The organism is Oerskovia merdavium, from assembly GCF_014836755.1.
Classification (GTDB): Bacteria; Actinomycetota; Actinomycetes; order Actinomycetales; family Cellulomonadaceae; genus Oerskovia; species Oerskovia merdavium.
Map to the genome: position 1 here is coordinate 34,688 of NZ_JACSQF010000012.1, position 57,265 is coordinate 91,952.

49 protein-coding genes and 1 pseudogene (1 of these 50 only partly in view) are annotated in these 57,265 nt (G+C 72.0%); 27 read left to right on the plus strand and 23 right to left on the minus strand.

Translation table 11 applies throughout. The features are described from left to right. Positions 1 to 66: 66 nt before the first annotated feature. The 6 genes from H9641_RS12415 (at position 67) to H9641_RS12440 (ending at position 5,891) form a co-directional block, all read left to right on the plus strand. Positions 67 to 489 (plus strand): ester cyclase, encoded by a 423-nt coding sequence (locus H9641_RS12415; protein WP_191804210.1) that lies wholly within the window; start codon positions 67 to 69, stop codon positions 487 to 489. A 65-nt stretch (positions 490 to 554) separates the two neighbouring features. Then, entirely contained in the window at positions 555 to 1,535 is a 981-nt protein-coding gene (locus H9641_RS12420) for a DNA-3-methyladenine glycosylase family protein (RefSeq protein WP_225220412.1), read from the plus strand. Positions 1,536 to 1,806: 271 nt separating this feature from the next. Beyond that, on the plus strand, positions 1,807 to 2,865 hold the full coding sequence (locus H9641_RS12425; protein ID WP_191804211.1) for an iron-siderophore ABC transporter substrate-binding protein: 1,059 nt from the start codon (positions 1,807 to 1,809) through the stop codon (positions 2,863 to 2,865). Between the two features lie 13 nt (positions 2,866 to 2,878). After that, positions 2,879 to 3,937: a FecCD family ABC transporter permease gene (locus H9641_RS12430; RefSeq protein WP_191804213.1), complete on the plus strand. Its 1,059-nt coding sequence runs from the start codon at positions 2,879 to 2,881 to the stop codon at positions 3,935 to 3,937. Next, positions 3,934 to 5,013, plus strand: coding sequence for a FecCD family ABC transporter permease (locus H9641_RS12435; protein ID WP_191804214.1), 1,080 nt, complete (start codon positions 3,934 to 3,936; stop codon positions 5,011 to 5,013). Before H9641_RS12430 ends, H9641_RS12435 begins: the two co-directional genes overlap by 4 nt. A gap of 2 nt (positions 5,014 to 5,015) precedes the next feature. Next, complete coding sequence (locus H9641_RS12440; protein WP_191804216.1) at positions 5,016 to 5,891, plus strand: ABC transporter ATP-binding protein; 876 nt, start codon at positions 5,016 to 5,018, stop codon at positions 5,889 to 5,891. A gap of 134 nt (positions 5,892 to 6,025) precedes the next feature. Here H9641_RS12440 and H9641_RS12445 read toward each other — a convergent pair whose 3' ends face one another. From H9641_RS12445 to H9641_RS12470, 6 genes are all read right to left on the minus strand, one after another. Beyond that, positions 6,026 to 6,187: a hypothetical protein gene (locus H9641_RS12445; RefSeq protein WP_191804218.1), complete on the minus strand. Its 162-nt coding sequence runs from the start codon at positions 6,185 to 6,187 to the stop codon at positions 6,026 to 6,028. 216 nt (positions 6,188 to 6,403) lie between these two features. Then, the gene (locus H9641_RS12450) at positions 6,404 to 7,075 is read right to left on the minus strand and encodes a DsbA family oxidoreductase (RefSeq protein WP_191804220.1); all 672 of its coding nucleotides are present in this window, start codon (positions 7,073 to 7,075) and stop codon (positions 6,404 to 6,406) included. A gap of 123 nt (positions 7,076 to 7,198) precedes the next feature. Continuing rightward, positions 7,199 to 7,807: a DinB family protein gene (locus H9641_RS12455; protein ID WP_225220413.1), complete on the minus strand. Its 609-nt coding sequence runs from the start codon at positions 7,805 to 7,807 to the stop codon at positions 7,199 to 7,201. A gap of 168 nt (positions 7,808 to 7,975) precedes the next feature. Then, a complete protein-coding gene (locus H9641_RS12460; protein ID WP_191804221.1) occupies positions 7,976 to 8,236 on the minus strand; it encodes a metal-sensitive transcriptional regulator in 261 nt (86 codons plus the stop codon). A gap of 11 nt (positions 8,237 to 8,247) precedes the next feature. Next, on the minus strand, positions 8,248 to 8,715 hold the full coding sequence (locus H9641_RS12465; protein ID WP_191804223.1) for a hypothetical protein: 468 nt from the start codon (positions 8,713 to 8,715) through the stop codon (positions 8,248 to 8,250). Then, positions 8,712 to 8,897: a hypothetical protein gene (locus H9641_RS12470; protein WP_191804225.1), complete on the minus strand. Its 186-nt coding sequence runs from the start codon at positions 8,895 to 8,897 to the stop codon at positions 8,712 to 8,714. Before H9641_RS12470 ends, H9641_RS12465 begins: the two co-directional genes overlap by 4 nt. A 74-nt stretch (positions 8,898 to 8,971) precedes the next feature. Between H9641_RS12470 and H9641_RS12475 the strand changes: the two genes are divergently transcribed. Beyond that, positions 8,972 to 10,879 carry an FAD-dependent oxidoreductase gene (locus tag H9641_RS12475; RefSeq protein WP_191804227.1) on the plus strand — a complete coding sequence of 636 codons (1,908 nt, stop codon included), beginning with the start codon at positions 8,972 to 8,974 and terminating at the stop codon, positions 10,877 to 10,879. Between the two features lie 279 nt (positions 10,880 to 11,158). On the opposite strand, the gene H9641_RS12480 is transcribed toward H9641_RS12475, so the two are convergent. Further along, positions 11,159 to 11,353: a hypothetical protein gene (locus H9641_RS12480; protein WP_056652938.1), complete on the minus strand. Its 195-nt coding sequence runs from the start codon at positions 11,351 to 11,353 to the stop codon at positions 11,159 to 11,161. 167 nt (positions 11,354 to 11,520) lie between these two features. Between H9641_RS12480 and H9641_RS12485 the strand changes: the two genes are divergently transcribed. Both H9641_RS12485 and H9641_RS12490 read left to right on the plus strand, forming a co-directional pair. After that, positions 11,521 to 12,150: a histidine phosphatase family protein gene (locus H9641_RS12485; RefSeq protein WP_191804229.1), complete on the plus strand. Its 630-nt coding sequence runs from the start codon at positions 11,521 to 11,523 to the stop codon at positions 12,148 to 12,150. A gap of 18 nt (positions 12,151 to 12,168) precedes the next feature. Further along, complete coding sequence (locus H9641_RS12490) at positions 12,169 to 12,699, plus strand: PH domain-containing protein (RefSeq protein ID WP_191804231.1); 531 nt, start codon at positions 12,169 to 12,171, stop codon at positions 12,697 to 12,699. A gap of 21 nt (positions 12,700 to 12,720) precedes the next feature. Here H9641_RS12490 and H9641_RS12495 read toward each other — a convergent pair whose 3' ends face one another. Beyond that, positions 12,721 to 13,416 carry an MOSC domain-containing protein gene (locus H9641_RS12495; RefSeq protein WP_191804233.1) on the minus strand — a complete coding sequence of 232 codons (696 nt, stop codon included), beginning with the start codon at positions 13,414 to 13,416 and terminating at the stop codon, positions 12,721 to 12,723. A gap of 96 nt (positions 13,417 to 13,512) precedes the next feature. Between H9641_RS12495 and H9641_RS12500 the strand changes: the two genes are divergently transcribed. Beyond that, entirely contained in the window at positions 13,513 to 15,057 is a 1,545-nt protein-coding gene (locus H9641_RS12500; RefSeq protein ID WP_191804235.1) for an APC family permease, read from the plus strand. 74 nt (positions 15,058 to 15,131) lie between these two features. Here H9641_RS12500 and H9641_RS12505 read toward each other — a convergent pair whose 3' ends face one another. Continuing rightward, a complete protein-coding gene (locus H9641_RS12505) occupies positions 15,132 to 16,865 on the minus strand; it encodes a M20/M25/M40 family metallo-hydrolase (protein WP_318244557.1) in 1,734 nt (577 codons plus the stop codon). Between the two features lie 262 nt (positions 16,866 to 17,127). Here H9641_RS12505 and H9641_RS12510 point away from each other — a divergent pair, with 262 nt between their 5' ends. Then, a complete protein-coding gene (locus H9641_RS12510) occupies positions 17,128 to 17,865 on the plus strand; it encodes an MIP/aquaporin family protein (RefSeq protein WP_191804239.1) in 738 nt (245 codons plus the stop codon). 288 nt (positions 17,866 to 18,153) lie between these two features. Here the strand turns inward: H9641_RS12510 and H9641_RS12515 are convergent, their stop codons facing one another. From H9641_RS12515 to H9641_RS12525, 3 genes are all read right to left on the minus strand, one after another. Further along, positions 18,154 to 18,822, minus strand: coding sequence for a TetR/AcrR family transcriptional regulator (locus H9641_RS12515; RefSeq protein ID WP_191804241.1), 669 nt, complete (start codon positions 18,820 to 18,822; stop codon positions 18,154 to 18,156). 22 nt (positions 18,823 to 18,844) lie between these two features. After that, positions 18,845 to 21,175: a YhgE/Pip domain-containing protein gene (locus H9641_RS12520; RefSeq protein ID WP_191804243.1), complete on the minus strand. Its 2,331-nt coding sequence runs from the start codon at positions 21,173 to 21,175 to the stop codon at positions 18,845 to 18,847. 92 nt (positions 21,176 to 21,267) lie between these two features. Next, complete coding sequence (locus H9641_RS12525; protein WP_225220414.1) at positions 21,268 to 22,221, minus strand: ATP-binding cassette domain-containing protein; 954 nt, start codon at positions 22,219 to 22,221, stop codon at positions 21,268 to 21,270. A 300-nt stretch (positions 22,222 to 22,521) separates the two neighbouring features. Between H9641_RS12525 and H9641_RS12530 the strand changes: the two genes are divergently transcribed. Next, positions 22,522 to 23,874 carry an NAD(P)/FAD-dependent oxidoreductase gene (locus H9641_RS12530; RefSeq protein ID WP_191804245.1) on the plus strand — a complete coding sequence of 451 codons (1,353 nt, stop codon included), beginning with the start codon at positions 22,522 to 22,524 and terminating at the stop codon, positions 23,872 to 23,874. 23 nt (positions 23,875 to 23,897) lie between these two features. Then, positions 23,898 to 24,962 carry a lysylphosphatidylglycerol synthase transmembrane domain-containing protein gene (locus tag H9641_RS12535; protein ID WP_191804247.1) on the plus strand — a complete coding sequence of 355 codons (1,065 nt, stop codon included), beginning with the start codon at positions 23,898 to 23,900 and terminating at the stop codon, positions 24,960 to 24,962. Positions 24,963 to 25,034: 72 nt separating this feature from the next. On the opposite strand, the gene H9641_RS12540 is transcribed toward H9641_RS12535, so the two are convergent. Together H9641_RS12540 and H9641_RS12545 are read right to left on the minus strand one after the other, a co-directional pair. Continuing rightward, positions 25,035 to 26,258 (minus strand): Fic family protein, encoded by a 1,224-nt coding sequence (locus H9641_RS12540; RefSeq protein ID WP_191804249.1) that lies wholly within the window; start codon positions 26,256 to 26,258, stop codon positions 25,035 to 25,037. 127 nt (positions 26,259 to 26,385) lie between these two features. Beyond that, positions 26,386 to 28,509, minus strand: coding sequence for an MMPL family transporter (locus H9641_RS12545; protein ID WP_191804251.1), 2,124 nt, complete (start codon positions 28,507 to 28,509; stop codon positions 26,386 to 26,388). A 234-nt stretch (positions 28,510 to 28,743) separates the two neighbouring features. Between H9641_RS12545 and H9641_RS12550 the strand changes: the two genes are divergently transcribed. Next, the gene (locus tag H9641_RS12550) at positions 28,744 to 31,263 is read left to right on the plus strand and encodes a hypothetical protein (RefSeq protein WP_191804253.1); all 2,520 of its coding nucleotides are present in this window, start codon (positions 28,744 to 28,746) and stop codon (positions 31,261 to 31,263) included. An 86-nt stretch (positions 31,264 to 31,349) separates the two neighbouring features. Here H9641_RS12550 and H9641_RS12555 read toward each other — a convergent pair whose 3' ends face one another. Continuing rightward, positions 31,350 to 32,816 carry an amino acid permease gene (locus H9641_RS12555; protein ID WP_191804255.1) on the minus strand — a complete coding sequence of 489 codons (1,467 nt, stop codon included), beginning with the start codon at positions 32,814 to 32,816 and terminating at the stop codon, positions 31,350 to 31,352. A 177-nt stretch (positions 32,817 to 32,993) separates the two neighbouring features. On the opposite strand from H9641_RS12555, the gene H9641_RS12560 reads away from it, so the two are divergent. From H9641_RS12560 to H9641_RS12585, 6 genes and pseudogenes are all read left to right on the plus strand, one after another. Continuing rightward, positions 32,994 to 33,416, plus strand: coding sequence for an organic hydroperoxide resistance protein (locus tag H9641_RS12560; RefSeq protein ID WP_191804257.1), 423 nt, complete (start codon positions 32,994 to 32,996; stop codon positions 33,414 to 33,416). An 81-nt stretch (positions 33,417 to 33,497) separates the two neighbouring features. Beyond that, complete coding sequence (locus H9641_RS12565; RefSeq protein ID WP_191804258.1) at positions 33,498 to 34,136, plus strand: SDR family oxidoreductase; 639 nt, start codon at positions 33,498 to 33,500, stop codon at positions 34,134 to 34,136. Positions 34,137 to 34,262: 126 nt separating this feature from the next. Continuing rightward, on the plus strand, positions 34,263 to 36,311 hold the full coding sequence (locus tag H9641_RS12570) for a hypothetical protein (RefSeq protein WP_191804260.1): 2,049 nt from the start codon (positions 34,263 to 34,265) through the stop codon (positions 36,309 to 36,311). A 509-nt stretch (positions 36,312 to 36,820) separates the two neighbouring features. Then, on the plus strand, positions 36,821 to 37,396 hold the full coding sequence (locus tag H9641_RS12575; protein WP_191804414.1) for a class I SAM-dependent methyltransferase: 576 nt from the start codon (positions 36,821 to 36,823) through the stop codon (positions 37,394 to 37,396). Between the two features lie 13 nt (positions 37,397 to 37,409). Beyond that, a pseudogene (locus H9641_RS12580) lies at positions 37,410 to 37,487 on the plus strand (excalibur calcium-binding domain-containing protein); the annotation flags it as partial. Between the two features lie 117 nt (positions 37,488 to 37,604). After that, a complete protein-coding gene (locus H9641_RS12585; protein WP_191804262.1) occupies positions 37,605 to 38,024 on the plus strand; it encodes an Hsp20/alpha crystallin family protein in 420 nt (139 codons plus the stop codon). A gap of 295 nt (positions 38,025 to 38,319) precedes the next feature. On the opposite strand, the gene H9641_RS12590 is transcribed toward H9641_RS12585, so the two are convergent. Then, a complete protein-coding gene (locus H9641_RS12590) occupies positions 38,320 to 39,165 on the minus strand; it encodes an SDR family NAD(P)-dependent oxidoreductase (RefSeq protein ID WP_191804264.1) in 846 nt (281 codons plus the stop codon). A gap of 197 nt (positions 39,166 to 39,362) precedes the next feature. Continuing rightward, a complete protein-coding gene (locus H9641_RS12595) occupies positions 39,363 to 40,373 on the minus strand; it encodes a hypothetical protein (RefSeq protein ID WP_191804266.1) in 1,011 nt (336 codons plus the stop codon). A gap of 190 nt (positions 40,374 to 40,563) precedes the next feature. On the opposite strand from H9641_RS12595, the gene H9641_RS12600 reads away from it, so the two are divergent. From H9641_RS12600 to H9641_RS12615, 4 genes are all read left to right on the plus strand, one after another. Then, complete coding sequence (locus tag H9641_RS12600; protein WP_191804268.1) at positions 40,564 to 41,568, plus strand: hypothetical protein; 1,005 nt, start codon at positions 40,564 to 40,566, stop codon at positions 41,566 to 41,568. Between the two features lie 89 nt (positions 41,569 to 41,657). After that, entirely contained in the window at positions 41,658 to 42,797 is a 1,140-nt protein-coding gene (locus H9641_RS12605) for a Fic family protein (RefSeq protein ID WP_191804270.1), read from the plus strand. 198 nt (positions 42,798 to 42,995) lie between these two features. Beyond that, entirely contained in the window at positions 42,996 to 44,804 is a 1,809-nt protein-coding gene (locus H9641_RS12610) for an amidase family protein (protein WP_191804272.1), read from the plus strand. 48 nt (positions 44,805 to 44,852) lie between these two features. Then, positions 44,853 to 45,689: a cohesin domain-containing protein gene (locus H9641_RS12615; RefSeq protein ID WP_191804274.1), complete on the plus strand. Its 837-nt coding sequence runs from the start codon at positions 44,853 to 44,855 to the stop codon at positions 45,687 to 45,689. Positions 45,690 to 45,816: 127 nt separating this feature from the next. On the opposite strand, the gene H9641_RS12620 is transcribed toward H9641_RS12615, so the two are convergent. Continuing rightward, complete coding sequence (locus tag H9641_RS12620) at positions 45,817 to 46,116, minus strand: hypothetical protein (protein ID WP_191804276.1); 300 nt, start codon at positions 46,114 to 46,116, stop codon at positions 45,817 to 45,819. A 139-nt stretch (positions 46,117 to 46,255) separates the two neighbouring features. Then, entirely contained in the window at positions 46,256 to 46,663 is a 408-nt protein-coding gene (locus H9641_RS12625) for a PASTA domain-containing protein (protein ID WP_191804278.1), read from the minus strand. A 183-nt stretch (positions 46,664 to 46,846) separates the two neighbouring features. Here H9641_RS12625 and H9641_RS12630 point away from each other — a divergent pair, with 183 nt between their 5' ends. Beyond that, the gene (locus H9641_RS12630; protein WP_191804280.1) at positions 46,847 to 48,196 is read left to right on the plus strand and encodes an exonuclease domain-containing protein; all 1,350 of its coding nucleotides are present in this window, start codon (positions 46,847 to 46,849) and stop codon (positions 48,194 to 48,196) included. On the opposite strand, the gene H9641_RS12635 is transcribed toward H9641_RS12630, so the two are convergent. The 4 genes from H9641_RS12635 to H9641_RS20750 all read right to left on the minus strand — a co-directional run bounded on the left by H9641_RS12635 (position 48,180) and on the right by H9641_RS20750 (position 50,984). After that, positions 48,180 to 48,851, minus strand: coding sequence for a hypothetical protein (locus H9641_RS12635; RefSeq protein WP_191804282.1), 672 nt, complete (start codon positions 48,849 to 48,851; stop codon positions 48,180 to 48,182). The two genes, H9641_RS12630 and H9641_RS12635, sit on opposite strands and share 17 nt — an antisense overlap. A gap of 116 nt (positions 48,852 to 48,967) precedes the next feature. Beyond that, on the minus strand, positions 48,968 to 49,384 hold the full coding sequence (locus H9641_RS12640) for a type II toxin-antitoxin system VapC family toxin (RefSeq protein ID WP_191804284.1): 417 nt from the start codon (positions 49,382 to 49,384) through the stop codon (positions 48,968 to 48,970). Further along, on the minus strand, positions 49,381 to 49,611 hold the full coding sequence (locus tag H9641_RS12645) for a FitA-like ribbon-helix-helix domain-containing protein (protein ID WP_056653009.1): 231 nt from the start codon (positions 49,609 to 49,611) through the stop codon (positions 49,381 to 49,383). Before H9641_RS12645 ends, H9641_RS12640 begins: the two co-directional genes overlap by 4 nt. Positions 49,612 to 49,691: 80 nt before the next feature. Further along, on the minus strand, positions 49,692 to 50,984 hold the full coding sequence (locus H9641_RS20750) for a carbohydrate-binding protein (protein WP_191804287.1): 1,293 nt from the start codon (positions 50,982 to 50,984) through the stop codon (positions 49,692 to 49,694). A gap of 1,010 nt (positions 50,985 to 51,994) precedes the next feature. Here H9641_RS20750 and H9641_RS20755 point away from each other — a divergent pair. Both H9641_RS20755 and H9641_RS12660 read left to right on the plus strand, forming a co-directional pair. Beyond that, positions 51,995 to 56,728 carry a DEAD/DEAH box helicase gene (locus H9641_RS20755; RefSeq protein WP_191804289.1) on the plus strand — a complete coding sequence of 1,578 codons (4,734 nt, stop codon included), beginning with the start codon at positions 51,995 to 51,997 and terminating at the stop codon, positions 56,726 to 56,728. After that, positions 56,725 to 57,265, plus strand: partial view of a nuclease-related domain-containing DEAD/DEAH box helicase gene (locus H9641_RS12660; protein ID WP_191804291.1) — the beginning only. Its footprint extends 977 nt past the window's final position; 541 of the gene's 1,518 nt are visible here — the first part of the coding sequence; the start codon lies at positions 56,725 to 56,727; the stop codon falls past the right edge of the window. Before H9641_RS20755 ends, H9641_RS12660 begins: the two co-directional genes overlap by 4 nt.

The following is a 57,265-nucleotide window of genomic DNA, read 5'->3' on the forward strand; positions in this document are numbered from 1 at the left end:
CCCCCCCCCCCCCCCCCGTCCTGGAACCGCCCGTCGGCACCGACTGCGGCTCGACAGAATGTCCCCATGACTCATCCCACGCCCGAGGCCCTGGTCCGCGAGTTCTTCGCCGTCGTCCGCTCGGGCACGGCCCCGCACCGGGCCGGTGACTTCATGGCTCCCCGCGTGCGCGCCCACCAGGTCCAGGCCGAGGCGCCGACCACGGTCGAGCGCACGCCCGAGCAGTACGCCGAGCACGTCGAGGAGATGCTCGCGGCGTACGGGCCGTTCCGGCTCACGGTCGACGAGGTCCTCGCCGCAGGCGACAAGGTCTACGTGCGGTGGACGCAGGAGGCGAACCACGTGGGCGAGGTCGACGGCCACGCCCCGACAGGTCGGCCCCTGGTCCAGGTCGCGAGCTGCGTGTACCGGGTCGAGGACGGGCTGATCGTCGAGTACTGGATGCAGATCGACAGGGCAGGCCTGACGGCACAGCTCGCCGCGGGCTGAGCCGACCGACCGCACGGGGCCGCACGGGCCGTCGTCGTCCCAGGTGGCGGTGCGACACTGGGGCGATGACCGCATCCCCGCTCTCCGCACCGGCGCTCGCCGGGGCGCGGGCGGTCGACGGCTCTCCCGACCCGCTCCCCCTCGCCCTGCACTCCGAGCGCCCGCTCGACCTGCACTCGACCCTCGCCAAGCTCGTGCGCGGCCCCCACGACCCCACGTTCCGCATGGTGCCGAGCGGCCCGCGGGCCGGTCTCTGGCGCACGAGCCTCTTCCCGACCGGACCCGTGACCTACCGCCTGGTGCAGGCGGGGGTGCGTGACGTCGTCGGGCAGGTGTGGGGGCCCGGTTCCGGTGAGCTCGCGGCGTCGCTCCCGTCGCTCCTCGGGGAGCCCGACGACGCAGCCTCCTTCGAGCCCCCCGCCCGCCTCGCGGACGCGCACCGCCGGCACCCCGGGCTGCGCGTCCCCCGCACCGGGCGGGTGCTCGAGGCCCTGGTGCCCGCGGTCCTCGAGCAGAAGGTGCAGACCGTGACCGCGCACCACGCGTGGCGCCGGCTGGTCACGCGGTTCGGGACGCCCGCGCCGGGACCCGCCCCCGACGGGATGCGCGTGGTCCCCGACGCCCGGACCTGGGCCACGATCCCCACGTGGGAGTGGCACCAGGCCGGTGTCGACCCGCGGCGGGCACGGACCGTGGTCGAGTGCGCGCGCGTCGCGCGACGGCTCGAGGAGTGCGCCGCGATGGAACCCGCTGCCGCGCAGGCGCGGTTGCAGCTCGTGCCCGGGGTCGGGGTGTGGACGGCCGCCGAGGTCGCGCAGCGGGCGCTCGGCGACGCGGACGCGGTGTCGGTCGGGGACTTCCACCTGGCCAAGGCCGTCGGGTGGGCGCTGACCGGCGAACGGACCGACGACGCCGGGATGCTGCGGCTGCTCTCCCCCTACGCACCGCACCGGTACCGCGTCGTGCGGCTGCTCGAGGTGTCGGGGCTGGGGCACGCGCCGCGGCGAGGGCCGAGGCTGTCGATCCAGGACCACCGGGGGAACTGAGCACGAGGTTCCGTGCGGTCGAGCACGAGGTTGCGGTCGCTGTGGCCGTCACAACGACCGCAACCTCGTGCTCGGCACCGCTCCCCGGCCCCGGCACCCGCCCCCGCGCCCAGTCCGGCCGCTCCTCGACACCGCCCGGCCGGGAGATGACACCGTGTTGTGAACGATCCCACGGCCTTCGCCGCGCCCCATCACCCGACGCTCCCAGCCGATGAGGTTAGCCTTACCTCTAGCACCGTCTTTCCCCGCGCAGCATCGACCGAGGAGCATCATGTCTCGCACCATCTCTCGACGGCTCCGGCCCGCGGCACTGGTCGCCGCGACCGTCGCCACCGCCTTCGCGCTCGGCGCCTGCTCGGGCGGGTCGACCGACGCCGCCTCGACGCCCGCCACCGACGCCGCCGCGTCCGAGGGCGCCTTCCCCGTCACGATCGACAGCGCGCTCGGCGAGGCCGTCATCGAGTCCAAGCCCGAGCGCGTCGTGACGTGGGGCTGGTCGACGCAGGACGCCGTCCTGGCGCTGGGCGTCGTGCCCGTCGCCATGCCCGCCTACACGTACGGCGGCAACGAGGACGGCGTGCTCCCCTGGGTCGCCGAGAAGCTCGACGAGATGGGCGCCGAGACGCCGACCCTGCTCTCGGGCGGCGACACGAGCGAGGTGCCGTTCGAGGAGGTCGTCGCGGCCGAGCCCGACGTCATCCTGGCCCCCTACTCGGGCATCACGCAGGAGGAGTTCGACAAGCTCTCCAAGATCGCGCCCGTCGTCGCGTACCCGGACCAGCCGTGGGCGCTGTCCTGGCAGGACCAGCTCGACATCGTCGGGGACGCCCTGGGCCTGTCCGACGAGGCCGACGCGCTGATCGAGGAGACGAACGCCGGCATCGCGGCCCAGGCCGCCGAGTTCCCGGTCATCGAGGGCAAGTCGTTCCTGTACGCGGCGGCCAACACGGCCGACCAGCTCAACGTCTACCGCGCCGAGGACCCGCGCGTGCAGGTCGTCGAGGACCTGGGCATGACGCTCTCCCCGAGCGTCGAGGAGCTCGACGCCGACCCGACCGCCGGCACCTTCTGGTACCCGCTGAGCTACGAGAACGTCTCCAAGATCGACGCCGACGTCCTCATCATGTACTTCGCGACGCAGGCCGACGTCGACACGTTCGTGGCCGACCCGGTCATCGCCGCGATGCCCACCGTGGCCGAGGGCCGCTTCGCCCCGATCGTCGGCGAGTCGTTCGTCATGGCGTCGAGCGCCCCCACCGCGCTCTCGATCCCGTGGATGCTCGACCAGTACGTGCCGCAGCTCGCGGCCGCCGCCGAGAAGGTGTCGTAGTCTCGCACCACCCATGAGCACGACCCACAGCACAGACGCCGGCACGGGCCGGGCGACCTCTCGTCGCCCGGCCCGTCGTCGGCGTCTCGTCATCGGACTCGCCACCTTGCTCGTCGCGCTGGCCGCGGTGTGCGCGCTGAGCCTCGCGGTCGGGGCCAACGCCCTGCCCCTGAGCGTCGTCGTGGACGCCCTCACGAGCTACGACCCGACCAACCCCGACCACCTCGTGGTGATCGAGAAGCGCGTGCCCCGCACGCTCGTGGGCCTGGTCGCGGGGGCTGCGCTCGGCGCCGCGGGCACCCTGATGCAGGGCCTGACACGCAACCCGCTCGCCGACCCGGGCCTGCTCGGCATCAGCGCGGGAGCCTCGCTCTTCGTGGTCGGCGCGATCTCGTTCTTCGGCGTCTCGCAGGTCGGCGGCTACGTGTGGTTCGCGTTCGCCGGCGCGGCGGTCGCGGCGGCCGTGGTCTACGGCGTCGCGAGCGTCGGTCGCGAGGGTGCGACGCCCGTCAAGCTCGCGCTCGCCGGAGCGGCCGTGACGGCGGCGCTGACGTCGGTCGTGACCGCGGTCCTCCTGGTCGACCGCGCGGCGCTCGACCTCATGCGCTTCTGGCAGGTCGGCTCGCTCGCGGCCCGCGGCTCGACGGTCGTGTGGCAGGTGCTGCCGTTCGTCGTCGTGGGCCTCGTGCTGGCCCTCGGGCTCGGGCGATCGCTCAACGGCCTGGCCCTGGGCGACGACGTCGCCCGCGGTCTCGGCCAGGACGTGACCCGCACGCGGGTCGTCGCGGGCATCGCGATCGTCCTGCTGTGCGGGGCCGCGACCGCGGCCGTCGGCCCCGTCGCGTTCGTGGGGCTCGTCGTCCCGCACGTGGCGCGCTACGTCGTCGGCCTGGACTACCGGTGGGTGCTGCCCTACGCAGCCGTCGCGGCGCCCGTGCTGCTCATCGGGTGCGACGTGATCGGCCGCGTCGTGGCCCGGCCGGGCGAGCTCCAGGTCGGTGTGGTCACGGCCGTCGTGGGGGCGCCCCTGTTCATCGCGCTGGTCCGGCGCGGGAAGACGGTGTCGCTGTGAGCGCCCCGGTCACCGTCCCGCACGGCGTGCCCGACGGCGCCGATCGCCCGGGCGTCGACGTCGCCCGGGCCTCGCGTCACCGCGGGCGGGTGCGCGAGGCACGCCTGGTCACGGGCCTGTCGGTCGCGCTCGTGGTGCTCGCGGCGGTCGGGCTGACGCTGGGTGACGCGGCCGTCCCGCTGTCCGGCATCCTCGACACGGTCCTGGGCCGTGCCGACGTCCTCACGCAGTTCGTGGTCGTCGAGCTGCGCCTCCCCCGCCTCCTGACGGCGCTGGTCGTGGGGGCCGCGCTCGGGCTGTCGGGCGCGCTGTTCCAGTCGATCGTGCGCAACCCGCTCGCGAGCCCCGACATCATCGGGATCACGCAGAGCGCGAGCGCTGCGGGCGTCGTGGGCGTCGTGGTCCTGGGGATCAGCGGGCTCGCGCTCACGGGGCTCGTGCTCGCCGGGTCGCTCGTCGCGGCCGTCGCGATCTACCTGCTCGCGTGGCGCGGCGGCGTGGCCGGGTACCGGCTCGTCCTGATCGGGATCGGCGTCGCGGCCCTGTGCATGAGCGTGGTCTCGTGGGTCCTCACGACGAGCGACGTGCGCGACGCGCAGGCCGCGCTCGTGTGGATCACGGGCTCGCTCGCCCGCTCCGACTGGTCGACGCTCAACCCGCTGCTCGTCTGCTTCGCGGTGCTCGTGCCGCTCACGGCCTTCCTGGCCCCGCGGCTGCGCTCGCTCGAGCTGGGCGACGACGCCGCGGCCGCGCTCGGCATCCGCGTCGAGCGCTCCCGGCTCCTGCTGATCCTCGTGGCCGTGGGGCTCGCGGGGTCGGCCGTCGCGGTCGTGGGCCCCGTCGCGTTCGTCGCGCTCGTCGCGGCCCCCATCGCCCGACGCACCCTGGGCGACGGCCGGCTCGCGCTCGTGCCCGCGGCGCTCGTGGGCGCGCTGCTCGTGCTCGGCTCCGACCTCGTCGCACAGTTCGCGATCCCCGACGTGACGCTGCCCGTGGGCGTCGTCACGGGGATCGTCGGCGCCCCCTACCTGCTGTGGCTGCTCGTGCGCACCAACCGTTCCGGACGCGGAGGCTGAGAATGACCGACCACCCCGAGACCCCCGGGGGCGCGCCCGAGGCGAGCGACGCCGTCGGGCACCGTGCCGACGCGCGCACCGCCGGGACGCACACGCTCGCAGCCGACCACGTGTCGCTCGCGTACGACGAGCGACGCGTCGTCGAGGACCTGAGCCTGACGATCGCGGCGGGGAAGATCACGTCGATCGTCGGCTCCAACGGGTGCGGCAAGTCGACGCTGCTGCGCGGCCTCGCACGCCTGCTCAAGCCCGTGGGCGGGGCCGTCCTGCTCGGCGGCGAGGACATCCGCACGCTGCCCACCAAGCAGGTCGCGACCACGCTGGGCCTGCTGCCGCAGAGCCCCGTGGCCCCCGACGGCATCACGGTCGCCGACCTCGTGGGCCGCGGCCGCTACCCCCACCAGGGCTGGTTCCGGCGCTGGACCGCGGGCGACGACGAGGCCGTGGCCGACGCGCTCGCCTCGACCGGCACGCTCGACCTGGCCGAGCGGTCCGTCGACGAGCTCTCGGGCGGGCAGCGGCAGCGCGTGTGGATCGCGATGGCGCTCGCGCAGCGCACCGACCTGCTGCTGCTCGACGAGCCGACGACGTTCCTCGACATCGCGCACCAGATCGACGTGCTGGACCTGCTCGTGGACCTCAACGAGTCGCGCGGCACCACGGTCGTCATGGTGCTGCACGACCTCGACATGGCGTGCCGCTACTCCGACCGCCTGGTCGCGATGCGCGACGGCCGCGTCCACGCCGAGGGCGCGCCGGGCGACGTCGTCGACGCCCGGATGGTGCGCGAGGTGTTCGGCCTGGACTCGCTCGTCGTGCCCGACCCGATCACGGGGACGCCGACCCTCGTGCCGATGGGGCGCCACCACCGGGGCTGAGCCTGCGTCCCGTCGACGGTGCTGCCGAGAACGTCGACGGCCCTGCCCAGAACGGGGTTGCGGTCGATCTGAGCCTCAGGACGACCGGAACCCCGTTCTCGAGCGCACGGAACCTCGTGCTCGGCGGGAGCGGGTCACTCCGGGAGAGCGCACACCCCGTCGACGCACACCGCGGCGTCGTCGTTGCCGATCATCGTGAACGGCGCGGCGGCCTCGGCGGCCGAGACCGTCATGAGGGTCGTGCGACGCGGGTTCGCGATCGAGTGGAAAGGGCTGTCCTGAGTGGTGTCAGTCATGGGATCTCCTGAAGTCACGTGCTGCGATGCTCGTGGCGGGTGGGCGGGCATCGTCTCGAGGGGAGGACGGATGCACTGCCACCGAGGACCAGCGACGCTGCGGGTTTCCCGACAGTCTGGCTGATACTCGGTCGCATTTGCTACCGCTCCTCCTGTGATCTCGGTCGCATTCCACGCGGTAGGTGGCGTGCGTCCCGAGGAGGACGGAGCGGACGGTCAGGCCACAGACTCCGCGGCGTCCGCGACGACCTGGTCGAGGACCTGCGTGAAGACTGCCGGGTCCTGCGCGCCCGAGACCCCGTACTTTCCGTTGAACACGAAGAACGGGACGCCGCTGATGCCGTAGGCGCGAGCCTGCGCGATGTCCTGCTCGACGGCGTCCTCGAAGTCACCGTTCTCGAGGGCCGTGCGGACCTCGTCGGCGTCCAGGCCGACCTCTGCGGCGAGCTCCGCCAGGTCGTCGACACGGCCGACGTGGCGACCCTGCTCGAAGTACGCCTTGAGGAGGCGCTCCTTCATCTCGACCTGCTTGCCGCGGGACTTCGCGAAGTGCAGCAGCTCGTGCGCCTTGAGGGTCTTGGTGTGCTGGAGGGCGTCGAAGTCGTACGCGAGCCCCTCCGCCGCCGCGACGGTCGTCATCTGTCCGAGCATCTGCTCGACCTGGCCAGCGGGCATGCCCTTGTGCTTGGCCAGGAAGTCGACCTCGGTGCCCTCGAAGTCGACCGGGGTGTCCGGTGCGAGCTCGAACGAGTGATACTCGATCTCCACCTCGGGGGCGTCGTCGCGGCCCGAGAACCCGGCCAGCGCCGTCTCGAAGCGGCGCTTGCCGACGTAGCACCAGGGGCACGCCACGTCGGACCAGATGTCGACCTTCACCTTTTCGCTCATGACGGGTTTCAACGACCGGGACGTCCTGGGGATTCCCCGGGACGGTGTGATCCTGCCGACGGACGCCTCTGCGGCGTCGGCGGTGCCCGGCCGGGCGGCCGGGCAGCCGGGCGGCCAGCCGGCTCAGCCCGCGTGCCGCGCCCGGTAGAGGTCCTGCAGCACCATGATCTCGGCGCCGTGGTGGATGAGCTCGCGGTTCATGTGGAGCACGAGGTGGCCGAACGGCGCCTGCGCGTCGATCTCGGTCGCCTGGCCGAGCCCGACCGTGAAGACCTGGTCCTCGGGGAGCGAGTCGACGCCGTCGCGCCACAGGTCCACCCAGCGCGTCAGACCCGTGATCGCGGGATCCACCTCACCCGAGAACGCGACGGCGTCCCGCCGGGCGATCCTGTCGCCGAACGTCCACTCCCACCGCTCGAAGAACGCCTCGGTGAGGTGCGCGACGAGCCAGGCGATGGTCCGCGGCTGGGGCGAGTCGGAGCCCTCGGGCCACTCCATGACCCACTCACCGACCCCGAGCGTGCGGGGCGTGCGCTCGTCGCCGCGCCGCACGACGCGCAGCGCGTCGGGCCCGGGCTCCCACTCGAACTCCTCCTGCTCGAGGGTCACGAGCCGTCCCAGGACCTCGAGCCACGAGAAGCCGAGCTGGCCGCGCACCATGGCGAGCGGGGTCGGGACGGTCAGCACGGACCAGTCGAAGGCGGGGCTGCCGTAGGTCGCGTCGTCGCTCATGCGTGGCTCCTGGGTGCGGGGTCGGGGTTCGCTCGTGCCCGACGGCGCCGCGCGCCCCGGGCGTCCTGCTCTCCTCCGCGATCATCCCCCGGGGCCCGGGTGGTCCGCCTGCGGGAGCGGCGGTCGGCCGGCGGCGCGCGCCCGCCGCCGGCCACCAGGCCACTCGGCCTACGTGAGGGACAGGAAGAGCTTCTCGAGCTTCTGGACGTCGGCCGGGCCGTTCTCGTCGTCCGTGAGGCACTGCTTCATGCCCGACGCGATGATCGCGAACCCTGCGCGGTCGAGCGCCTTGGACACCGCGGAGAGCTGCATCACGAGGTCGGCGCAGTCGCCGCCCTCGTCGACCATCCGCACGACCGCGGCGAGCTGCCCCTGGGCGCGCTTGAGCCGGTTCGAGACCTTCTTCATCTCGCCCTTGTCGAGCTCCATGACTCTTCCTCTCATCGCACGCACGCGTCGCGCGTGCTGCTCGTGCGCTGCACCAGCCCGAACAGGACAACAGCCAGCGCGGGCAGCGCCATCCCGACCTGGTGCGGCGCCTGGCCCACCAGGAACGCCGCCGCGAGGACGGTGCCTCCCGAGACGGCCGCGCACGGCGAGCACCCGAGGGTATCCCGCCATGACTCGCCCCGGGCCGGGACGTAGCTCGCGAGCGTGAGGCCACCGACGACGGCGACCACCGCGAGCAGGGCGACCCACCCGGGCATGGCCGCGGGCGTCCATCCGCCGCCCGCCTGCACGAGCAGCCAGAGCAGGCCGGGCGCGAGGGCGGCGCCGACCACGAGCCGGCGCCTCCCCCACACCTGCCGCCGGACCTGCACCGCGACCGGCCCTGCGGTCGCGTCGGCGCTCACGCCGGGCAGGTGCCGTCCGGGTGCCGTCGCCGCATCGACGAGGGGCTCGGTCACGACCTGTTCGACCCGAACAGCCTCGCGAGGAACGAGCCCTGGGGCGCGCCCTGGGACGGCTCGGCCGCGTGCCCCTCGCACCGGTCCTTGCGCGGGACGCCCCGCATGACGTCGTCGACGTGCTGGCCGCAGCCGGCCCACGTCGTCTTGCCGCACTTCTTGCAGGTCACAGCTCTGCACATGGTGATCCTCCTGATCGGGTTGATGATCAATATACCCCCCGGGGTATAGTCGTCCCGAACCCCAGGAGGAAAGCATGAAGATCGTCATCGTCGGAGGAGTCGCGGCGGGCATGTCCGCGGCCACCCGTCTGCGCCGTCTCTCGGAGGACGCCCAGATCGTCGTCCTCGAGGCCGGCGAGCACGTCTCGTTCGCCAACTGCGGTCTGCCGTACTACGCGGGCGGAGTCATCGAGGAGCGCGACGCGCTCCTCCTCCAGACCCCCGAGTCGCTCGCGGCCCGCTTCCGGATCGACGTCCGCGTCCGCCACCGCGTGACCGGGGTCGACGCCGCCGCCCGCACCGTCACGGTCCGCGACCTGACCACGGGCCTGGACCACGTCGAGAACTACGACCGCCTCGTCCTGAGCCCCGGCGCGCGCCCGATCGTCCCGCCCGCGCCCGGCATGGAGCGCGCTCTCGTGCTGCGCGACGTGTCCGACGTCGACCGGATCGTCGCCGCGATCGAAGGCAGCGCGGCCGATGGCTTCCCCGTCGGCGCCGGCGTCGACGCGCCGACCGGCGCAGCCGACCCATCGGAGACAACCGACCCGACCGGCGCACCTGCGCCCCTGGGCGAGCCCTCGACCGACCACCTCCGCGCGCCCGCCCGCTCGGTCGTCGTGATCGGCGGAGGGTTCGTCGGGGTCGAGGTCGCCGAGAACCTGGTCCACCGCGGCCTGGCCGTGACGCTCGTCGAGCTCTCCGACCAGGTCCTGGCTCCGCTCGACCCCGAGATGGCGGTCCGCGTCCGTCAGGAGCTCGAGGCCCACGGCGTGGACGTCCGTACGTCCACGCAGGTCGGCGCGCTCGGACCTGGCACGGCCGAGCTCACGTCCGCGGACGGCTCGCCGCGCGGCGAGGTTCCTGCTGACCTCGTGGTCGCCGCGATCGGCGTCCGACCCGACGTCGAGCTCGCGGTCCTCGCGGGCGCCCAGGTCGGCCCTCGCGGCGGCATCCTGGTCGACGAGGACCTGCGCACCTCGGTCCCCGACGTGTTCGCCGTGGGCGACGCCGCGACCAAGCGCGACGCCCTGGCGGCCTCGGGCACGGGCTCGGCCGACGAGCCCACGCTCGTCCCGCTCGCGAACCTCGCCAACCGGCACGGCCGCCACGTCGCCGACGTGATCCTCGGTCGCCGCACCGGCATGCGCGCCTCGGTGGGCACGGCCGTCGTCGGGGTGTTCGGCCTCACGGCAGCGGCCGTGGGACGCAACGAGAAGCGCCTGCGCGCCGAGGGCCGCCCCTACCGCGCGATCCACACGCACCCCGCCCAGCACGCCGGCTACTACCCGGGGGCGAGCCAGATGGCCCTCAAGCTGCTGGTCGACCCCGAGACCGACCTGATCCTGGGCGCCCAAGGCGTCGGGCGCGACGGCGTCGACAAGCGCATCGACGTCCTCGCCACGGCCATCGCGGGCGGCCTCACCGCCTCCGACCTGGCCGACCTCGAGCTCGCGTACGCCCCGGCGTACGGCTCGGCCAAGGACCCCGTCAACATGCTCGGCTACGTCGCCGACAACCTGCGCGCGGGCGAGACCCGCAGCGTCCAGTGGCACGAGCTCGACGTCCTCGTCGCCCGGGGGGCGACCCTGGTCGACGTCCGCACACCGGGCGAGCACGCCCGCGGGACCGTCGAGGTCGCGGGCCGCGCAGGCGACGACGAGCCCGGTGACGACCGTGCCGGTACGGACATGCTGCCTGCCCTCAACGTGCCGCTCGACGAGCTGCGCGCACGGGCCGCGGCCGAGATCCCGACCGGGGCAACCGTCGTCGTGCACTGCCAGGTGGGGCAGCGCGGGCACACCGCCGCGCGCCTCCTGAGCCAGCTCGGCTACGACGTGCGCAACCTCGACGGCGGGTACCTCACGTGGCGCGACGGCACGCTCGCACGCCGGGTGAGCGACGCAGCCGAGGCCGAGGAGCTCGCGGGCGCCAGGGCCTGACCCGGCCGGCGGCGGTGCCGGGGCTGCCTACGATGGTCGGGTCCCCGCACCCGCTGCCGGCCGCGCCGCACGGCGCGGCACTCGCGGCCCGTGCGCCAGCAACCCCGGCAGGAGCACCATGCCCGTCCGTCCCCGCACCGTCCTGCTCGTCTCGGTGGGCGTCGCCGTCGTCCTGCTCGCCTCGCTCGTGGTCTTCCTGTCGATCGTGGGCCTCGACGGCGTCGCCTGAGCCGGGCGCCGTCGCGGCTCTCGCCCGACGGCGGCGGTCGGTCGGACCGGTCAGACGACCTCGTGCGCCCCGGACCACGACGCCACGGTGCGCTGGTCGGAGGTCTGGAGCGTGAAGGACGTCAGCGGCAGGTTCCCGCTGCGCTTGCGTGACCGGACGACGTCGAGCGCCGCCTCGTCGCTCTCGGCCTCGAACGGTTCGCCTCGCAGCGCAGCGGTGACCGTCAGGATCGAGTAGGTAGTCATGACCGTCGAGCCTAGAGGTACCGACCGGCATCCGACGACCCCCGACTCCGTCACACCCCGCCCGTCCCCGGCCCCTGCGCGGGGCGACGCGAGCGCCCTGCGGGTGCTGCGCCGTCGGGCCTGAGGGATGCTCGGAGGACCACGTCCCGACTGCCCGGAGGCCCCCCATGCCCGACCCCCAGCTCGTGCTCCTGCGGCACGGCGAGACCGAGTGGAGCCTGACCGGGCAGCACACCGGGACGAGCGACATCCCCCTGACCCCGCACGGCGAGGAGCAGGCGCGCGGCGCCGGGGCGTTCCTCGCGGGGCGCCGGTTCGCGCTCGAGCTGCGCAGCCCCCTGCTGCGCGCCCGACGGACCGCCGAGCTCGCAGGCTTCCCCGACGCGGTGGCCGACCCGAACCTCGCCGAGTGGGACTACGGTCCGGTCGAGGGACGCACGGCCGACGACGTGAGCCGTGAGCTGGGGCGGGACTGGCTCATCTTCCGCGACGGGGTGCACGTCGTCCCCGGCGCGCAGGGTGCGGCAGGCACGGCGGGGACCTGGCCCGGCGAGACGCTCGACGACGTCGCCGAGCGTGCGCGAGCCGTCGTCCGGCGCGTCGAGCCCGTGCTGCACGACGGTGGCGACGTGCTGCTCGTCGCGCACGGGCACCTGCTGCGCGTGCTCGCGGCCGTGTGGCTCGAGCTGGGCCCCGCGACCGCGGCACGGTTCGAGCTCGGGACCGCGAGCGTGAGCCTGCTCGGCCACGGCCACGGCCTGCACACCATGGAGGGCTGGAACCTGCCGACGGCGTGAGATGGCACGATGCTCCCCATGAGCGTCAACAAGAACCTCGCCGAGGGCGAGACCGTCGTCATGGAGCTACGGACCCACCCCAAGGCCCTGTTCCTGCCGATCCTCGTCCTGATCCTGATCGTGGGCGCCGCGACGGCCATCCTCTGGTTCTCGCCCGAGCACCCCGTGGTGCTGTGGGGCACGCTCGGCGTCGCCGCCGTCCTGGCGGTCGTCTGGGTCGTGGTGCCGCACCTGCGCTGGCTGACCACGAACTACACCATCACGACCAAGCGTCTCTCGACCCGGACGGGCATCATCACGCGTACGGGCCGTGACATCCCGCTCTACCGCATCAACGACGTCACGTACGAGAAGGACCTGGTCGACCGCATGTTCGGCTGCGGGACGCTCATCATCTCGGACGCGACGGCCAAACCGGGCATGACCCTGCCCGACGTCCCGCGCGTCGAGGAGGTCCAGGTCCGGCTCCACGAGCTGCTGTTCGCAGCCGACGACGGCTCGGACGACGGCGAGTGGCCCCCGAGCGAGCCGACGCGCCCGACGCGCTGAGCCACCCGGACTCCCGACGGGTCAGCGGACGGCGCGCTCGGTCCGCTCCCGCATCTCGGCCGACAGCCGGATCTCGCCCTCTGCCTCGGACGCCAGGAGCCGCCGCGCGACCTCGACCGTCGTCCCGGCGACGCGCGACCCGAACCAGTCGGCGATCGTCACGCCGTGCGAGGGCCGGAACACGACCTCGACCGCGTCACCGGCCCGCACCTCCCCCGTCGTCACGACGCGCAGGTACGCGCCCGTCCGGTTGGCGTCCGTGAACCGCTTGACCCAGCGGTCCTCGCCCAGGCGCCGCGCGAACGTCGAGCACGGGGTCCGCGGCTGCGTGACCTCGAGCACCGCGGTCCCGACCTGCCAGCGCTCGCCGATCAGCGCCCCGCTCGCCGCGACGCCGCGCGTGCGGAAGTTCTCGCCGAACAGCCCGGGAGCGACCTCGTAGCCGAGCTCGGCCGACCAGTGGTCCGCGTCCTCCTGCGAGTACGCGTACACGGCCTGCTCCTCGCCGCCGTGGTGCGCACGGTCGGCCTGGACGTCGGCGTACAGCCCCAGGGGACGGACCTTGACGGGCCCCTCGACGGGTCGCTTGTCGATCGCGGTCACACCGACCGCGCCCGCGTCGGGCAGCAGCACGTGCACGCGGCACACGGCGAGGAGCTCGCCGGTCGCGCCGAGCGGCGCGCCGGGACGGGTGGGGTCCGGGGTGGCGGTGGTCATCGGAGGATTCTCCCAGGTCCGCCCGCCGCGTGGACAGCTCGCGCCACCGTCGGGCCCCACCGCGCGTGATGCCCACCCGGCCGACAGACTGGAGCGATGGCCAAAGGTGTTCTGCGACTCAAGTCCGTCGAGGAGTCCCTCGCGTCGCTCGACGACCCGGAACGCTCGCTCAAGCGGGACCTCAACGCCTGGGACCTCGCGGTCATGGGCGTCGCGGTCGCGGTCGGGGCGGGCATCTTCTCGGTGGGCGCCACTGCGGCGGCGAACTTCGCCGGGCCCTCCGTCATCATCTCGTTCGTCATCGCCTCGATCGTGTGCGCGCTGGCCGTCATGTGCTACGCCGAGTTCGCCTCGGCGCTGCCCATCGCGGGCTCGGCCTACACGTTCTCCTACGCGACCATGGGCGAGCTCGTCGCGTGGATCATCGGCTGGGACCTCATCCTGGAGATGCTGCTCGCGGCGGCCGTGATCGCGAAGTTCTGGGGCATCTACCTCTCCGACGCGTTCTCGCTGTTCGGCGTGGACCTGCCGCTGAGCATCCCGATCGGCCCGGTCGACCTCGAGTGGGGGCCCGTGTTCATCGTCGGCGTCTTCACGACGCTCCTCGCGATCGGCACCAAGCTCAGCAGCCGCATCAACAGCGTGTTCACGGTCATCAAGGTCGCGATCACGCTGTTCGTGATCGTCGTGGGCTTCTTCTACGTCAAGGCCGAGAACTACACGCCGTTCATCCCGCCGTCGCAGCCCGCACCCGAGAAGACGGCGCTCGAGCAGCCCCTGTTCGGGTTCCTCACGGGCCTCGAGCCCACGACCTACGGCGTCATGGGCCTGCTCGCGGGCGCGGCCCTCGTCTTCTTCGCGTTCATCGGGTTCGACGTCGTCGCGACCACGGCCGAGGAGGCCAAGAACCCGCAGAAGACCATCCCCAAGGGCATCCTCAGCGGACTCGCGGTCGTCACGGTGCTGTACATCCTGGTGACGCTCGTGGTCACGGGCATGGTCCCGTACACGGACCTCGCGGCCTCGGACGACCCGTCGCTGACCACGGCCTTCATCCTGGTGGGCGCGGACTGGGCGGGGCGCGTCATCTCGGTGGGCATCCTCATCGGTCTGACGACCGTGATCATGGTCCTGCTGCTGGGACTCACGCGCGTCATGTTCTCGATGAGCCGCGACGGCCTGCTGCCGCGCGGCGTCTCCAAGACTTCCCACCGCTTCCACACCCCGGTCCGGCTCCAGGTCGGGGCGGGCATCGTGGTCGCGCTCATCGCGGGGCTCGCGCAGGTGGAGCTGCTCGAGGAGATGATCAACATCGGGACGTTGTCGGCGTTCGTGCTCGTGAGCTTCGGCATCCCGATCCTGCGCCGCTCGCGCCCCGACATCGCGCGCGGCTTCCGCGTTCCGTGGTCGCCCGTGCTGCCCATCTTCTCGGGCGTCGCGTGCCTGTGGCTCATGACGAACCTGACGACGCTCACGTGGCTGCGGTTCCTCGTGTGGGTCGTGATCGGGCTCGTGATCTACGCGTCGTTCGGGTACCGGAACTCGCTCCTGTCCAAGCGCAACGTCGCGGCGCGCGAGGCCGAGGAGGCCGCCGCCGCGCGTGGGCCGGGGGCGCCGGGCGATCCTGCTCCGCCTGCCTGACCGTCCGTGCACGACGGCGCCCCCTCCCCCGGCGAGAGTCGCACCGGAGGAGGGGGCGCGGTCTGACAACCAGATCAGCAGGTGAGCGCCGCGTAGTCGACCGTGTAGGTCTCCTGCGAGCCCGCGTCGTCCCACGCCTTGACGGTCACGCTGCCCGCCGGGAGCGAGCCGGACCGGGCGCTGAACGACTGGTGCACGTTCTTGTCCGGGTTGACGTGGTTGAACGTCTTGGTGCCGAACGGCGTCGTGAAGAGCACGTCGAGCGGCCGGTCCTCACCGTTGATCGCGACGACCGAGAGCGTGGCGACCTTGCCCGTGCAGCGCGCGGTCGCCGTGAGCCCCGTGAGCTCGGGGTCGACGGGCGAGACCACGCCGTTGATCGCCGACGTGTCGGCCGCGAGCGACGCCGTGGCGTGCGCGATCGCCTTGGCGTTGATGTCGAGCGCGACCGGGTCGATGTTCTCGATGTCGTCGTTCACCGAGTGGTAGTTGGGGTCCTGCCAGATCCCCGCGGTGCCGCCGAACAGCGCGACCTCCGCGTCGGTCTTGATGTCGTCGGCCCCCGTGAACAGGCCCGAGGCCGGGACGCCGTTCGCGATGAACGCCTGGTAGTCCGACCGGCCCGAGAACTCCGAGTCGACCCAGGCCTGACCGATCGAGTCGAAGTAGTCCGTGAACACGTCCTCGGTCTCGGGCGAGCCCGGCGGGACCTCGACGGGCGCCGGGTAGGTGGACTCGTCGGCGTCGTAGACCCCGATCACGTAGTTCGGCGAACCCACCATGTCGAAGTTCAGGTAGGTCGCGATCTGGTCGAGCGTCGTCGGGTCGTTCGCGACCAGGTCGTCGACGTAGTGCGTCGACCCGACCAGGCCCACCTCCTCGGCCCCCCACCAGGCGAAGCGCACCTGGTTGTCGAGCGGGCCGCCGTGCTCGGCGAGCTGGACCGCGGTCTCGAGGATCGCCGCGGAGCCCGACCCGTTGTCGTTGATGCCCGGCCCCTCGGGCACGCCGTCGAGGTGCGCACCGAGCATGACGACGTTGTCAGCCCGGCCCGTGCTCGTCTCGGCGAGGATGTTGAAGGTCGTGTGCGAGACGATCGACGTCTGGAGCACGTAGGTCGCGTCGGCCGGGCCGCCCGCGAGCGCCGCGAGGATGGCCTGACCCGCGGCCTGCGGGATGCCGACCGCGGGTACCCAGTCGTCGCTGGGTGCACCGAGCGTCGGGTTGATGGCGCCGATCGTGTTGTTGTAGATGATGACGGCCGAGGCACCGGCCTCGGCGGCGAGCTGGACCTTGAGGCCGAACGCGCACGTGCCGCGGCTGATCAGAGCGACGCCGCCCGTGGCCTGGACCCCGGCCCAGTCCTCGGCCGTGCAGCCGTGCTTGAGGGCGTCGACAGGCTGGACGAGCGGGCCGGTGACGCCGCCCGCCGGGGTGTCGGGGGCGAACTCGGCGGGGTAGACGTCGGCGGTGACGGCGACCCCTGCTGCCGTGAGCGAGAGCTCGTCGACGTTCAGGTCGTCGAACGAGAAGTACTGGCGCTCGGGCGTGTACCCGGCGTCGGTCAGGACCTGCTCGACGTACGCGGCGCTGGCCTCGTAGCCGGGGGTCTCGATGGCGCGGTTGCCTCCGTTGGCGTCCGCGATGGCCTGGAGCTGCTCGAGGTGCTGCATGACGGCCGCGCCCGAGACGTGGTCCTCGAGCGGGGCGGGCGGGGCAGGCGGGGCTGCCGCTGCCGGTGGGACGAACACCGCGGCGAGCCCCAGGCTCAGCGCGGCGACGGACGGGACGATCGGACGTGTTCTCACACTCGTTCTCCTCCACTGGTCCCCCACGCAGGCGACCGCACACTCGGCGCGACGTTGCGGGGAGTTCGGTTGTCGCGAGCGTAAGGGCAGCGGGCAGAAGACGACAGAGGAAAGCAGGGACTTAACACGATACTTACCGCGTCGTCCTTTTTCAGGTGACTTCCGGGACCGCACGGATCCCGAGCCCTCCGGCTCGCGCCGGGCCCCGTCTCGCGGGGTGTCGCGCCGCCCTCCCGGCGCTCGCCCCTGACAGGGTGTGCGCATGGATCCGGACTACTCCCTGGCGGTGCGCGCCGCGTGCGAGTTCATCGGCACGGCGATTCTCATCATCATCGGCAACGGCACGGTCGCGAACGTGCACCTCAAGGGGTCCAAGGGGTACCGCGGCGGCTGGAGCCTCATCGCGATGGGCTACGGGTTCGGTGTCATGATCCCGGCCCTGATGTTCGGCGGGATCAGCGGGAACCACATCAACCCGGCGTTCACGATCGGGCTCGCGACGTGGGGCATGTTCCCGTGGGCCGACGTCGCTCCGTACGTGGTCGCGCAGATGCTCGGGGCCATGGCGGGGCAGCTCGCGATCGTCGCGACCCACAAGCCGTACTACGACCGCACCGAGAGCTCCGCCGACGTGCTCGCGACCTTCTCGACCGTCAACGCCGCGCACAGCCGCGTGAACGGGTTCGCGAACGAGCTGCTCGGCTCGGTCATCCTGTTCTCGTGTGCGCTGGCGATCATCAACTCGCCCCTGACGACGACCGAGCCCGGTCTGGCGCACCTCGCGCTCGGCTTCCTGGTGTGGGGGCTCGTCGCGGGGCTCGGCGGCCCCACGGGGCCCGCGCTCAACCCGGCCCGTGACCTCGGGCCGCGCATCGTGCACGCGCTCCTGCCCCTCAAGCACAAGGGGCCGTCCGACTGGGGCTACTCGTGGGTTCCGGTCGCCGCGCCGCTGATCGCAGGGGTCATCGGTGTGGGCTGCTGGAAGCTGCTGCTGGGCTGAGCAGTGCCGCTGCCCGACGGCGGAGCGAGCGCCCTGCCGTCGGGTCGCCCGAGGTCAGCCGAGGGGCGCCCGCGGCACGCGCGACGCGCCGTCGGGTCTCGGCCGAGCCGGGCACGGGCCTGGGTCCCGGGCAGACGTTTTTCTGCACAGCCACCACAATGGTGGTGGCTACGCAGAAACACGTCTGCCCCCGGGGAGCACCGCATCCCGTGTGTGCGGTGCGCTGCCGGCGCCCGCAGCCGGCGAGTGCGGCCAGCACCGCGGCTCCGGTGGGCCAGCCGACGCCCGTCACAGCCCCGCGATCAGCTCCAGCACCGCGGCCAGGACCTCGTCGAACTCGCGCTCGGGCTGGAACACGAGCCACTCGAGCCCTGCGACGAGCGTCGCCCCGAACACCGAGGCCGCGAGCAGCGACACGTCCGCGCCGGGCCGCTCCTCGCGCAGCGCCGCGGCGTAGAACTCGATGACGCGTGCGCGGATGTGCCCCACGGTCTCCTGCCACTCGCGCCCGACCCGGAAGACCTCGGCCGCGAGGAGCTTCGCGAAGTCCGGGTGGGCGCGGATCTGCTCGAGCAGCGACGCGATGAGCGCCGCGAGCGCGGCCTTGCCGTGCAGGTCGGCGCGGGCCGACTCGAGCGTGAGGGTCAGTCGTTCGAGGCCGCCCGCGAGCGCCGCCTCGAACACGTCGGACTTGGACCCGAAGTTGTAGTAGACGCTGCCCTTGGCCACGCCCGCCGCGGACGCGATGTCCTCGACGGACGTGGCCGTGAAGCCCTGGTCGGCGATGAGGCTCACGGCCGCGTCGATGATCTGCTGCCGGGTCCCGGCGCGACGGGCCGCGAAGGCCTGCTCGCGCCGGGTCCCCGTCGGGGCGCCGGACTCCGCGGTGGCTCCCGGCTCAAGGGGCCCGACGGCGTCGCGTCCGTCCGCCGTCGGGTCCGCCTTGGTCGTCGTCATCGTTCGTCCAGCCTCTTCGTCGTCAGATCTCGAGCGCCGGGTGCAGGCGGTCGAGGGTCCAGGTGCGCATGCGCCCCGCCCGCCAGGCGCTGATCGCCAGCGACGCTAGCAGCAGCACGCCGAGGTAGACCACCGCGAACCAGAGCCGTCCGTCGACCCCGCCCGTGATCGTCTGGCGCAGCCCGTCCACGGCGTAGCTCATGGGCAGCAGCGGGTGGATGGCCTGGAAGAACGCGGGCGTGGTCTGCACCGGGTAGGTGCCGCCCGAGGACGCGAGCTGGAGCATGAGCAGCGCCAGGATCGCGACCTTGCCCGCAGCCGGGCCGAGCAGAGCCATGAGGGCCTGCTGGAGCGCGAGGAACGTCGCGGCGACGAGGGTCGTGAACGCGAGCGTCCCGAGCGCGTGGGTCATGTCGAGCCCCACGCCCCAGTGGATGACCGCGAGCATCACGGCGACCTGGGCGAACCCGATGCACAGCGCGGGCAGGAACCCGGCGAGCGTGGCGCGCAGGCCCGAGGCCGGCGTCGCGAGGGCCCGCGAGGGCAGCGGACGCATGAGCAGCCACGTGATGAGCGCGCCCACGAACAGGGCGAGCGGGATGAAGAACGGCGCGAAGCCCTCGCCGAAGCCCTCGGCCTCGGCCAGGTCGGTGTCCGCGACGGTCACGGGGGCCGCGATGACCTCGGCGCGCTGCTCGCGCAGGGCCGTGCCGTCGTCGGGGATGGCCTCGGAGCCCTCGGCGAGCTTGTCGGTCAGGGTCTGCGCGCCCTCGGTGAGCTGGGCGCCGCCGTCGGCGACCTGCGTCGCGCCGTCGGCCAGGGTGCGGGTGCCCTCGGCGAGCGCGCCTGCCCCGGTCGCGGCGGACTGCGCACCGGTCGCGAGCTGCTGGGCGCCCGAGTACAGGGACGAGGTGCCGGCCGCGAGCGTGCCCGCACCGGACGCGAGCGACGCGTTCCCCGCCGCGAGGTCGGAGGCACCGCCGCGCAGGGTCGAGAGACCGCTGCTCAGGTTCGCGGCACCGGCCGCCACGCCATCGACGCCGTCCCGGACGGTCTGCGCGCCCGAGCCCGGGTGGAGCTGCGCGTCGATCTGCGCAGCGCCGGCCGAGGCCGCCTTGATGCCCGTGGAGAGTGCGGGCAGCCCTGCGGCGACCTGCTGCGAGCCGTCCGCCAGAGCCCGGAGTCCGGCCGCGCTCTGCGCGAGCTCGGCGTCCGAGGGCAGCTGGCCGAGAGCCTGCTTGTTCGCGGCCGCGAGCGCCTGCGCCTGGGGGTCGGTCGAGGCGCCGAGCACCGCGGCGTTCTGCTGGAGCAGCGCGCGGAGCGTCGGGACGCTCCCCGCGAGCGAGGTGACCTGTCCCTGGACCTGCGTGACGCCGTCGGCCACCTGCTGGGCGCCCGCGGCGGCCTGGTCCGCCCCGGCCACGAGGCCCGTCGGGGCCGTGAAGCCCGTGGCGAGCTGGTGCGCGCCGTCGGCGAGCTGGACCATGCCCGACTGCGTCGTGGCCGCGCCGGCCGCGAGGGCCGACGCACCGTCGGCCGCGGACGAAGCGCCTGCGGCGAGCTTCGAGGCTCCGGCGCTCGCGGAGGACGCACCCTGCGACAGGGCGCCGGCGCCGTTCGCGAGCTTGCCCGCACCGGTCACGGCGCTGCCCGCACCGTCGGCGAGCTGGTCGATCCCGGACGCGAGCGTGCCCGCGCCGTCGGCTGCGGTCGTGGCGCCGTCGGCGACCTGCGTCGCACCGTCGGTCAGCTGGCCGCTCGCCGTGGTGAGCGTGAGCGACCCGTCGGAGGCCTGCGCGAACCCGTCACGCGCGCTGCCGAGGCCCACGAGGACCTTGTCGACGGCCTGCGCACCGATCTCCTCGCGCACCGCGCCCTGGACCTGCGTCATGGCGCTGCGTCCCAGGGTCGTCGCGAGGAACGAGTTCGCGTCGTTGTACGTGACCATGAGCTGAGCGGCCTGCGGGTCGTCGCCCGCGGCGCTCGCGATGCCCTCGGAGAAGCCCTCGGGGATGGTCAGCGCGAAGTAGTAGGTGCCGTCCTTGACGCCCTTCTCGGCCGTCGTGGCGTCGACCTGGGCCCACTCGAGGTCGCCCGAGTCGACGAGCTTGGTCGTGACGTCCTCGCCCGCGTTCAGCGTCTCGTCGCCGTCCTCGGACGCGATCGTGGTGCCCGTGTCGGCGTTGACGATCGCGACGGGCAGCTTGTCGAGGTTGCCGGTCGGGTCCCAGAAGGCCCACAGGTACATCGCCCCGTAGAGCAGGGGCACGAAGATCATCGCGCCCACGGCGAGCTTGGGCAGGAGGCCGCGGCGGAACCGCCGCAGCTCCGTACCGGTGGAGGTCCAAGACATCACGAGAGGTGTTTCCGTTCTGTACGTGCGAAGGAGGGGCCCGACGCCGGAGCGTGGGCGGGGCGACGACCGTCGCCCGGGAGGGGTGGGGGTCAGGCCGCGACGAGCTGCGGGCCGGTCGCGAGCCGCACGACGTGCGGGGCACGGCCCCAGCGCATCGCGTCGACCTCGCCTGCGGAGGCGACCGAGCCGACGACGGTCACGCCCGTGGCCGCGATCGCCTCGAGGCGCTCCCAGACGATCTGGCGGCGTGCCGAGTCGTGGACCTGGTCGAGGTCGTCGACCACGAGCAGCTCGGGGCCCTGGGCCATGGCGATCGCGATGCGCAGGAGCATCGCGTCGACCTCGTCGAGGTCCCAGACCATCGAGTCGAGCGCGGGCAGCTCGCGCGGGCCGAACACGGGGCGGGCCGTGCGCTCGTAGACCTCCTGGGTGACCTTGGGCGTCCGGCGGTACCAGGGCGCGAGCCAGGTGAGGCGTTCGCGCACCGAGTCGCCGACCGTGACGGCGTCGTCGAGCTCGTCGATCCCGTGGAAGCCCGCGATCGCCGCGCGACGCTGGACCGCGGTGCGGCGCGCACGACGGCCCGTGAGGCTCTCGCCGAGCACGACGAGCCAGCCGTCCGGGGTGTGGTCGGGGGCCATGCGGCCCGCGAGGGTCAGGAGCAGGCTCGAGCGCCCGGCGCCCTGCGGGCCCTGGAGGACGACGACCTCACCGGCGGGGACCTCGAGGTCGACGGGTCCGTAGACCAGGCCGCGCGGGCCGTGGAGCTGGAGGTCGTAGGCGCTGATCGCGTGCGGGCTCGCGGCGGGGAGCGGCGCGCCGTCGGCGGGCTCGAAGGTCTCGGCGATCTCGCCGCCGTGCGGGCCGCGCAGCGTCATGTCGTCGGCGATGTCCGCGGCGGCGAGGCCGCCCTGCGGGAGGTGCGCGACGGCGTCGGGCACCTGGTGGTTCGTGGTGCCAGGGGCGCCGGCGGGCGTGGTCACGCTGGCCTGCACGAGGTACGTGGCCTCGTCGCTGCCGTGTCGGGCGACGGGCTGGTTCATGGGGGTTCCTCCGAAAGTTCCAGTCCGGCCACTCTTTTAGACTGACCGGTCAGTTCGAAGTTACGCGCCGAGGGGCTCGGTTGTCCACACGACGCCGGACGGAAGGACCCGTGATCCGCGTCACGGGAGCCGCCCTGACCCGCGGCCCGGCCGCTGGCGACACCCCCGCCGATCCCTCCGCGGGGCCCCGCGCAGCGCGCGGCACCGTGGCAGCGGGCCCCCGCCCGGCATACGCTCGTGCCCCGGACCACCCGGCACATCGTCGTGTCGCACCACGAGACGTATCGAGAGGCACACACAGTGAACGACGGCACCGCCGCGCAGCCCGCGCCCACCGGGGCGCACGACGCGCTCCCCCACGTCGTCGTCGTGGGCGGCGGGTTCGCCGGCCTCGCGACCGTCAAGGCGCTCGCCGGAGCCCCGGTGCGCATCACGCTGATCGACCGCCGCGTCTACAACACGTTCCAGCCGCTGCTCTACCAGGTGGCCACGGGCGGCCTGAACCCCGGCGACGTCACCTACTTCCTGCGCGCCCTGCGCCTGCGGCAGCGCAACGTGCGCGTGGTGCACGAGCACCTCGTGGGCCTCGACCCGCAGCACAAGACCCTCCGGCTCCTCAACGACGAGGAGATCCGCTACGACTACCTCGTGCTGGCCAACGGCGTCACGACCAACTTCTTCGGCACGCCCGGCGCCAAGGAGCACGCGTTCGCGATGTATTCCCGCTCTCAGGCGCTCAAGATCCGCGACACCCTGTTCGTCCGGCTCGAGAAGTCCGCGGCCACCCCGGAGACCGACGACGGGCTCCGCGTGGTCGTCGTGGGCGGCGGGTCGACGGGGGTCGAGGTCGCGGGAGCGCTCGCCGAGCTGCGCACGCAGGGCCTCGCCCCGGCGTACCCGGAGATCCACGGCGACGCGTTCAGCGTCAAGATCGTCCAGCGCGGCACCGAGCTCATCAAGCCGTTCCCCGCCAAGCTCCGCACCTACGCGGCGCGCGAGCTCCAGCGTCGCGGTGTCGACCTGCACCTGGGTGCGGGCGTCGCGAAGGTCCTGCCCGACGGCGTCGAGCTCACCGACGGCACCTTCATCCGCTCGGACCTCACGGTCTGGGCCGCGGGCGTGGCCCCGCACGAGGAGGTCTCGCGCTGGAACCTCCCGCTGGGCGACGGCGGCCGCATCCGCGTGGGCGACGACCTGCAGGTCGAGGGCTGGCCGGACCACTTCGCGGCCGGCGACATCGCGATCTCGCCCGCGGGCCTGCCCCAGCTCGCCCAGCCCGCGATCCAGTCGGGCAAGGTCGCGGGGCGCAACATCCGCGCGCTCGTCCGGGGACGCCCGACGACGTCGCTCAGGTACCTCGACAAGGGCACCATGGCCGTCATCGGACGCCGCGCGGCCGTCGCGGACATCGCGGGGAAGCTGCGGCTGACCCGCGGCAGCGCGTGGCTCGCGTGGCTGTTCGTGCACATCATGAGCCTGATCGGGCCCCGCAACCGCCTCACGACGCTCGCGGGCCTCGTGACGCGCTACGGCTTCCCGTTCCACCGCCGCCCGGTGCCGATCGTGGGAGACGTCCCCACGATCCGCCCGCCCAAGGGGTGGGTGCCCGCGGACGGCCCGTCGCCGCTGCCCGAGGTCACGCCGAACGACTGAACCGCGTGACCCGTCCGCCGACAATGTCACCGACCAGTCCCCGTCCCGGCAAGGAGCTCTCCATCTCGCACGACTCGACCCCCGAACCCCAGGCTGCGGCTCCGGGCCAGCCGGATGCGGCCCCGGACCAGGCCCCCAAGGTGGTCCGGTCGCCCCGGAGCCACGCCCTGCGCGTGCTCGTGTGGTTCGTGCTCATCGGCGGGCTCACCTACGTGGTCATCCCGGAGATCAGCGAGATCCCCCGGATGGGCAAGGCGCTGCGCGACGCGCAGCCCGCCTGGGCGATCCTGGCCGTGCTCTTCGCCGCGACCGGGTTCTTCGCGGCCGCGGCCTCGCTCGCGGCCTGCTCCCCGATGCACCTGCCGTTCCTGCGGACCACCCGGGTCCAGCTCGCGAACGCGTTCGCGGGCACCGCGACGCCCGCGAGCGTTGGGTCGCTCGCGCTCAACGTCCGCTACCTGTCGAAGTCGGGCATGAGCACCGCGCTCGCGACGGGCACGGTCGCTCTCCAGAGCATCGTGCAGGTCCTGACCCACCTGGTGCTCCTGAGCATCCTGGCGCTCGTCGCGGGGCGCAGCATCGACCACCACATGCCGGGCTGGGCCCGGTGGGCGTTGCTCGCGGCGGTCGTGGCGGTCGTCGTCACGGTCGTCACGGTGCTCGTGGTGCCGCGGTTCCGGCACGCGGTCCGCACGTACGCGCGCGACGACGTGCTGCCCGCGTTCCGCCAGCTCGGCGGGCTCGCGAAGGACCCGCGCCGGCTCGGCCTCTCGATCCTGGGTGCGATGGGCACCACGCTGTCCTCGGCCGCGACCCTGTGGGCCTGCCTCCTCGCGCTCGGCGGCGGCAACGACCCGATCGCCGCGGCGTTCTCGACCATGGTCGGGCAGACCCTCGCCTCGGCGGCACCGACCCCGGGAGGCGTGGGCGTCGTCGAGGCCGCGCTCACGGGCGGGCTCGTGAGCTTCGGGATCGCGTCCGCGATCGCCCTGCCGGCAGTCCTGCTCTACCGCCTGATCTCGTGCTGGATCCCGGTCCTGATCGGCTGGATCACGCTGCGCCTGCTGCAGCGGGAGGACGTGGTCTGACGCGACCCGCCCGACGGCGCCGCGCCCCGGGAGGTGCGCTCCGCCGTCGGGCGTGGGCCTTCCGTGCGACGATCAGCGCCGACGGATGCCCTGCGCGAACACGTCCAGCACGGCCAGGATGCCGTCGTGCTGCCAGATGCGGTTGCGCTGCCGGCCGGTGCGCTCCTGGAGCACACCTGCGTCGGAGAGCTGGACCAATGCGCGCTGCGCGGTCACAGCGTTCATCCCCAACCTGCCGGTCAGGAACGCCGCGTTGACGACGGGGTGGGCGACCAGGTGGGGCACGACCTTCCAGGCCGCAGCTTGCGGACGCAGGTTCCCCAGCTGCTCCTTCGCCTGCGAGATCTGCGCCCCCAGGTCGTCGACGAGCCGCGCACCGGAACGTGCGGCGTAGCGACCGGCCCGGGCGAACTGCTCGACGATCGGCCGGGCGTCGCCCTCACGATAGGCCGTGAGCGCGTCGAAGTAGGCCTCGGTGTCGACCAGGAGTCCCGCCGAGACGGGGGCCGTGGTGTGTCGGACCGTCCCCTTGGAGCGGAGCAGGGCGTGGACGAGAGCGCGCCCCGTACGTCCGTTCCCGTCAGCGAACGGGTGGATCGTCTCGAACTGCGCATGAGCGACAGCAGCCTGGGCCAGGACGGGGAGATCGTCCCGGTGCATGAAGTCCACCAGGTCACGCATCGCAGGTGCGACCAGCTCGGGCTGAGGGGCGACGTGCGAGGCTCCTCGCGGGCTGATGCTGCTCGTCCCCACCCAGACCAGACCGTCGCGGTATCGACCTGCGTGCTGCTCCCCGCCGCGCTGGCCCGAGAGGAGCTCGTGCTGCATGGTGAGGATCGCGGACTCGTCCAGCCTGTCGGCCAGCGCGAGCGCTGCCTCCATCGCGCGCACGTTGGCGACGACGGTCTGCGCGTTCACGCTGGTCGACTGGTCGATCTCGGCGAGTGCGAGCTGCCTGGCCCCCACGGTGAGGTTCTCGATCTGCGACGACGACGCCGACTCGGTGCGCAGCAGCACCGACGCCATGGGCCCGAGTGCGGGGCTGTCCACGCCGAGCACGGTGCGTGCGTACGCGTCGAAGCGCGTGAGCTCGGTGGTCGCCACCTCGACGTCGGCGGCGAGGTCGTTCGGGACGTCGGGAGCCAGGTCGGCGATCTCCGCGGGGACCGTCGACGTGTACGGCCCGGACCCGGCCGTGACCTGGGCCCGGGTGGACAGCCCGTCGTCCTCCGCCACCCAGACGTGTTCCTCGTGGCCGACCGGTGCGAGCACGAGGGGCGTCCGATCTGTCGTCATATCTCCATGGTACTTACAGTTCAACCAAAACTGTAAGTAAGTGAAGCGGCTTGATCACAGTTCGCCCGACGGCGCCGACCCCGGGAGGTGCGCTCCGCCGTCGGGCGTGGGTCGTCCTGGCGGGCCGCTACTCGCGGACCGGCGCGCCCGACGGGAGCGCGGACACTTCCTCGACCGGCACGTCCTCCTTGCGGCCCAGTGCGCTCGGCCACCACATGTGGCGCCCCACGTCGAGGTTCAGCGCCGTGACGAGCACCGAGCGGACCACGAGCGTGTCAAGCAGGACGCCGAACGCGACCGCGAACCCGATCTCCGCGAACGCGACCACGGGCAGCGTGCCCAGCACCGCGAACGTCCCCGCGAGGACCAGCCCGGCCGACGTGATGACCGCTCCCGTCGCAGCCAGCCCGATGAGCGCGCCCCGCCGTGTCCCGACGCGCAGCGACTCCTCGCGCACCCGGGTCATGAGGAAGATGTTGTAGTCGATCCCGAGCGCGACGAGGAACACGAACACGAACAGCGGCAACGAGGTGTCGGCGCCCTCGAACCCGAACACGTACGTGAACACGAGCGCGCTCACGCCCAGGGCCGCGGTGAACGACAGCACCACGGTCGCCACCAGGATGAGCGGGGCCGTGATCGCGCGCAGGAGCAGCGCGAGGATGACGAGCACGGTCAGCAGGATGATCGGGATGATGAGCTGGTTGTCCGCGGACGAGGCGCGCTGGACGTCGAGCGTGATCGCGCTCGCCCCGCCCACCATGGCGTCGGCGTCCGGGACGGCGTGGACCGCGTCCCGGACCCGGTCGACCGTGTCGTAGGCCGCGCGGGAGTCCGGCTCGGACGTGAGCGTGCCCTCCATGTACGCGTAGCCGCCCGCGGACACGGGCTCGGTCACGGTCGAGGCATCGATGCCCTCGGTGCTCGCGAACGCGTCGTGCACGGCTGCCACCGCGGTGGGCGACGAGGCGTCGGCGACGACGACCACGGGAGACCCCGAGCCGGCCGGGAAATGTTCGCTCAGGACCTGCTCGCCCACGATCGAGGGCTGCTCGCCCCGGAACGACTCGGCGCTCGACAGCCCGTTGGCGTCGAGCTGCGTGATGCCCAGTCCCAGCACGGCCAGGACGATCGACGTCACGACCCACACGCGCCGGGGCCGGTGGGAGATGCGTGTCCCGAGCCGCGCCCAGACGCCGTGCTCGGTGGGCTCGTCGTCGCCCAGGTGCGGCACGCGCGGCCAGAACACCCACCGGCCCGTCGCGACCAGCAGCGCGGGCAGCAGCGTCAGCATGACCAGCAGCGCGACCACGATCCCGACCGCCGCGACGGGCCCCAGCCCGGCCGTCGAGCTCATCTGCGCGAACAGCAGGCACAGCATGCCGATCGCGACCGTCGCACCGCTCGCGACGATCGCCGGGCCCGCGCGGTGCAGCGCGAGCGCCATGGCCTCGTGCCGGTCCTCGTGGCGACGGAGCTCTTCCCGGTAGCGCGCGACGAGCAACAGGGCGTAGTCCGTCCCCGCCCCGAAGACCAGGACCGTGAGGATGCCCGCGCTCTGCGCGTTCACGGTCAGGCCCGTCGTGTCCGCCAGCACGTAGATCACGGCCTGCGACACGGTCAGCGCGACCCCCGCCGAGACCACGGGCAGGAGCCACAGCGTGGGGCTGCGGTAGGTCAGCAGCAGGATCACGATCACGACGCCCGCCGCTGCGTAGAGCAGCGTCGAGTCGATGCCCTCGAACGCCTCGGACGAGTCCGCGGCCGACCCTGCCGGACCGGTCACGTAGACCTCCATGCCGTTCGCGCCGTCCTCGGCGGTCGCGCGCAGGTCCGCGACCGCGTCGGCCGCGAGGTTCCACCCCTCGCTGCCCAGGTCGAGCGGGACGACCACCTGGGCGGCCTGCCCGTCCTCGGACGGGATCGGCCCGACGACGTCCCCGTCCAGGGTGTCGAGCTCACCGAACGTCGCGACGTCCTGGGAGACCGCCGCGAGGTCCTCGGGCGTGAGGCCCGACTCGCGCACGTAGACCAGGACCGCCGGGATCGTGTTGGGCGAGGTGAAGCTGCTCGCGACGTCGAGCACCTGGGTCGACTCGGCGTCGGCCGGGAGCCAGGACTTGGCGTCGTTGTCCTGCGCTCCCGTGAGCTTGCCGGCCAGCGGCGCGGTCAGTGCCAGGACGACCGCCCAGAACGCGATGACGACCCACTTGGCGTAACGGTGCGTGATCCAGCCGGCGATGCGAGACATGGGTTCTCCCCGAGACTCCCGGTGCACTTCGGCGCGAGATTCCAGCGCACACCCACGAGGGGGTGGGTGTCAACGGTTCTGATCGCCTGGGCGAGCGGAGCCAACCTGTGGACAAGTGCCTACGTGGGGGGTCGACCTGCTACGAATGGGGCGCCACATTCACCAGAGAGCAGGGGGCGTCTCTGGGTTCGGTCGATCGAGACCACGACGGCGCCCCAGGGGGACGCCAGGACAATGCCAGAAGAGACGATCGCCTCGAACCCTTCGTCCGCCGAGGGAGCGACCACGGGAGAGCCCGCCGGGCATGCGCCACCGCCCACGCTCCCTCTGACCCGTCAACAGCTCACGGCCGCTGCGGCCCGCGCGGGCATCGGCTACGCGGCAGGACTCGTCGTGGCTCTGCTCGCCGTCGTCGCGCTCGGGATCAGCATGGCGACCACCGACGCCTCGTCCTGGAGCGGGGGCAGCGACGTGTCGGTCGACGGACTCGGCGCGGTACTGACGCTTCCGTTCCTGTTCGTCGGCATGGCGCTGCTCGGCCCGCTCAACGCCTCACTGGTCGGCCAGGGATCCGCGAGCGTCTTCCTCGCGCCGCTGTCGATCACCGCCGTCATCATGGCCGGCATCCTGCTGTGGACGGTCGTCCGGCGCCGCACGACCGACGCGGTCGCCCCTCGGGCACCCCGCACGCTGTGGCTCGAGTCCCTCGTGACGGGCGGCGTCCTCGGGCTCGGGGGCGCGATCCTCGCGGCAGTCTTCCGCTTCTCACAGAGCACGGGCGACGGACTGTTCCAGTATGCGTTCACGACCGGTGTCAACGCGTTCGGAGTCTTCGCGGGCGGCATCCTCGTGGGCACGACTGCTGCCGCGCTCGGCCTCGCGCTCCGCTCGCCACAGCCGGGGCTCACTGCTCTGGGCATCCCCGTGCCGGCCGTCGTCCGACGCTCGGCCGACGCGCTGCTCGTCGGTGCCGTCCCCGCGGTCGGCCTCACCCTGATCATCCTTCTCATCGCCGGGGTCGCACGGCTCGGCCTGGGTGAGACGATCACCGGCGTCCTGACCGTCCTGCCCAACGTCCTGGTCCTGGGACTGGGTGTCGCCTCGCTCGGCGGCATCCAGGCGAGCGCTTCTGGAGGCGGCGCCGCAGCGGGGTACGTCGCCACGCTGTCCAGCGAGGGCGTGCCGGCCTGGGCCTGGCTCGCCGTCCTGATTCCCGTCATCGCGGTCGTCGCCGCCGGCACCCGCTTGCGCCTCGTCGCACGCGACCCCCTGCCCTGGTCGGCCGCCTGGGCGACCCCCTTGGTCCTCGCAGCGGTCACGCTGCTCGCCACCCTCGTGTCGGGGGTGCGCGCTGTCGGGAGCGCGTCCGCAGGACTCCTCGGCTCCGCAGCAGGCGAGGCCGCACTGCATCTCGCCGTCTGGACGGCTCTCGTCGCCGCAGCGTGGGGTCTGCTCGTCGAGGTCGTGGCCCGCCGGTTCGCCCCGTGGGTGGTCGCGGTGCTCCCGCCTCGACTGGTGAACCTCCTGTCGACCACCCGCACCACCACCGAGCCCCCGGGTGGCAGCGACAGCGGCACCGCAGGTGACGGTACCGCCCCTCCCGCGCCTGCCGTCCAGAGCGCCCCGTCCGGAGCCGACCCGCACCCCGGGGCGGACGACGTGCCTGCGGGCTCGGCGCCGTCGAGCCTCCCCACCACTCCCGAGGCGGGTCCGCCCACGCTCCCGGCCGTCGACCGCAAGAAGGCGCTGATCGTCCTCGGGACCGTCGGCGCAGGGATCATCGTGGTGGTCGGCGCCGCCGTCGCACGGAACGTCGTCGCGAGCACCGTCTACTCCCCCTCCGCCCCCGTCGAGGCCTATCTCGACGCCCTCGAGCGCGGCGACGCCCAGGCTGCCCTCGCGCTCGCCGACCCGGACGTGCCCAACAGCGAGCGCACCCTGCTCACGAACGACGTGTACGGAGGGGTCGCGGAACGGCCGACCGGCGCCACGATCACCGACATCGAGCGCTTCGAGGACATCGCGACCATCACCGCCACCTACGACCAGGAGGGCCGGAAGTCGACCCAGACGTTCACGGTCCGCCGCACGGGAGCAGAGCTCCTCGTGTTCGACCGCTGGGAGCTCGTCGCTCCGGAGGTCCCCGTCGTCGACCTCGCATCGGTCGCGAACCAACAGTTGGGCACCGTCGTCGTGAACGGCGTGGACGTCGACCTGGCGCCGAGCGGCTCACCGGCGTTCCGCGCGCTCCCCGGCCGGTGGGAAGTCACACTGCCCGACGTCGGAGAGCTCCAGAGCGCACCCACGCTGACGTTCACCGTCGGCGGGCCTGGGGACGTCTGGTCCGACGGGCCCGATGACGAGGTCCTCGGCTACTCGTTCACGTCGGAAGCGCTCGACGCGGCCGAGGCAGCGGCTCGGGCAGACCTCGACGCATGTGTCGCCTCACCCGAGGCCGAGCCCGAGGGGTGCGAGCTCGCGGACTTCTCCTACCGTGCCGACGAGGTCACGGGCGCTGCGTGGGCAGTGACGACCGACCCGACGTTCACGGCGACGGACGACGGGCCGTCGATCACCGTGGAGGTCCGGGACGGCCAGGTCACCCGCACGGGCACCATGCCCCCTGGCGGCGGATGGTTCGCCGAGACCGAGCCCACCCCCTACAGCTACGAACGGGACCTGCGCTACTCGACGACCTACGTGATCGGCCAGGACGGAAAGCTCGTGATCGGCGAGGGCATCTGGGACTGGTGACCCGCGCCCCACGCCACGTCGAGAACGAGGTTGCGGTCGTTCTGGGGCCCAGAACGACCGCAACCTCGTTCTCGGCGCCTCAGGGGTCAGGCGGTCCGCTTCCGGAGCCACGACCGCACCCCGTACACCGCCACGATCACGCCCACGAGCACCACGGTCGAGACGAGCTGGACGCGCGCGGCGTCGTCGAACAGCATGAGCACCACGAGCCCCGCCAACCCCGCCAACGTCGCCCACGTGAGCCACGGGTACGCCCACATGCGCAGCGTCATCCGGTCCGCGCCGCCCGCTGCGGCCTCGAGGCGACGGCGCAGCCGGAGCTGGGACACCGCGATGAAGACCCAGACGACGAGCAGCGCCGAGCCCACCGCGTTGAGCAGGATGCCCAGGACCTCGCCCGGCAGCAGCCAGTTGAGCCCCACGGACACGAGGCCGAAGAACACCGAGAGCAGCACCGCGACCCAGGGGACCCCGGTCGGCGAGACCTTGGTCAGCGCGGGGTGGCCGTCGCCGCGGCCCGCGAGCGAGAACGCCATGCGCGAGGTGCCGTAGACGTTCGCGTTGAACGCCGACAGCAGCGCCACGACCACCACGGCCTCCATGAGCCGGGCTGCGCTCGGCAGCCCCGCGAGGTCGAGCACCGCGACGAACGGGCCGCTCAGCAGCTCGGGGGCGTCCCACGGCAGCACGAGCGCCATGATCGCGACCGCGCCGACGTAGAAGAAGAGGATGCGCCACACGATCGAGCGCGTCGCGGTGACGATCGCCTTCTGCGGGTCGCGCGCCTCGGCCGCGGCGATCGTCACGATCTCGATACCGCCGAACGCGAAGACGACGACCAGCAGCCCGGCCGCGATGCCCGGCAGCCCGTTCGGCGCGAAGCCCGCGAGCGAGGCAGGGTCACCGAAGATGTTGGTCGTGCCCACCGGGTCGGTGCCGGGCAGCCAGCCCAGCACGAGCAGGACCCCGATCACCAGGAACGCGACGATCGCCGCGACCTTGATGAACGCGAACCAGAACTCGAACTCGCCGAAGTGCTTGACGCCCCACAGGTTCACGACCGCGAACACCGCGACGAACACGAGCGCGACGACCCACTGCGGCACGCCCGGGACCCACCCGGAGACGATCTGCGAGGCCCCCGTGATCTCCGCACCGAGCACCATGATGAGCGTGAACCAGTACAGCCAGCCCAGCGTGAAGCCCGCCCAGCGCCCCAGCGCGGTCTCGGCGTAGACGGAGAACGACCCGCTCGACGGCACGGCCGCGGCCATCTCCGCGAGCATCCGCATGACGAGGATCACGAGCAGCCCGGCGACCGCGTACGAGACCAGGACGGCTGGTCCGGCCGTCGCGATCCCGACGCCGCTGCCGAGGAACAGCCCGGCACCGATCGCCGAGCCGAGGCCCATCATCGTCAGGTGGCGGGTGCGTAGGCCGTGCGCGAGCTGCTCACCCTCGGGGGCGAGGGGCGCGGGCGGGTGCGTGGCGCCGTCGGGCAGGGAGGAGGACGAGCCGTCAGGCGTGCCCGACGGCGAAGGTGCGTTGGTCATGGGGGTGCGGTCGTTCCGTGGTCGAGGAAGGACGCCGAGGCGGCGACGTTCCACGGTACCCGCGGACCCGCCACCGGCTCGACGCCGCTGCGCCCTGGGCGAACCGACCACGCACAGTTGCCCGGAGCGACATACGTTCGAGGGGTTCGTCCGTCAGCCGACCCTGGAGGTAGCACGATGAAGGTTCTCTACACCGCCGAAGCACTCGCCACCGGAGAGGGCCGCAACGGCCACGTCCGCTCGACCGACGGGCGGGTCGACCTCGACGTCGCCGTGCCCAAGGAGATGGGCGGCAGCGGCGACGGGTCCAACCCCGAGCAGCTCTTCGCCGCGGGCTACGCGGCCTGCTTCCACTCGGCCCTGCTGGGCGTCGCGCGCCAGCGCAAGATCTCGGTCGCGGACTCGGCGATCGGTGCGAGCGTCTCGATCGGGCCGCTCGACGCCGGCGGCTACACGCTCGCGGTGCACCTCGAGGCGAGCCTGCCCGGCGTCGAGCGCGCCGTCGCCCAGGAGCTCGTCGAGGCAGCGCACCAGGTCTGCCCGTACTCGAACGCGACGCGAGGCAACATCGACGTGACCGTGGCGGTCGTCGAGGAGTAGCCCGCCCGATCCCCCAGCAGGCGGCCCGCCCCTCCTCGGTGCACGGTGGAGGGAGCACCGCACCCGACACCGAGGAGAACCATGAACGTCGCCCTGATCGGAGCCCACGGCAAGGTGGGCCGCCTGCTCGTCCCGATCCTCAAGGACCACCACAACACCGTGAGCGGGATCGTGCGTCACGAGTCCCAGCTCCCGCTCGTCGAGGAGCTGGGCGGGACGCCGGTCCTGCTCGACGTCGAGCACGCCTCGACCGAGGAGATCACCGAGGCCCTGCGCGGGCACGACGCCGTGGTGTGGTCCGCGGGCGCCGGCGGCGGGGACCCGGAACGGACCTACGCGGTCGACCGCGACGCCGCGATCCGCTCGATGGACGCGGCCGTCGCGGCGGGCGTCCCGCGCTACGTCATGGTGTCGTGGATCGGCTCGGTGCCCGACCACGGGATCCCGGAGGACAACAGCTTCTTCCCGTACGCCGACGCCAAGCTCGCGGCCGACGACCACCTGCGCGGCACCGACCTCGACTGGACGATCCTGGGTCCCGGCACCCTGACGAACCACGCGGCGACCGGCACGATCGACGTCGAGGCCGAGAAGGGCGACACGTCGCGCGGCAACGTCGCCCTGGTCGTCGCGGAGTCGTTGCGCTCGCCCTCGACCGTGGGACAGTTCGTCCGGTTCGTCGACGGCGACACACCCGTCCTGGAGGTGTTCGGCCGCTAGCAGTCGGCCGGCCGCGCGGTCCCTCACGCCTCGCCCGCTCCCGTCGCCCCCACACCACAGCACCTGCGCCCCGAGGTGGGCGACAGCCGTTACGGTGTGCCCCACGGCATACGAGGAGGTGAGCACGTGGTCAGACGCAACAGGACGAAGGAACGGGCCAGGTCGGGCTCGTCACCGGCGCCCGTCGACGCTCCGGACGGCCCCGCGGGCCCACGTTCCGGGGCTCTCCGCAGGCCGCCCTCCGGCGTCCGCTGGGTCACCGACGTCGAGGGCGCCCGGGTCCTCGCCGCGCACCTCCTGACCCCGGGCAGACCCTGGCCCGTGGTCGCGATCTCGGTCGCCGCAGGGCACGACGCGCCCTACGTGGACCTCGACGGGCTGCTCGAGGAGGTCTCGGGCCTGGCCGAGGTCGTCGTCCTGCCCACGGGCGACGCCTCGTGGGCGTTCTCGGCCGTGATGCCCCCGTCGACGCAGGTCTACGGCGGGGCCGCGCGCGTCTACCCGGTCGACCACGAGTGGGTCGGCCTGCCGCGGCGCAGCAAGCTGCGGTTCGCCTACTCGGACGCCGACGCGCGCCGCCTGCACGACCACCTCACGCACGACACCCTGACCGCAGCCCTGAGCGCGGGCCTGCTCGGGACGTCGCACGACCCCGACGCTCCTCGCGTCGAGGGCACCGTCCGGTCCATCCTCGGACCGCGCGCGTTCGTGACCCTCGACGACGACTCGCTCGCGAGCATCGCCGAGGAGCTCACCGTCCCAGGGGTCTGCCTCGCACGGCTGCTGGTCGTCGGACAACGGGTCGCAGGGACGCTGGACCGGGAGAGCCGCCGGCTGGACGTGCGCGGTGCGCTCCTCGTGCCCGACGGCGCCACGCGCCCGGGCGAGGACACGCACCTGGGCGGGTACGCCGTCGGGCAGGTGGTGCTCGCCGACGTGACCGCGGTCGCCCCCGCGACCGTGCACCTGCGGCTCGTCCCCGGGCTCGAGGTCGCCGTGCCGCGCGACGACGTGACCGGGAACCCCGCCGACGAGCTGACCGACCTCTTCACCGTCGGAGAGGTCGTGCTCGCCCGTGTCGTGGCGACCGCGCCGTGGCGGCTGCGGCTCGACGACGTCGACGACTCCGACAGCGACGACGCCCCGGTCCCCGCACCGAGCCTGCTCGACGGCGGACCGCCGTGGCTCGTGCTCCCTGACCTCAGCCGGCCGACCCCGCCCAGGTCGCTGCCCGTGCTGCCGTCGCTGCGCCTGCCCGGACTGCCGACCGACGCGGGACCGGCCGAGGAGGTTCCCACGGAATTGCTCGCGGAGGCGCCCGCCGAGGTGCTCACCGGCGAGACGTCGGCACCTGAGCCGGGCCTCGCCGAGCCTGGCTCGAGCGCCGAGGGCGGGCTGCGCCGTCGGACCCCGCTGGACCTGATCGCCAACGCGCCGCGACGCGACACCCCGGCCGCCCCGACCCGGGGCGCGCTGCGCGACATGAGCCTTGCGCTCGAGGTGAGCCGCACGCGCGCCCGCACTCTCGAGGCGGACCTCGCTGCCGCGAACGCCGAGGTCGGGCTGCTGCGCGCGGCCGCGCAGGCGACCGCGGTCGAGCTCGGTGGGCTGCGGCTCCGGGCGGCCGAGCTCGACCGGGACCTGGCCGAGGCCCTGACCCGGGCCGAGAACTTCCGCACCCGGTACCGCAAGGCCGACCTCAGCCGGCAGCAGCTCAAGAAGGCCGAGAAGGCCGCGAGCCACGCGGGCGCCGCACCCGACGACGGTGCCGTGTTCCTCGACCCCGTCGAGCAGTTCCGGTTCGAGGTCCGGCTGGCGTGGGTCCGACGCGTCCCGGCCGCCGAGAAGGCGAGCAAGCCGCTCGCGCCGTACACGCTCGGGGACAGGTTCCTGCCGTCGCTCACGGCGATCGAGGGCGTCTCGCGGGCCAAGGTCGTCGACGTCGTGGTCGAGGTGCTGACCGGGGACGCCGAGCACATCGCGGGCCGCGAGCTGCACCCGCTGCGCGTCAACGAGGGCGGCAGCAGCCCCGCGCTGGTGCGTGAGGACGGCGCGACGTGCTGGCGGGCGTCGCTCCAGAGCAAGCGCGCGTCGGCGCGGCGGCTGCACTACTGGAAGCGCGGGGAGCACATCGAGCTGTCGCGCGTGGTGCTGCACGACGACGTCGAGCCGTAGGGGTTCCTTTCCTGGTTTGGTACGGGGGCTCGGTGGTGCCGGGTGGTGCGTGCCGAGAACGAGGTTGCGGTCGTTATGGAGCGGATTCCGCTCTCAACCTCGTGCTCGACCGCACGGAACCTCGTGGTCGGCGGGTCGTCGGTCCAGAAAGCCGGCAGCGGGGCCGGGCGGCGTGGGCAGCGGGTCGTTCCTGTCCGGCCGGCGCCGTCGGTCCCGGCCGCTGAGACCCCGTCGCCCCGGACCTGGACCGCTGCCGACAGCGGTCGCCGCAGAGGTACGGTCGAGGCTCCGGACCGACCGGGTGGTCAGCCTGTCGGCACGTCCCACCGATCCATCGGCCGGCCCGACAGCCCGACGGCCCGACGGCCCGACGGCCCGACGGCCCGACCGAAGGTTCCGACCCGTCCGCGTCGTCCGAGCCCGCACCACCGACCCACCACACACCCGCCCGACCCCGAGGAGCACCGGTGAGCAAGGCCAACCCCACGCGCTGGGAGCAGAAGACCGCCATGAACCCCGCGCACTCGACCTGGTACGTCGAGCGTTTCCGCGCGATGGCGGCTCAGGGCGCGGACCTCGCGGGCGAGGCGCGGCTCGTCGACGCCATGCTCCCGCGCGGGGCGCGGATCCTCGACGCCGGCTGCGGCCCGGGGCGCGTGGGTGCCGAGCTCGCGGCGCGCGGGCACACCGTCGTGGGGGTCGACGTCGATCCCGTCCTCATCGAGGCCGCCGAGACCGACCACCCCGGCTCGACGTGGCTCGTCGCGGACATCGCCGAGCTCGACCTGCCCGCCATGGGGGTCGCCGAACCGTTCGACCTGATCGTGTGCGCCGGGAACGTCGTGACGTTCCTCGCGCCCGGCACCGAGGTCGAGGTGCTGCGCCGCTTCCGCGCCCACCTGGCCCCCGGGGGCCGGGCCGTCGTCGGGTTCGGCGCGGGGCGCGGCTACGCGTTCGACGCCTTCTTCGCCGACGCCGCCGAGGCCGGGCTCGAGGTCCAGCTCAAGCTGTCGACGTGGGACCTGCGACCGTTCACCGAGGGCGGCGACTTCCTGGTCGCGGTCCTCGGAGCGCCTCAGGCCTGACACGGCGGCGGGCAAGGCACCGATCCGCGTCGGCGAGCCCGGCTACAGCAAGAAGCTGGACCGCGACGGCGACGGGGTGGGCTGCGAGTAGGCCGGGTCCCGCCCCACGGACGCGGTCGTTCGTCCAGGGCGAACGCAGATCTGGAATTGAGCGTGGGTGACTCAAGTTGTACCCGTCAGAGGTTCCATCACGACTGAAGGAGTCACCATGACGACCACCCTGACCACCCCCGCTCCCGCTTTCGACCGCGCCCTGCGCGACCTCCTCACTGCTCGTCCCGTGGCAGGCGTCCCGGCTCACGCCGACGTCTTCCAGGACGGCGACGACCTGGTCGCCCGCTTCGACCTGCCGGGCATCGACCCCGCGCAGGACGTCACGGTCGAGGTCGAGGGCCGCAAGCTCGTCGTGCGCGGCGAGCGCAAGGACGAGCGGGCCGAGGAGACCGACGGGCGTCGCGTCCGTGAGGTCCGCTACGGCGCGTTCCACCGCGTCGTGACCCTTCCCAAGGCCGCCGACGCGAGCGCGATCAGCGCCCGCTACGACGCAGGTGTCCTGACCGTCACCGTCTCCGGCGTCTACGCCGGGACGACGCCGCAGCGCATCGAGGTCACGACCTCCGCGTCCTGACGGTCTTCCCAGCCTCCCCGTCGCAGGTCACCCCCCTTCGGCCTGCGACGCGGTGAGATCGACGGGCCCGGTTGCGAGAGCACCGGGCCCGTCGTGCTGTCCGGGGACGCGCGGCACTCACGAGCATGCGTTTGGCGTCGCCCGAGCATGCGGTCGGCGTTCGTCTCGAGGACGAAACCGACGACAACCGCATGGTCGGCACCGAAGGGGCAAGACCCGAGTTGGCGAGGCCACCACCCGAGACCCCGAACCACCGAACCCCCATGTGCCCCAGGGCCCAGAGGCCGAGCAGCCGTCAGGCGGCGGTCCCCGGCGCGTCCGCCGCGCTCACCATCGCGATGCTCCGGTCCCACAGCTCGGCCGCGAGCCGTGCGTCGCTCACGAGCGGGTGGGTCGTCGCAATCTTGCGCTTGACGTAGTAGCTCCCCGGCTCCCAGTCGACGCCGGGCGTCGTGGTCGCGAGCCAGACCAGGGTGTCGGCCCCCTTGGCCGACGACGTGAGGAAGCGGCTCAGCACCGTCTGGTACATGACGCGCATGCTGCTCGTCGAGGTCGCCGCGAAGTTCGTCGCGACCACGCCCGGGTGGAAGGACGCGGCCGAGATCCCCGACGCGCGGTACCGGCGGTCGAGCTCGCGCGTGAACAGGTTGACCGCGAGCTTCGCGTTCCCGTAGGCCGCGTTGGGCGCGTACGACCGCTCGGCCTCGAGGTCGTCGAGGTGGAAGTCGCTGAACAGCCGGTGCGCGGCGCTGCTCGTGCTGATGACGCTCGCGCGGCTCTCCTCCAAGCGGTCGAGCAGCAGCGTGGTCAGGAGGAACGGCGCCAGGTAGTTCACCTGGAACGTCAGCTCGTGGCCGTCCTCGGAGACCTGGCGGTCGGCCATGATGCCGCCCGCGTTGTTCGCGAGGACGTCGATCCGCTCGTAGCGGTCGAGCAGGTCGGCTGCGAGCGCCCGCACCTCGGCCAGGCGCGCGAAGTCGGCCACGAAGAAGTCGGCCCCGAGCTCCCCGGCCACCGCGGCGGTCTTCTCGGGCGAGCGCCCGACGACCACGACCCGGTGCCCGTCCGCCGCGAGCTGCCGGGCCGCGGCGGCGCCGATCCCGTCGCTCGCCCCGGTGATGACGATGGTCCTGCGTGCCATGTGCCGCCTTACCTCGTGTCGTGCCGCCGGCGCTCGTCCCGGCGCGCCCTCGCCGTGCGGCCGGCCCCTCGCCCGCCACCCGGTCCCCTCGGAGCGTAGACCGAGCACAGGGGCAGCCGCACGACCGGCCCCTGGGCGGCACACGCCGCCGCTCCCCCCCGGACCACCGCGCGGACGACGACGACCGCCCGGGCGGGCTACGCCGTCGGGCCCTCTGCGCGCGCGAAACGTTCCCGCAGGCCCAGCGCTGCCGACCGCCACGACGCGGCCCTCTTGATCGTCGCGCCCATCTCGCCCTCGTCGACCGGCACGTGCACGACGCGCACCCCCCGCTCGGCCGCGAGCGCCAGCATGGCGTCGGTCGACTCGGGGAACGCGAGCTGCAGCAGGACCGACGTCGTGCACGCCTGCCGCTCGCCCTCGCCGAAGCGGCGCTTGTAGACGATCTCGGTCACGGTCCGCCGGGTGAACAGGTCGCGCTCCGCGACCTCCTCGGGCCCCTCGTCGGGCGCGTCGTCGCCTGCGGTGCCGCCGACCTCGAGGAGGCGAGCGACGTCGTCGGGCAGGGGCACGACCGCCAGGTACAGCGACACGAGCAGCTCCGAGACCTTGCCCAGGACCCAGCCGCGGCCGGGCAGGCGCGGGATCACGCGCAGGTACTGCGCGAAGTTCGCCTCGAGCGCGTCGGCCGACAGGCTCGACCACGCGGGGTGCGTGCGCAGCTCGATCACGCGGTCCCAGTCGACCGCGTCGCCGTCGAACCCGATCTCCTGCGGGCCGACGTGCACGGCCCCGAACCGGTCGAGCAGCTCGAGCGGCTTGGTCGCGAAGCGCGGAACGTACGGGACCTGGCGCACGAGGCCCGCGGCCGAGGCGTCCCAGTGAGCGGTGAGCGGCAGGCCGGGGCGCGGGTAGACGTCCAGGGCGCGGCCCACCCAGCCTGCGACCAGGTCGTCGAGCCCGGGCTTCGCGGGGGTGTCCGCGAGGCCCGACGGCGGAGCACCGGTCGGGTCGTCGGGTGCGGCGGGGGCGGGGGTCGGGTCGGCGGGTGCGGTGTCGTGGATGTCGGCCCGGAGCGGGTCGGAGGCGTCGCCGGGGACCGGGGCGAGGTCGGCGGGGACGGCATCCGGCACGGGGTCGGCGCCGGGCCGGTCCGCTTCTCCGTCGGCGGCGGCCGCGGTCGAGCCGAGCAGCTGGTCCCTGTCCACGGGCTCCCCTTGTCTGCGGTGACGCGCAGTCCCGGGCCGTGTGCCCGTTGCGCTCGACTCCGGAGACTATCGGACGTGCCGAGCATGCGGTTGTCGTTCCACGAGCATGCGGTTGTGGTCCGATCCGGCCCGATTCTGGACGACAACCGCATGCTCGGCGCCGAGGGGTGAACGGTGCGACGCTGGGGCGATGAGCGAGGATCCCGGTGCGGGCGGCAACGAGGGCGCAGGCGGCGAGCAGACGGTCGACCACCTGTTCGCGCTGCCTCTCGACGAGTTCGTCGCGGCCCGCAACGTCGCTGCCAAGCAGGCCACCGCGGCGGGCGACTCCGTGGGCGCGGCCCGGCTGCGCGGGCTGGCCAAGCCGACCGTCGCGGCGTGGGTCGTCAACCAGGTCGCCCGCGCGCACGGGCAGGCGATCGACGACCTCGTGGCGCTCGGCGACGAGCTGCGCGCCGCGACCGAGGACCGTGACCGCGCGCGGCTCACCGAGCTCGACCGCGAGCGCCGACGCCAGGTCGACGCCCTGGTCGCCGAGGTGTCGTCGGCAGGCGTGGGCGGCAGGTCGGTGTCGGGCGAGGCTCTGCGGCGGCTGGGCGAGACCCTCACCGCGGCGGTCATGGACCGCGACGCCGGGGCGCTCGTCCGGGCCGGGCGACTCACGCAGGCGCTCCAGTACGTCGGGTTCGGGATCGTCGACGAGAGCGGCGAGACGGCCGACGTCGTGTCGTTGAGCGCCGAGCGCGAGGCCCGGAGGGGTTCCGGTGCGCGGCGTCCTGCGGCTGCGGTGCCGCCCGGACGCGCCGGGGAGCCTCACGTCGAGGCGCCCGCCGACGGACCGTCCGACGGCGAGCACTCCGGATCGGACACCGCCCTCGAGTCCGCCGAGCGCGAGGTCGCCGAGGCGGCCGCGGACATCGACCGGCTCGAAGGTCGCCGCGACCAGGCCGCCGACGCCGTGCGTGAGGCGAGCGACGCCGTCGGGCCCCTGGATGCGCGCCTGGCCGCACTGGACGAGCAGATCGCCCGGCTGACCGCCGAGCGCGACGACGCGCACCGCGCGCTCGACGAGGCCCGTGCGGCGCTCGCCGCTGCCGAGGAGGAGCTGGCCGGCGTGGACGCCGAGCTCGAGGCCGCGGAGGGCCGCGCCGAGGAGGCGAGGCGGCGCCGTCGGGCGGCGCGCGCGAAGGGCTGAGCTGGTTGCCCCCCTGTCCTGATGTCTCGATTCTTGTGACACAGCACGTTGCGTGAGACTGTGTGTCTCTAGATTAAGGACATTGGGCCATGCTCTACACCCTCCCCGTGCTGACTGCCGACGACGAGCGCGTCCTCGGCGAGCTCTCGACGATGCGTAGTGCACTCGCCGATCAGATCCGCACGCCCCGACGGTGGGTAGGGAGGCTTCGTAAGACGGCCGTCGCGCGGGCAATCCAAGGGTCGAACAGCATCGAGGGGTACAACGTTGCCCTCGACGACGCCGACGCCGCGATCGAGGGCGACGAACCGATCAGCGCTGACGTCCAGACGTTCCGCGAGATCGCGGGCTATCGCCAGGCGCTCGGGTTCATCCTGGCGACCGCCGGCGACGAGAACTTCACGCTCGACGCATCGATCCTCCGTTCCATGCACTACATGCTCTTGTCCCACGCTCTCGACAAGAGCCCCGGTCAGTACCGCCGCGGGGAGATCTTCGTCTCGGACGAGGCGACCGGCCGTCACCTCTACGCCGGGCCTGACGCCGACCTCGTTGCAGAACTCGTCGACGAGCTCATGAGATGGACCGCCGACCATCCGGACCTCGATCCGTTCGTCAGCGGTGCGATGGCGCATCTCAACCTGGTCATGATCCATCCCTTCCGCGACGGCAACGGCCGCATGGCTCGCGCTCTGCAGACGCTGGTACTGACCCGAGCAGGCCTGAGTGCTCCCGAGCTGTCGAGCATCGAGGAATGGCTCGGGGCGAACACCGAGGACTACTACCGTGTCCTGGCGCGATCCAGTGACGGCACCTGGAGCCCGGGCCACGATGCCTCCACCTGGGTGACGTTCTCGCTGCGCGCGCACCATCTCCAGGCACAGGCCGTCCTCGACCGCGTATCCCGCGCCTCGAGGGTCTGGAGCATGCTCGACGATCTCGGGGCGAGCCAGCGGCTCCCCGATCGATCGCTCGACGTCCTCTACTCGGCCGCACTCGGCATGCGGGTCCGGAGAGGGCCGTACGTGCGTGAAGCCCAGATCGACGAGCGCACGGCGAGCCGCGACCTCAAGCTGCTGACCGACGTCGCACTGCTGCGCGCCGTCGGTAGCACCAAGGGGCGGCACTACGTCGCCGGGCCGGCACTCGACGCCGTGGTCGCCGTCCGCAGGTCCGCTGCCGAGACCGTGGATCCCTACCCCGGATTCCGCGCGAGCCTCTACTCGTAGGACGCCGTCCACAGTCGAGCAGCAGACGAGACACGGTTCTGAGTGACCGCGCAGCGGTCGAAACTGCCGCGACACCGCGGCGAAACACGCGGGTGGCAGCCTCGCTGTGGGCGCACGGGGGTGCGCGCCCTCCCCAGATCAACCGCCGCCGTCGGCGTGCTTGGCCCTGCCCTCGGCGCACTCGGAAGGGACAACTCCGTGAACACGCACGCACGACGACGGCGCCTCCTCGCCGCCGTTCCCGTCGCCCTGGTCGCATTCGTCGCGCCGATCACCGTGGGACTGACCGCGACCACGGCTGTCGGCGCTCCCGCCGACCAGTCCTCGACCGGGCTCGCGTTCGGGGCGCCCTTCTACACCGAGGCCGACCTGACGGGCGACGGCACGGTCGACACCGACGACCTGTCGCTGCTCGTCGCGGCGGTCGGGACCACGAGCACCGATGCCGGCTGGGCGGACGTCGCGGCCGCCGACCTCGACGGCAGCGGCGCGATCGACGTGACCGACGTCGCCGCCCTGTCCCAGCGCATGCTCTACGACGACGGCGCCTTCACGCTGCTCGAGGCGAGCACCGTGGACATCCAGAAGGCCATGGCCTCGGGCGAGCTGACCGCGGTCGAGCTCACGCAGATGTACCTCGACCGGATCGAGGCGTACGACGACCAGATCAACTCGATCATCACGGTCAACCCGCACGCCCTCGAGATCGCGGCAGAGCTCGACAAGGAGCGCGCTGCGGGCGGCCCGCGCAGCATGCTGCACGGCATCCCCGTGATCGCGAAGGACAACTACAACACCGTCGACATGCCGACCACGGCCGGGTGCACGTGCCTCCGGGCGAACCAGACGTCGTCGGACGCCCAGATGATCGAGAACCTGCGGGCCGACGGTGCCGTCATCCTCGCCAAGGCCAACCTCTACGAGTTCGCGGTCAACACCACGACCGACAGCTCGCTGGGCGGCACCACGACCAACCCGTACGCGCCCGGCAAGACGTCGGGCGGGTCGAGCGGCGGGTCCGGGGCGTCGATCGCCGCCAACTTCGCGGTGATCGGGCTCGGCACCGACACGGGCGGCTCGATCCGCATCCCCTCGTCGTGGAACGCGCTCGTGGGCGTGCGTTCGACCGTCGGGCTCACGAGCCGTGACGGGATCGTCCCGCTCGCGCTGTCCCAGGACACGGGCGGGCCCATGACCCGCACCGTGACCGACGCGGCCATCGCGCTCGACGCCGTCGCGGGCTCGGACCCCGAGGACGCCGCGACCGCGCTCACCGACTCCCGGCGGCCCGCCTCCTACACCTCGTTCCTCGACGCCGACAGCCTCGACGGAGCCCGCATCGGCTACGACCCGACGACGATCGGCACCAACGCGACCGCCCAGCGCCTGTTCGCCGACGCCGTCGCGGACCTCGAGGCCCGCGGGGCCAAGGTCGTGCCGCTGGCCATCACGGACATGGCGACCATCCAGACGTGGTCGTCGGGCAGCACCAACGAGTTCGGCCACGACCTCAACGAGTACCTGACGAAGTTCGCCGCCCCGGCCGTGCCGTACCGGTCCCTCCAGGACATCGTGGCGTCGGGCGGCGACTACCTCCCCGCGCTGGCGGGGACCCTGCGCACCCGCTCGCTCGTGACCCAGGAGACGTACGACGCGTGGAGGACCCAGCACGACGGCGAGATCGCGTTCGGCCGCCGGGCCATCGAGGGAACCATGGACGCGAACGACGTCGACGCGATCATCTACCCCTCGACCTCGGGACCGACCGGCTACTCGAGCGGCTCCAACAACCGCCTCAGCCCGTTCTCGGCCCTGCCCGCCGTGACCGTGCCCATGGGCTTCGCGTCCGCCGAGCTCGACGGCTCGACGAGCGACGGCGCACCGATCGGGCTCGAGTTCATCGGCCGCGCCTACGACGAGGGGACGCTGATCGGCCTGGCCTACGGGTACGAGCAGGGCTCGCTCAACCGCCACGCACCCGCGCTGTTCCCCGAGCTGGAGGGCTGAGCCGTGCGGACGACGACACCTGCTTCACTGTTCGAGAGGACGAGCACCATGGACCGAGCCGTTGGATCACGGGGACCGCAGCGGGGCGCCGCAGGACGGCTGGCCGCCCGGCGGGTCGTCGCACGGCGGGTCGTCGCCGGTGCGGCGACGCTGACGCTCGCGGGGGCGACGCTCCTCGGCGGCGCCGGAGCGGCGAGCGCCGCGACGACCGTCGGCTCGTACACGGTCACGGCCTCGGCCTCGTCGGTCGAGGTCGGTGACACCGTCTCGGTGACCGTGGCCGCCACCGGGGTCACCGACCTGTTCGCGTACGAGCTCACGGTGGGCTTCGACCCCGAGGTGCTCGAGTACGTCGACGGCAGCGGGACCACCGACATCTCCGGGTTCCACGAGGCGGCGCTCGGTCCCGACGGGTCCTCGGTCGTGCTCACGCAGACCAAGCTCGGCACCTCGCCGGCCGCCGAGGGAGACCTGACGCTCGCGACCCTCGACTTCGTGGCCGTGGGCGCGGGGGACGGTGCCGTGACCGCAGAGCGGGCCACGCTCGTCGACGCCGCGACCCAGGCGACCGAGGTCACGGGTCTCGGTACCGCGCCGATCACCGTGACGGCCGTGGCGGTCGAACCGACCGACCCGCCCACCGACGAGCCGGGGACGGGCGGTCCTGGCACCGGCGGGCCCACCGACGACGCGACGCTCGTCGACTCCGACGGCGGGTCGGACCCCTGGTCGACCGGAGGCACGGGGACGGGCTCGCTCGCCTCGACCGGTGCGACCGTCGGCCTCGCGGCCGGTGCGGCGTTCCTCGCGCTGCTGGTCGGCGTCGGGCTCGTCGTCGCGGCCCGCCGCCACCGCGCCCGCCAGGCGGAGGGCGGCGCGGAGTAGCGCCGCTCCTGCCCCCGGCACAGGGGCGGGAGCGCGGAGCGCGCCCGGGGGGGGCGCGCTCGACGGAGCGACGGGCCGGGCCTCGGTGACGAGGTCCGGCCCGTCGTGCGTCGTGCTGCTCCGGGGCTCAGTCGCTCGACGGCGGGGCCGTGCGCTCCGGGATGTACACCTCGATCGAGACGTCGCCGGGGTCCGGAGACTCGGACGGGCCGGTCGTGCCCGTCGGCCCCGTGCCGGTCGGTTCGGGCGACGGCCCGCCGGTCGGTTCGACCGGCGGCGGGCTCGTGGGCTCGGTCGACGGGTCGGTCGGTGACGGGTCGGTCGCGGTCGGCGAGGGTGACGCGGGCCCTGAGCCGGCGCCTCCCTTGCAGCCAGCGAGCAGTCCGACGGACACCAGGACGCTGGCCGTGATGGCAGCAGTACGCACAGCAGATCTCCCCTGAGTTGGTATGCCCGTCCAGGTTAGAAACGATTCGACGGACTCGCGCGTCGAACGCCCTCCCGGTCGACCGCTCAGGGATCACGCCGCCCGGCGTCGTCGGAGGCGGAGCCCCCGAGACCCGGACCTACGGGCAGGCCTCGTCGAGCTTGACGGCCGCGAGCGTGACGACCGTCGAGGTTGCGACCACCGCACCTGGTGCGGGGTCCTGCGAACAGACGACCCAGTTGGAGTCGTCGACGGCGAACCTCTCGAGTCCCGTGGCGTCGACCTGGTCCATCACGTAGGAATCGAGCGTCTGGAGGAGATCCTGGGCGTCCTGCAGGTTCACACCCGCAAGCGCAGGCATGGTGAAGGTCGCTTCCTCTGCTGGTGCTGGAGCTGCCACCTCGGGCTCGGGCGTCGTGGGCGGCTCAGGTTCGGTCGTCTCGGGCGGCGGGGCCGCCTCGGAGGACTGCGTGACGGTCACCGTCACGGGATCCTCCGGAGTGTCCGCGCCGCACGCCGTCGTCACGACGAGCACCGAAGCTGCCACGAGTACCACCACAAGGTCACGACGCACGGAGTCCCCCATTGCTCGACGTTCTCCTGACGCTATCGGCGGTGGCTCCTCGGCGCTCAGGCGCAGCGGGTGAACCTGGACGAGGCATACCCACGGCACCCACGAACCCTGTGGACGACTTCGCCGTCCCGCGCCCCACCTGGCACCCTGGTCCCCGTGCCCGGATTCGCCGTGATCGACCTCGAGACCACTGGGTTCTCGCCCCGCCAGCACGACCGCATCGCCGAGGTCGCCGTCGTCCTGACCGACACCGCCGGCCGCGTCCAGGACGAGTGGTGCACGCTCGTCAACCCCGAGCGCGACCTGGGCCCGCAGCACGTGCACGGCATCAGCGCGGCCGACGTGAGCCTCGCGCCCACGTTCGCGGTCGTCGCGCCGCACCTCGCGCGGCTCCTCGAGGGGCGCGTGATCGTCGCCCACAACGCGAGCTTCGACACGCGCTTCCTGCGCGCCGAGTTCGGGCGCGTGGGCCTGCCCGTGGGGATCGACCCGCTCGCGTGCCTGTGCACCATGCGCCTGGCCGGGACCTTCCTGCCGTCCGCGCCGCGCGGTCTCGCGATCTGCTGCGAGCTCGCGGGCGTGGTGCACGACGGCGCCCACTCGGCCCTGGGCGACGCCCGCGCCACCGCGGGTCTCCTCGAGCACTACCTGGGGCTCGACGACGCCGACCCGCTCTGGGCCCAGGCCCACGAGGCGTCGGCCACGCACTCGTGGCCCGGCCTCGCGGTCCCCGACGGCTTCTCCCCCGTGCTGCGCGGCGCGAGCCGGCCCACGGGCCACTGGCTCTCGGGGCTGTCCGACCGCCTCGACCGCGTGCCCTTCCCCGTCGAGGCCGACGACTACCTCGCGCTCCTCGACCTCGCCCTGCTCGACCGGTACGTGTCCTTCACCGAGCGCGGCGCCCTGCTCGCCGCCGCCGAGGAGGCGGGGCTCGGCCGCGCGCAGGTCGAGTCGCTGCACCGCGGGTACCTCGACGCGCTCGCGCGGGTCGCGCTCGAGGACGGCATGCTCTCGGACGCCGAGGTCGCGGACCTCCACGAGGTCGCCGGCCAGCTCGGCATGGACGCCGACGACGTCGCGGCAGCGGTCGAGCGGGCAGCGTCCGGTCCGGTGCTCGCCACCCTGCCCGACGGCGGAGCGCACCTGCGCGCGAAGGCGAGCGGCGCCGTCGGGCCGGGTGGGGATGACGGGGCTGACCGGGGCGCCGCGCTGGGTGGGGCCGTCGCGACCGTGGCCGCGCGGCCGCGGTTCGCGCTGGCTCGGGGCGACGAGATCGTGCTGACCGGGGCCATGACGCGGCCCCGCGAGGAGTGGGAGCGCGAGGCGCGCACGGCCGGGCTGGCACCCTGGCCGAACGTCACCAAGCGCACGCGCGTCGTGATCGCAGCCGACCCGGACTCGCTGTCCGGGAAGGCCCGGACCGCGCGGCGGTACGGGATCCCCGTGGTGAGCGAGGGCGTGCTCGAGGAGCTGCTGGGGCGGGTCGAGGTCACGAGGGTGCGGTGACGCCGTGCGTGGTCGGGCGGATCCGGTCGCGTGGCGCGCCGAACCCCCGGACGATCGCGGCGGTGTGATCCAGGACGGTGAGCGAGCCGTCGACCACGCACACGTCGCCTCGGCTGAAGTGCCCCCACAGAGGCGTCTGCTCCCGCTCGCCCGACCTGACGTCGACGAGGCGGACCACGGTGCACTGCCCTTGGTGGACGGACTCGACGACCTCGACGACCCGACCGCCCTGGACCGTCGCGGCCAGCGCGACCATGCGCGCCCACCGGCGGCGGCACCGTGCCACGAACCACACCGGCCCGGTGATCGTGGCGGCGACCATGGTGCCGAACGCGACCGTCCGCAGGTGCTCCGTGATCCCGGGCGTCTTCATCGTGAACAACAACAGGAGCACGAGGAGGTAGGGAGCGAGCAGCACACCGACGAATGGCAGCAGCAGTCCGGTGAGGGTCGGTCGCACCCAGTAGTGCGTGAAGAACCACGGCAGGTAGACCGCGAGCGCCATCGCGTTGACCGCCCCGTGATAAACGAGGTCCTCGTCACCGCGCCCCACACCCACGATCCACGACACCAGGACCGTGCAGGCACCTGCGACGACGAGGGCCACCAGGACCGCCCCCGCGACGCCCCACACCCATGTGACGCCCTTGCCCATGCTGGCTCCCCCTGCTCGGCCGCATCGTGCCTGGCTGCGCGCTGCGGCGACCCGGGACCATCGTGGCGGCGTCGGAGGGCGGAGCCAGGGTTGTCCACAGGGGCCGATGGCCCGTCCTACGCGACGAGCTCGACCGTGCAGCGGGGGCCGGGCGCGCGCGCGAGCCGCGCATCCGCCGTGACGAGGGTGGCGTCGAGGTGTTCCGCGAGCGCGACGTAGGCGGCGTCGTACGTGCTCAGGTCGGGGCCGAGCTCCCAGGCTCGGGCGGCCAGCACCTCGAAGGGCCAGAGCTCGACGGGCAGGCGGCGCAGAGCGTCGAACGCGATGCGCGCCTCGCCGTCCGACAGCTGTCCTGCTGCGCGGCGACGGCGCAGCAAGTTCGCGACCTCGAACGGAAGGAGCGAGGGAGCGAACAACGTGGCGCCACGGAGCAGCTGGGCAACCGTATCGCCCCGCGTCGACGGGTCGATGAGCAGCACGACGACCGCCGACGCATCCGGGACGACGAGGCCGCCCCGACGGTGGTGCCTCACCGGCGGTCGGCGGCGAGGTCCGCGGTCAACGAGTCCATCTCGAGCGCCGGGAAGCCCCGGGCGTTGCGACGGATGTCGACGAGGACGCCCTCGAGCGACGGCTTGGCTGCCAGGTCGTCGAGGGCCTGGGCGAGGTACTCCTGCAGCGATCGCCCTGAGGCGGCCGCACGCGAGGCGAGCTCGTCGCGCACCTCCTGCGGGACGTCGCGGATCGTGATCGAGACCATGCCTGCACTCTACTGCTGATGCTGCTGATCTAGCAGCACGTGTGACGACAGGGTGAGACACTCCGGATGCTGGAAGCCGATCAGCAGGTCCCGACCACCGCCCACGCTCCCCACTGCGACGTCCCGGGCGTCTCGCCCTGGGTCCACCACCTGGCCGTGTAGTTGCTGCCGGCGTGCGAGACCGTGGCTCCGCCCGTGTAGACGGCGCCCGCGCTCCAGGCCGGAGCGGTGCATGCGGGCGTGGTGGGGCTCGGCGACGGTGAGGGCGTCGGGCTCGGGGTGGGCTCCGGCGTCGGGCTCGGTTCCGGCCCCGGGCCGCCGCCCACCGGCGAGACGGGGATGCCCGGGTTGACCAGGCCGTCGCCCCCGACGACCGTGTTGTCGCTCGTCACCGTCACCGGACAGGTCGCCGCGTCGTAGACGGTCACCTCGATCGCGTACCGCCCGGGCCCGACGGCGCCGCTCAGGTCCGAGGAGTTGTTCCGGAAGGTCGTGCCGCAGCCCCAGCCGGGCGACTGCTGGTGCGTCTGGAAGCCGGACTTCGTGGTCCCGACGCCGATGTTGTCCTCGACGACGTAGTCGTTGCCCTTGATGTCGACCCACGAGTCGTCGTAGTTGGCGCCCGTCAGGCCGTCGCCGTAGAAGGTATTGCCTGCGATGCGACCGCCACGCGTGCCCTCCTTGATGTCGACGTTCTCGCCGCGCACCAGCGGGCCGATGACGTTGTCGAGGATCTGGACGTGGTCGGACGTGTCGCTGTAGGTGTTGGCCGACCCGACGTAGACGCCCTCGCCCATGCCGCGCCCGTCCTGCCCGGTGTCGAAGATGCGCGAGCTCTGCAGGACGCCGTAGCTGCTCGACGTGCGGAAGTGCACACCCTCCATGGTGAGGTCGTGGACCGTGACGCCATCGATCGTGACGTGGTCGGACGAGTCGACCATGATGCCCTTCTGGGCGTTCTGGACCGTGATGCCGCGGACCGTCCAGTGGTCGGCGTCGGTGAGCTGGAGGACGTTGCCGCCGCCGCTCGAGGTGCGCAGGACGGCGTTCGCGGAACCCTCGAGGGTGATCGGGGCCGACGCAGTGGCCGGGCGCCCCGTGACCTTGAAGTTGCCCGTGTAGACGCCGTCGGCGAGGTGGATGGTCTGGCCCGGCGTGGCTGCCGCGAGGGCGGACTTGAGCTGGGCCGCGGTCGAGACGGAGACGGTCTCGGCGGCGGCTGCTGGCTCGGGTGAGGTGGTGGCGACCGCGAGGAGGGCGAGAGCCGCCGCGGTGACGGCTGCGGCGAGGGACCGTCTGCGGTGGGCGGCCGCGTGGGTGGTGGGCGCGGTGAGCGGAGCGCGGCGCCGTTGCCACGCGGTCAGTGTCGTCATGCGTGGAGGATGCTCGCGCCACGGGCGGGTGGTCAACGGGTTGCCCGGAAGAGTGTGGGAACTACGTACGGCTGGTTGGTCGTGGCGGGATGCGTCGCTTGGCTCCTCGCGCCTGAGTCGACTTAGCGACCCATGCGATCGCCGCGCGACCCACGCGATCGTCGCGAGCATGTCCTCGACGCGAGATTCATCATCACCGCTCCATAGCTCCCCCATTTCTGACGTAGTTAGAGCCTAGTCGGACTCCGGATGTCGAGCGGTGTAAACCCTAGACAGGTCAGTGGCTCGACAAGCGGTCGCGCATGTTCTGGCGCATGTAGCGCCTACCCCCGTTCCTGGGGCGCGAACAGCGACAGCGTCAACTCCGCCTCATGGGGGTTGCGCGGCCCAGCCTCGCGGACCCATTCGTTCTCGCTCGTCGACAGCACCACCCCACCCGCCGCCTGTGCCGCGGCCCCGCCCTCGTCGCGGTCCGCGACGGCAAGGCAACGTCCCAGTGCGCCGGCCCGGACACGCGAGCGACCCCAGCCGCGACATCAGCAACCCCCGGGCGGCACGAACTCCTGCCGCTCGAAGATCCTGCCGTCAACCGTCTGCGCGAGGTGATCGCCATAGTCCGGCACGCGAAAGAACCCGGCGCCGAGCTCCGGGCCGAGCTCCCAGCTGAAGAGCGGCCTATAGAAGTCGAGAGCGAGGGCAGGGTCAGGCGTCAGAAGATTGCTGAAGTTCCAGGTGCCCCGGTGCGTTGACCCACTGCTCCCCCAAGCGCGCGCCAGCCTGTCACAGGCGGAACCGCGCGCTAGCGCGGCGCGGCGTAGGCTTCGGAACGATCCGCGCATTTCACCCGCAAGACCTATGGATGGCGGTGCCGTTCTCGGTAGCATCGACGAGTCGTCAGCGCTACTGCGTTGGCATTCGCCAGGAGGGCTCTGGCCTGGGTGGGCGCTGGTCTGTACCGGCTCGCGTTCACCTCCTAGGCCCATCCCCCTCGGACCGAGGAGCATTGTCTAGTGACGTTTGACGGTCAGCCATGGGAGCCTGACGCAGCCCTCGTCCGTGAGGTTGAGGAACAGTTCGCTCGGACGATCGAGTCGTATCGGATCCATCCAGATCTCGTGTCCGAGCATGCAAACCACGAAGAGTCGATTCGCACCGGAGGCTACGCAAATCGGACGCTTCTGGAACTGGTGCAGAACGCGGCGGACGCCCTCGCTGGCGGCGGAGACGTCGACGATAAGAACGTTGGCCGGGTCGAGATCGTGCTCGACCCTGTGCACAGCGCGCTCTACTGCGCGAACGCTGGTCGACCATTCTCGAAGAGCGGACTCACCGCCGTCACGATGGCCCACTTGAGCGGAAAGCGTGGTGACGAAATAGGCCGTTTCGGCTTGGGATTCAAGTCGGTTCTCGCGGTCTCACAGAACCCGCAAGTGTTCAGCCGCTCGATTTCGTTCGAGTTCAACTCGCCCGATGCCCGCGGCCAACTGGCCGAGATCTCGACGGCGAAGCGGTTCCCCGTGCTCCGCACAGCAACGCTTGTTGACGCGGCGACAGAGTTCGGCAAGGACCCCATTCTTGCCGAACTTGCTCAGTGGGCCACGACGATCGTCAAGCTCCCAAGCGCGCAGAACCTGGGTGGCTTGAGGGACGAGATCTCGACGTTCAACTCCGAGTTTCTGCTCTTCGTCGGCGCGGTGAGGGAGATTCGCCTGCGCGTCCTGGGTGACCAATCATTTGACTCCAAGCACGTATCGCGAGACCTCGGGAAGGGTCGGTTCCGGATTGAGCGTCCGGGTGGCGCAGATGAGGAGTGGTTCGTCGAGAGCCGGATGCACGCGCCTTCCGCCCGCGCACGTCACGAGGTGGGCGAGGCTGTCTCTCGAGCCGAGGTTAAGGTCTCTGTCGCAGTGCCTGCTCAGAGGACTCGCAACAGGCAGGTGGGACAGTTCTGGTCCTATTTCCCACTTCGAGACACGACCTCCGCGTCGGCGCTTTTCAACGCCCCCTGGAGCGTCAACGACGACCGAACTAATTTGCTGCCCAACGGCTACAACCGCGAGATCGTCGTCACGCTTGCACAGACATTTGTTGACCTCCTTAGTCGTGTACGCACCTCCTCAGATCCATCCATGCACCTGGACTACATGCCAGCGCGAGGGCGAGCGCAGGAGAGCCATGGTTTCGCTGACCAGATTCTCGGTGGGCACGTGCTCCAGGAGATGGGGGCTGGCGACTGGATTCCGGATGCTACCGGGGACCTGAAGAACGGCCTCGACCTCAAGCCCCTAGACCTCGGGATCCGGTTTGACGACTCGATTCACGAGCAGTGGCAGGAGTCAGAGAACACCGGCTCCGACGTGCCGCACTGGCGTTGCTACGCATCGGCTACGCGGACCGCACGCCTCCGGGACCTCCTCCTTGTCGCCCAGGATCCAGCCGAACTGGACCCGAGCGAGCGTGACCAAAAGCGCACGCTCGAGCGCATGGTGACGCGCGGTGTCCTGTCGTGGCTTCGCGAGTGGGCCGAAGGAACAGACCCAGTACCGGCAGCCCGAGCCCTCGATGTCGTGATCAAGCATCCACGAGTTGAGGGCATCAACTCGGCAAAGGTCATACCGACCTCGGCAGGCATGCGGTCACTTGAGGACAATAAAGTCGTCTTTCTTCACGGCGAGGACGGGCTTGCGATCGAGGACTCCGCGTTCGTCGATCCTCGATTCCTCGCCGAGCCGGACGTCGAGAAGACCTTGCGGGGTCGCGGGTTTCGTGACCTTGACCCGCTAGCCATCCTCGGAGCCCGGCTCGCCAAACTTTCAGCGGCGCCCACCGACGACGAACTACTGCAGCTGTGGGATGCGGCGCTCTCGGTTTCCGCCCGCGACGCGGCGAAACTCATGGGCAAGTCAACTGCGTCAATCAAAGTGCCGACTACCAATGGTGGTTGGGCTTGGCCGCAGCACGTGTTTGACCTCGACATCTCGCTCGGTGAGCAGTTCGCAGCGCGCCAGCTAGACCGGAGCCGCTGCCTGCCGGATGTGGCGCACGAGCTTGGGGTCGTACGTAGTCCGGTAAGGGAGTACTCAATCGATGACGAGCCTGCGGCAGACGACTACGTCACTGCGGTCCTGGCCAGCTTGAACGGCAAGCTCGGTCCTGGGGAGAGGCCGATCGAGCGAGTCGAAATCACGCCGGGCCTCGGCCCGGGACCGTTCTCCCTGTTAAGGATGCTTCGTGACGGTGGCGCCTCTCCGCAGGTTCGCGAGGCGTGGACGACTCAGCTGCTTGCTACGGAGCAATGTGACTGGGTCTGCGAGGACTTGGAGACAGGCCGGACCTACGGCGTGCTGTCGCCTGTCCGCTGGGCCGTCGACGAGGCGGGGCTTCTCAACTCATCGAAGGGGTACCGGGCACCCGGGGACGTCGTCGCCCCGTCGCTTCTCAAGTTCGGTGGACTCCTGCCGCTGTTCAAGGGGCCGCGCCACGTCGTTGACGCACTCGGGCTCCCGGACGAACTTGAGGCCGTGCCAGCCCGGGTCCTGAAGGAAATGCTCCAAGGGGACCTTTTCCCGAACGTCGACAACGCCGTCCTCGTGGACTTCGTGCTCACCGCTACGAGGCTCGGCCTGCACGGTGGGCGACCAACGACGATCCCCGCCCGTGTAAACCGCGTGGTCGAGCCTTGCGCGCCGTCGAGCGTCTACCTCGGGACCACCGACGAGCAGGAGGAATTCCTGCGCAACCGGTCCAGGCCGTACCTGCGAGTGGAACCCGGACTGGTGTCCGAGATCGTCGAGACCGTCGGGTGCCGTCGGTTCGAGGACAGCTTCTCCTTTTCGATGGTCATCGAGGGCCAGCAGGATTCCCAGAGAATCCTGGACGTCTACACCGGACTTCGCGACGTGGGAGGAATACGACTCGGTTCGGCGAAGGTCGCGCGAGCCCTGGAGATCGCCAAGCGGGTCACCACCGAGGATGGCGTCGAAGACCAGCCTCTCGACTCATACCTCGACGGTCAGGACCTCATCGTGCGAAGCGACGCCGACGAGCGTTGGACGCTGAGGTTCATCAACGAGGCATTCGACCTTCGCCTCGACAACGTCCAGCTTGTCGCTGTCCTCGCGGCAGGCCTGGACCACCGACTCGAGCTCGTTCGTCAGCAGGCGCAGTCGATCGAGTCCGACGCCGAGCGGCTCGACCACTACATCGGCCCAGACGACCTGCGCGAGGCGCTGCCAACCGGACTGTGGAGCGCCCTTGAGGCGCAAGGTCTGGTGGACGACGACACGTCCGTGGCCGAACTCTTCCTCACCGTCTATGGCTCGGACGCGCTGCGAATTCTCGCTGATCGGTTCCGTGGGGAGGGCTTCCGCGATGTTCCGGAGAAATGGGCGGGACTGCCAGCCGCGATTACATGGGTGCGCAAGATGGGCTTCGGCCCCGAGTATGCCGGTCAGCGGAACCGGCCGAGGCCCGAGGAGTTCGTCGTCTCTGGAGCGGTTCGCCTCAACAAGCTCCACACTTACCAAAAGAAGATCAGCGAAGACCTCCGCACTGTTCTGACCCAGCCCTCGGCAGACGGTCCCGCGCAGAAGGCGATGGTTGAGCTGCCGACGGGGGCTGGCAAGACGCGCGTGGCCACTGAGACGATTCTCAAGTTGTTCGTTGACGAGGTGCTCTTCGGGACGGTTCTCTGGATCGCACAGTCAGAGGAACTCTGCGAGCAGGCGGTTCAGACGTTCCAGACGGTTTGGCGGTACCTCGGCGACGAACGTCCGCTAACGATCGGGCGTCTGTGGGGCTCGAACACCGTCCATGTACCAGACACCGAGCTTTCCGTCGTCGTGGCGACCGACGCGCAGATCGAAAAACTCATCGGGCGCGCCGACTATGAATGGCTCAGCGAGCCTGCGGTGGTCTTCATCGATGAGGCGCATCGGGCAGGTTCTAAGCGGTACACGGACATCCTTCGGTGGCTCGGCGTCGACGGTCGAAACTGGGATCGCCCACTCGTTGGGCTTTCAGCAACTCCGTTCAAGGGACGGGCGGGCGATCACAGCGGGACCAAGGAACTTGCCGCGAGGTTCGGCGCGAACCGCCTGGCCTTACCGTATGAGGACCCGTACGGAGAGCTTGTGAAGCTCGGCGTGCTGGCACGTGTCAGGCACGTGGTCTTGCCGTCTGGCGTCGACGTGGAGCGGGATGTGGAACTCACCGCGTCCGAGCGCAGTAGCATCCAAGGCAAGCTCATCGACCGCAACGTTTTCGAAAAGCTGGGGCGCAACGAGGTGCGGATGCAGGTACTCGTTGACCACATCCTCAAGACGCTGGAGGAGCATCCGGACTGGCCGATCCTCGTCTTCACGCCGAGCGTGCTCTCCGCGCAAGTGCTCTCGGCGTCTCTTCGGTACAGCGATGTGGCCGCCGAGTCGGTGAGCGGACAGACTGGGCGACAGCAGCGACGAAAGGTCATCAAGCAGTTCCAGAAGGGCGAGATCCGGGTTCTTACCAACTGTGACCTTCTTGTCCAGGGCTTTGATGCCCCGGGTGTCCGTGCCCTGTATATCGCCCGCCCTACTTTCAGTCCTGGGGCCTACATTCAGATGGCAGGTCGCGGGCTGCGAGGCAAGGAGAACGGCGGCAAGGAGGAGTGCCTCATTGTCGATGTCGCTGACAACTGGGGGGCGATGAACGACTTCCTCGGATATCACGACTACGAGGAGCTTTGGAAGGAGCAGCGCGGATGATCCTAGTACCGTCGCTCGCCGACATCGAGAAGTCCTCGCGCAGCGAGGCCGAGCGCCGGGTAGCCCGCCTGCTCCAGGGCGTCGACGCAGGCCCGGATGCAGTGGCCTTCTATTCGGTCGGATTGCGCTCTCACGCGTACAAGCAGCAGGCCGAGGCCGACTTCGTGATCCTCTGGAGGGGCACGGTCGTCATCGTCGAGGTCAAGGGCGGGGGTGTCCGCAGGCATGACGGGACCTGGTACAGCGTGGACCGCCGAGGCGACTGGCACAAGCTGGCTACTTCTCCGATGGAACAGGCGCGATCTGCTGCCTACGCGCTTCGAGACATCCTCAAGGAGCAGGGAGTCGAGTGGTACGGGCACGAGGCCGTCGTCGTGACGCCAGACATCGACGCGCCGCCCAGTTCTGTTGACTGGAAACCCACGCACTGGCTTGCGCGTGCGGAGATGACGGCGGCGGCGCTGACCTTTGCGCTCGACGCTGTCGTCGCGGGTGCGCGTCAGGCGCCAATGGGCCAGAAGGTCGCCCGGATGGACG

Bases quoted from the DNA above. Each gene is read 5' to 3' on its own strand.
- H9641_RS12415 (WP_191804210.1), top strand. From the start codon at position 67: ATGACTCATCCCACGCCCGAGGCCCTGGTCCGCGAGTTCTTCGCCGTC.
- H9641_RS12420 (WP_225220412.1), top strand. From the start codon at position 555: ATGACCGCATCCCCGCTCTCCGCACCGGCGCTCGCCGGGGCGCGGGCG.
- H9641_RS12425 (WP_191804211.1), top strand. From the start codon at position 1,807: ATGTCTCGCACCATCTCTCGACGGCTCCGGCCCGCGGCACTGGTCGCC.
- H9641_RS12430 (WP_191804213.1), top strand. From the start codon at position 2,879: ATGAGCACGACCCACAGCACAGACGCCGGCACGGGCCGGGCGACCTCT.
- H9641_RS12440 (WP_191804216.1), top strand. From the start codon at position 5,016: ATGACCGACCACCCCGAGACCCCCGGGGGCGCGCCCGAGGCGAGCGAC.
- H9641_RS12445 (WP_191804218.1), bottom strand. From the start codon at position 6,187: ATGACTGACACCACTCAGGACAGCCCTTTCCACTCGATCGCGAACCCG.
- H9641_RS12450 (WP_191804220.1), bottom strand. From the start codon at position 7,075: ATGAGCGAAAAGGTGAAGGTCGACATCTGGTCCGACGTGGCGTGCCCC.
- H9641_RS12455 (WP_225220413.1), bottom strand. From the start codon at position 7,807: ATGAGCGACGACGCGACCTACGGCAGCCCCGCCTTCGACTGGTCCGTG.
- H9641_RS12460 (WP_191804221.1), bottom strand. From the start codon at position 8,236: ATGGAGCTCGACAAGGGCGAGATGAAGAAGGTCTCGAACCGGCTCAAG.
- H9641_RS12470 (WP_191804225.1), bottom strand. From the start codon at position 8,897: ATGTGCAGAGCTGTGACCTGCAAGAAGTGCGGCAAGACGACGTGGGCC.
- H9641_RS12475 (WP_191804227.1), top strand. From the start codon at position 8,972: ATGAAGATCGTCATCGTCGGAGGAGTCGCGGCGGGCATGTCCGCGGCC.
- H9641_RS12480 (WP_056652938.1), bottom strand. From the start codon at position 11,353: ATGACTACCTACTCGATCCTGACGGTCACCGCTGCGCTGCGAGGCGAA.
- H9641_RS12485 (WP_191804229.1), top strand. From the start codon at position 11,521: ATGCCCGACCCCCAGCTCGTGCTCCTGCGGCACGGCGAGACCGAGTGG.
- H9641_RS12490 (WP_191804231.1), top strand. From the start codon at position 12,169: ATGAGCGTCAACAAGAACCTCGCCGAGGGCGAGACCGTCGTCATGGAG.
- H9641_RS12495 (WP_191804233.1), bottom strand. From the start codon at position 13,416: ATGACCACCGCCACCCCGGACCCCACCCGTCCCGGCGCGCCGCTCGGC.
- H9641_RS12500 (WP_191804235.1), top strand. From the start codon at position 13,513: ATGGCCAAAGGTGTTCTGCGACTCAAGTCCGTCGAGGAGTCCCTCGCG.
- H9641_RS12510 (WP_191804239.1), top strand. From the start codon at position 17,128: ATGGATCCGGACTACTCCCTGGCGGTGCGCGCCGCGTGCGAGTTCATC.
- H9641_RS12515 (WP_191804241.1), bottom strand. From the start codon at position 18,822: ATGACGACGACCAAGGCGGACCCGACGGCGGACGGACGCGACGCCGTC.
- H9641_RS12520 (WP_191804243.1), bottom strand. From the start codon at position 21,175: ATGTCTTGGACCTCCACCGGTACGGAGCTGCGGCGGTTCCGCCGCGGC.
- H9641_RS12525 (WP_225220414.1), bottom strand. From the start codon at position 22,221: ATGAACCAGCCCGTCGCCCGACACGGCAGCGACGAGGCCACGTACCTC.
- H9641_RS12535 (WP_191804247.1), top strand. From the start codon at position 23,898: ATGTCACCGACCAGTCCCCGTCCCGGCAAGGAGCTCTCCATCTCGCAC.
- H9641_RS12540 (WP_191804249.1), bottom strand. From the start codon at position 26,258: ATGACGACAGATCGGACGCCCCTCGTGCTCGCACCGGTCGGCCACGAG.
- H9641_RS12545 (WP_191804251.1), bottom strand. From the start codon at position 28,509: ATGTCTCGCATCGCCGGCTGGATCACGCACCGTTACGCCAAGTGGGTC.
- H9641_RS12550 (WP_191804253.1), top strand. From the start codon at position 28,744: ATGCCAGAAGAGACGATCGCCTCGAACCCTTCGTCCGCCGAGGGAGCG.
- H9641_RS12555 (WP_191804255.1), bottom strand. From the start codon at position 32,816: ATGACCAACGCACCTTCGCCGTCGGGCACGCCTGACGGCTCGTCCTCC.
- H9641_RS12560 (WP_191804257.1), top strand. From the start codon at position 32,994: ATGAAGGTTCTCTACACCGCCGAAGCACTCGCCACCGGAGAGGGCCGC.
- H9641_RS12565 (WP_191804258.1), top strand. From the start codon at position 33,498: ATGAACGTCGCCCTGATCGGAGCCCACGGCAAGGTGGGCCGCCTGCTC.
- H9641_RS12575 (WP_191804414.1), top strand. From the start codon at position 36,821: ATGAACCCCGCGCACTCGACCTGGTACGTCGAGCGTTTCCGCGCGATG.
- H9641_RS12585 (WP_191804262.1), top strand. From the start codon at position 37,605: ATGACGACCACCCTGACCACCCCCGCTCCCGCTTTCGACCGCGCCCTG.
- H9641_RS12590 (WP_191804264.1), bottom strand. From the start codon at position 39,165: ATGGCACGCAGGACCATCGTCATCACCGGGGCGAGCGACGGGATCGGC.
- H9641_RS12600 (WP_191804268.1), top strand. From the start codon at position 40,564: ATGAGCGAGGATCCCGGTGCGGGCGGCAACGAGGGCGCAGGCGGCGAG.
- H9641_RS12605 (WP_191804270.1), top strand. From the start codon at position 41,658: ATGCTCTACACCCTCCCCGTGCTGACTGCCGACGACGAGCGCGTCCTC.
- H9641_RS12615 (WP_191804274.1), top strand. From the start codon at position 44,853: ATGGACCGAGCCGTTGGATCACGGGGACCGCAGCGGGGCGCCGCAGGA.
- H9641_RS12635 (WP_191804282.1), bottom strand. From the start codon at position 48,851: ATGGGCAAGGGCGTCACATGGGTGTGGGGCGTCGCGGGGGCGGTCCTG.
- H9641_RS12645 (WP_056653009.1), bottom strand. From the start codon at position 49,611: ATGGTCTCGATCACGATCCGCGACGTCCCGCAGGAGGTGCGCGACGAG.
- H9641_RS20750 (WP_191804287.1), bottom strand. From the start codon at position 50,984: ATGACGACACTGACCGCGTGGCAACGGCGCCGCGCTCCGCTCACCGCG.